The organism is Bradyrhizobium sp. CCBAU 51745, assembly GCF_028128715.1.
GTDB lineage: Bacteria > Pseudomonadota > Alphaproteobacteria > Rhizobiales > Xanthobacteraceae > Bradyrhizobium > Bradyrhizobium manausense.
Window position 1 is genome coordinate 78205 of record NZ_LBJP01000003.1, and the last position, 57292, is coordinate 135496.

The 57292-nt window shown below is 64.7% G+C and carries 52 protein-coding genes (1 of these 52 cut by a window edge); 9 read left to right on the plus strand and 43 right to left on the minus strand.

The window, feature by feature from the left end; translation table 11 throughout:
* Positions 1–73: 73 nt before the first annotated feature.
* The 13 genes from XH98_RS03110 to XH98_RS03170 all read right to left on the minus strand — a co-directional run bounded on the left by XH98_RS03110 (position 74) and on the right by XH98_RS03170 (position 16218).
* Positions 74–493 (minus strand): DUF3052 family protein, encoded by a 420-nt coding sequence (locus XH98_RS03110; RefSeq protein WP_057759151.1) that lies wholly within the window; start codon positions 491–493, stop codon positions 74–76.
* A 10-nt stretch (positions 494–503) separates the two neighbouring features.
* Entirely contained in the window at positions 504–2426 is a 1923-nt protein-coding gene (gene ftsH, locus XH98_RS03115) for an ATP-dependent zinc metalloprotease FtsH (RefSeq protein ID WP_220003307.1), read from the minus strand.
* A 255-nt stretch (positions 2427–2681) separates the two neighbouring features.
* Positions 2682–3821, minus strand: a complete 1140-nt coding sequence (gene tilS, locus XH98_RS03120; protein ID WP_271617777.1) for a tRNA lysidine(34) synthetase TilS — start codon at positions 3819–3821, stop codon at positions 2682–2684.
* Positions 3822–3893: 72 nt separating this feature from the next.
* Positions 3894–4937: a tol-pal system protein YbgF gene (gene ybgF / locus XH98_RS03125; RefSeq protein WP_271617778.1), complete on the minus strand. Its 1044-nt coding sequence runs from the start codon at positions 4935–4937 to the stop codon at positions 3894–3896.
* A gap of 184 nt (positions 4938–5121) precedes the next feature.
* On the minus strand, positions 5122–5610 hold the full coding sequence (gene pal / locus XH98_RS03130) for a peptidoglycan-associated lipoprotein Pal (protein WP_057759160.1): 489 nt from the start codon (positions 5608–5610) through the stop codon (positions 5122–5124).
* A gap of 265 nt (positions 5611–5875) precedes the next feature.
* A complete protein-coding gene (locus XH98_RS03135) occupies positions 5876–6616 on the minus strand; it encodes an N-acyl amino acid synthase FeeM domain-containing protein (protein ID WP_271603885.1) in 741 nt (246 codons plus the stop codon).
* Positions 6617–6783: 167 nt separating this feature from the next.
* Positions 6784–9111 carry a putative bifunctional diguanylate cyclase/phosphodiesterase gene (locus XH98_RS03140; protein WP_271603884.1) on the minus strand — a complete coding sequence of 776 codons (2328 nt, stop codon included), beginning with the start codon at positions 9109–9111 and terminating at the stop codon, positions 6784–6786.
* 243 nt (positions 9112–9354) lie between these two features.
* Positions 9355–10701, minus strand: a complete 1347-nt coding sequence (tolB, locus tag XH98_RS03145) for a Tol-Pal system beta propeller repeat protein TolB (protein WP_057759857.1) — start codon at positions 10699–10701, stop codon at positions 9355–9357.
* Between the two features lie 41 nt (positions 10702–10742).
* Positions 10743–11702 carry a protein TolA gene (locus tag XH98_RS03150; protein WP_271603883.1) on the minus strand — a complete coding sequence of 320 codons (960 nt, stop codon included), beginning with the start codon at positions 11700–11702 and terminating at the stop codon, positions 10743–10745.
* A gap of 4 nt (positions 11703–11706) precedes the next feature.
* On the minus strand, positions 11707–12159 hold the full coding sequence (tolR, locus tag XH98_RS03155) for a protein TolR (RefSeq protein WP_271603882.1): 453 nt from the start codon (positions 12157–12159) through the stop codon (positions 11707–11709).
* Between the two features lie 43 nt (positions 12160–12202).
* Positions 12203–12919, minus strand: a complete 717-nt coding sequence (gene tolQ / locus XH98_RS03160; RefSeq protein ID WP_057759169.1) for a protein TolQ — start codon at positions 12917–12919, stop codon at positions 12203–12205.
* Positions 12920–13360: 441 nt separating this feature from the next.
* Entirely contained in the window at positions 13361–15091 is a 1731-nt protein-coding gene (locus tag XH98_RS03165; RefSeq protein WP_271617779.1) for an outer membrane protein, read from the minus strand.
* A 158-nt stretch (positions 15092–15249) separates the two neighbouring features.
* On the minus strand, positions 15250–16218 hold the full coding sequence (locus XH98_RS03170) for an AraC family transcriptional regulator (RefSeq protein WP_271617780.1): 969 nt from the start codon (positions 16216–16218) through the stop codon (positions 15250–15252).
* Between the two features lie 248 nt (positions 16219–16466).
* Here XH98_RS03170 and ggt point away from each other — a divergent pair, with 248 nt between their 5' ends.
* A complete protein-coding gene (gene ggt / locus XH98_RS03175) occupies positions 16467–18203 on the plus strand; it encodes a gamma-glutamyltransferase (RefSeq protein WP_271603879.1) in 1737 nt (578 codons plus the stop codon).
* Here ggt and XH98_RS03180 read toward each other — a convergent pair.
* From XH98_RS03180 to XH98_RS03200, 5 genes are all read right to left on the minus strand, one after another.
* On the minus strand, positions 18152–18973 hold the full coding sequence (locus XH98_RS03180; protein WP_271617781.1) for a serine O-acetyltransferase: 822 nt from the start codon (positions 18971–18973) through the stop codon (positions 18152–18154). The genes ggt and XH98_RS03180 overlap by 52 nt on opposite strands.
* Before the next feature lie 167 nt (positions 18974–19140).
* Positions 19141–19635 carry a DUF2852 domain-containing protein gene (locus tag XH98_RS03185; RefSeq protein ID WP_271603877.1) on the minus strand — a complete coding sequence of 165 codons (495 nt, stop codon included), beginning with the start codon at positions 19633–19635 and terminating at the stop codon, positions 19141–19143.
* A gap of 121 nt (positions 19636–19756) precedes the next feature.
* Positions 19757–20497 carry a TetR/AcrR family transcriptional regulator gene (locus XH98_RS03190; RefSeq protein ID WP_271603876.1) on the minus strand — a complete coding sequence of 247 codons (741 nt, stop codon included), beginning with the start codon at positions 20495–20497 and terminating at the stop codon, positions 19757–19759.
* Between the two features lie 150 nt (positions 20498–20647).
* Entirely contained in the window at positions 20648–21010 is a 363-nt protein-coding gene (locus tag XH98_RS03195; protein WP_271603875.1) for a hypothetical protein, read from the minus strand.
* Positions 21011–21031: 21 nt separating this feature from the next.
* Positions 21032–21469, minus strand: a complete 438-nt coding sequence (locus XH98_RS03200) for a YciI family protein (protein WP_271603969.1) — start codon at positions 21467–21469, stop codon at positions 21032–21034.
* Positions 21470–21681: 212 nt separating this feature from the next.
* Here XH98_RS03200 and XH98_RS03205 point away from each other — a divergent pair, with 212 nt between their 5' ends.
* A complete protein-coding gene (locus tag XH98_RS03205; protein WP_271617782.1) occupies positions 21682–22470 on the plus strand; it encodes an SDR family NAD(P)-dependent oxidoreductase in 789 nt (262 codons plus the stop codon).
* Between the two features lie 125 nt (positions 22471–22595).
* Positions 22596–23033 (plus strand): hypothetical protein, encoded by a 438-nt coding sequence (locus XH98_RS03210; protein ID WP_271603873.1) that lies wholly within the window; start codon positions 22596–22598, stop codon positions 23031–23033.
* An 894-nt stretch (positions 23034–23927) separates the two neighbouring features.
* On the opposite strand, the gene XH98_RS03220 is transcribed toward XH98_RS03210, so the two are convergent.
* From XH98_RS03220 to XH98_RS03235, 4 genes are all read right to left on the minus strand, one after another.
* On the minus strand, positions 23928–24341 hold the full coding sequence (locus tag XH98_RS03220; protein WP_057759192.1) for a VOC family protein: 414 nt from the start codon (positions 24339–24341) through the stop codon (positions 23928–23930).
* A gap of 57 nt (positions 24342–24398) precedes the next feature.
* Positions 24399–24935, minus strand: a complete 537-nt coding sequence (locus XH98_RS03225; RefSeq protein WP_271603872.1) for an SRPBCC family protein — start codon at positions 24933–24935, stop codon at positions 24399–24401.
* Between the two features lie 196 nt (positions 24936–25131).
* Entirely contained in the window at positions 25132–26427 is a 1296-nt protein-coding gene (locus tag XH98_RS03230; RefSeq protein WP_271617783.1) for an RNA polymerase sigma factor, read from the minus strand.
* The gene (locus XH98_RS03235) at positions 26424–26792 is read right to left on the minus strand and encodes a YciI family protein (RefSeq protein ID WP_057759198.1); all 369 of its coding nucleotides are present in this window, start codon (positions 26790–26792) and stop codon (positions 26424–26426) included. The genes XH98_RS03230 and XH98_RS03235 overlap by 4 nt, the downstream gene beginning before the upstream one ends.
* Before the next feature lie 144 nt (positions 26793–26936).
* On the opposite strand from XH98_RS03235, the gene XH98_RS03240 reads away from it, so the two are divergent.
* Positions 26937–27902 (plus strand): 2-hydroxyacid dehydrogenase, encoded by a 966-nt coding sequence (locus tag XH98_RS03240; RefSeq protein WP_271603870.1) that lies wholly within the window; start codon positions 26937–26939, stop codon positions 27900–27902.
* 19 nt (positions 27903–27921) lie between these two features.
* Here the strand turns inward: XH98_RS03240 and XH98_RS03245 are convergent, their stop codons facing one another.
* The 4 genes from XH98_RS03245 to XH98_RS03260 are packed head-to-tail and all read right to left on the minus strand — an operon-like array spanning position 27922 to position 31944.
* Positions 27922–28335, minus strand: coding sequence for a Rieske (2Fe-2S) protein (locus tag XH98_RS03245; RefSeq protein ID WP_057759203.1), 414 nt, complete (start codon positions 28333–28335; stop codon positions 27922–27924).
* A complete protein-coding gene (locus XH98_RS03250) occupies positions 28332–29432 on the minus strand; it encodes an amidohydrolase family protein (RefSeq protein ID WP_220006824.1) in 1101 nt (366 codons plus the stop codon). The genes XH98_RS03245 and XH98_RS03250 overlap by 4 nt, the downstream gene beginning before the upstream one ends.
* The gene (locus tag XH98_RS03255; protein ID WP_271603869.1) at positions 29429–30535 is read right to left on the minus strand and encodes an amidohydrolase family protein; all 1107 of its coding nucleotides are present in this window, start codon (positions 30533–30535) and stop codon (positions 29429–29431) included. The genes XH98_RS03250 and XH98_RS03255 overlap by 4 nt, the downstream gene beginning before the upstream one ends.
* Before the next feature lie 32 nt (positions 30536–30567).
* On the minus strand, positions 30568–31944 hold the full coding sequence (locus XH98_RS03260) for an MFS transporter (RefSeq protein WP_271603868.1): 1377 nt from the start codon (positions 31942–31944) through the stop codon (positions 30568–30570).
* A 125-nt stretch (positions 31945–32069) separates the two neighbouring features.
* On the opposite strand from XH98_RS03260, the gene XH98_RS03265 reads away from it, so the two are divergent.
* Positions 32070–32987 (plus strand): LysR family transcriptional regulator, encoded by a 918-nt coding sequence (locus tag XH98_RS03265; RefSeq protein WP_057759212.1) that lies wholly within the window; start codon positions 32070–32072, stop codon positions 32985–32987.
* A 135-nt stretch (positions 32988–33122) separates the two neighbouring features.
* Positions 33123–35090, plus strand: a complete 1968-nt coding sequence (locus XH98_RS03270) for a methyl-accepting chemotaxis protein (protein ID WP_271603867.1) — start codon at positions 33123–33125, stop codon at positions 35088–35090.
* Positions 35091–35165: 75 nt separating this feature from the next.
* On the opposite strand, the gene XH98_RS03275 is transcribed toward XH98_RS03270, so the two are convergent.
* On the minus strand, positions 35166–35864 hold the full coding sequence (locus XH98_RS03275; RefSeq protein WP_271617784.1) for a TetR/AcrR family transcriptional regulator: 699 nt from the start codon (positions 35862–35864) through the stop codon (positions 35166–35168).
* 107 nt (positions 35865–35971) lie between these two features.
* On the opposite strand from XH98_RS03275, the gene XH98_RS03280 reads away from it, so the two are divergent.
* A complete protein-coding gene (locus XH98_RS03280) occupies positions 35972–36616 on the plus strand; it encodes a glutathione binding-like protein (protein ID WP_271603865.1) in 645 nt (214 codons plus the stop codon).
* A gap of 56 nt (positions 36617–36672) precedes the next feature.
* Here XH98_RS03280 and XH98_RS03285 read toward each other — a convergent pair whose 3' ends face one another.
* From XH98_RS03285 to XH98_RS03305, 5 genes are all read right to left on the minus strand, one after another.
* Positions 36673–38331 carry a hydantoinase B/oxoprolinase family protein gene (locus tag XH98_RS03285; protein WP_271617785.1) on the minus strand — a complete coding sequence of 553 codons (1659 nt, stop codon included), beginning with the start codon at positions 38329–38331 and terminating at the stop codon, positions 36673–36675.
* A 2-nt stretch (positions 38332–38333) separates the two neighbouring features.
* Positions 38334–40418 carry a hydantoinase/oxoprolinase family protein gene (locus tag XH98_RS03290; protein ID WP_271603863.1) on the minus strand — a complete coding sequence of 695 codons (2085 nt, stop codon included), beginning with the start codon at positions 40416–40418 and terminating at the stop codon, positions 38334–38336.
* A gap of 142 nt (positions 40419–40560) precedes the next feature.
* Positions 40561–41382: an NAD-dependent protein deacetylase gene (locus tag XH98_RS03295; protein ID WP_271617786.1), complete on the minus strand. Its 822-nt coding sequence runs from the start codon at positions 41380–41382 to the stop codon at positions 40561–40563.
* Positions 41383–41446: 64 nt separating this feature from the next.
* The gene (locus XH98_RS03300) at positions 41447–42283 is read right to left on the minus strand and encodes an SDR family oxidoreductase (RefSeq protein WP_271603861.1); all 837 of its coding nucleotides are present in this window, start codon (positions 42281–42283) and stop codon (positions 41447–41449) included.
* Positions 42284–42356: 73 nt separating this feature from the next.
* The gene (locus tag XH98_RS03305; RefSeq protein ID WP_271617787.1) at positions 42357–43691 is read right to left on the minus strand and encodes a solute carrier family 23 protein; all 1335 of its coding nucleotides are present in this window, start codon (positions 43689–43691) and stop codon (positions 42357–42359) included.
* 127 nt (positions 43692–43818) lie between these two features.
* On the opposite strand from XH98_RS03305, the gene XH98_RS03310 reads away from it, so the two are divergent.
* Positions 43819–45147: a dicarboxylate/amino acid:cation symporter gene (locus XH98_RS03310; protein ID WP_271603859.1), complete on the plus strand. Its 1329-nt coding sequence runs from the start codon at positions 43819–43821 to the stop codon at positions 45145–45147.
* A gap of 248 nt (positions 45148–45395) precedes the next feature.
* On the opposite strand, the gene XH98_RS03315 is transcribed toward XH98_RS03310, so the two are convergent.
* From XH98_RS03315 to XH98_RS03330, 4 genes are all read right to left on the minus strand, one after another.
* Positions 45396–46988, minus strand: a complete 1593-nt coding sequence (locus XH98_RS03315; RefSeq protein WP_271617788.1) for an ABC-F family ATP-binding cassette domain-containing protein — start codon at positions 46986–46988, stop codon at positions 45396–45398.
* Positions 46989–47122: 134 nt separating this feature from the next.
* Positions 47123–48367 carry a metal-dependent hydrolase family protein gene (locus XH98_RS03320; RefSeq protein ID WP_271617789.1) on the minus strand — a complete coding sequence of 415 codons (1245 nt, stop codon included), beginning with the start codon at positions 48365–48367 and terminating at the stop codon, positions 47123–47125.
* Positions 48368–48381: 14 nt separating this feature from the next.
* Positions 48382–48879, minus strand: a complete 498-nt coding sequence (locus XH98_RS03325; RefSeq protein WP_271617790.1) for a GAF domain-containing protein — start codon at positions 48877–48879, stop codon at positions 48382–48384.
* Positions 48876–50234 carry an MFS transporter gene (locus XH98_RS03330; protein ID WP_271617791.1) on the minus strand — a complete coding sequence of 453 codons (1359 nt, stop codon included), beginning with the start codon at positions 50232–50234 and terminating at the stop codon, positions 48876–48878. Before XH98_RS03330 ends, XH98_RS03325 begins: the two co-directional genes overlap by 4 nt.
* Positions 50235–50351: 117 nt before the next feature.
* On the opposite strand from XH98_RS03330, the gene XH98_RS03335 reads away from it, so the two are divergent.
* On the plus strand, positions 50352–51275 hold the full coding sequence (locus tag XH98_RS03335) for a LysR family transcriptional regulator (RefSeq protein WP_057759236.1): 924 nt from the start codon (positions 50352–50354) through the stop codon (positions 51273–51275).
* A 13-nt stretch (positions 51276–51288) separates the two neighbouring features.
* Here the strand turns inward: XH98_RS03335 and XH98_RS03340 are convergent, their stop codons facing one another.
* The 7 genes in view from XH98_RS03340 to XH98_RS03370 are tightly spaced (at most 27 nt apart) and all read right to left on the minus strand, a layout consistent with a single transcriptional unit that may run on beyond the window.
* Positions 51289–52413 carry an NAD(P)/FAD-dependent oxidoreductase gene (locus XH98_RS03340; RefSeq protein WP_271603853.1) on the minus strand — a complete coding sequence of 375 codons (1125 nt, stop codon included), beginning with the start codon at positions 52411–52413 and terminating at the stop codon, positions 51289–51291.
* The gene (locus XH98_RS03345; protein WP_271603852.1) at positions 52410–53828 is read right to left on the minus strand and encodes a (2Fe-2S)-binding protein; all 1419 of its coding nucleotides are present in this window, start codon (positions 53826–53828) and stop codon (positions 52410–52412) included. The genes XH98_RS03340 and XH98_RS03345 overlap by 4 nt, the downstream gene beginning before the upstream one ends.
* Positions 53825–54121, minus strand: coding sequence for a (2Fe-2S)-binding protein (locus tag XH98_RS03350; RefSeq protein WP_057759242.1), 297 nt, complete (start codon positions 54119–54121; stop codon positions 53825–53827). The genes XH98_RS03345 and XH98_RS03350 overlap by 4 nt, the downstream gene beginning before the upstream one ends.
* A 27-nt stretch (positions 54122–54148) precedes the next feature.
* The gene (locus tag XH98_RS03355) at positions 54149–55285 is read right to left on the minus strand and encodes an NAD(P)/FAD-dependent oxidoreductase (protein WP_271603851.1); all 1137 of its coding nucleotides are present in this window, start codon (positions 55283–55285) and stop codon (positions 54149–54151) included.
* An 8-nt stretch (positions 55286–55293) separates the two neighbouring features.
* Positions 55294–56100 carry an ABC transporter permease gene (locus XH98_RS03360; RefSeq protein WP_271603850.1) on the minus strand — a complete coding sequence of 269 codons (807 nt, stop codon included), beginning with the start codon at positions 56098–56100 and terminating at the stop codon, positions 55294–55296.
* Positions 56097–56972, minus strand: coding sequence for an ABC transporter permease (locus XH98_RS03365; RefSeq protein ID WP_057759249.1), 876 nt, complete (start codon positions 56970–56972; stop codon positions 56097–56099). Before XH98_RS03365 ends, XH98_RS03360 begins: the two co-directional genes overlap by 4 nt.
* On the minus strand, positions 56969–57292 hold the 3' portion of the coding sequence (locus tag XH98_RS03370; RefSeq protein ID WP_271603848.1) for an ABC transporter ATP-binding protein. Its footprint extends 717 nt past the window's final position; only the last 324 of its 1041 coding nucleotides appear in the window; the start codon falls outside the window, past its right edge; it ends in the stop codon at positions 56969–56971. Before XH98_RS03370 ends, XH98_RS03365 begins: the two co-directional genes overlap by 4 nt.

Genomic DNA, 57292 nt, shown 5'->3' on the forward strand with positions numbered 1-57292 from the left:
TCCTGGATTGCTTCGCTGCGCTCGCAATGACGGAGCGTGTGGCTGGGGGGTACATTCGCCACCAGCGCTGATGCTACTTCGCCTTCTTCGCGCGGTCCTTGACAGGAATCACGAGCTTGAGGCCGGACCAGACATCGTCGACCGCGCAGATCTTGATATCGACGAGGCCGTTCGCGAGCGCGGTCTCGCGCACCAGGGCTTCGGTGACGTCGGTCGCAACACCCGACGCCTTCTTCGGCCAGGACGCCCAGATCATGCCGTCGGGCGCGATCGCCTTGCGGTAGTTGCGCAGCTTGGCGGCGAGGCCTTTGGCCTCGGCCGCGAAGAGATGCACCATGTCGAGCGGTGGCTTGGCCGTGTTGGCGATGCTCACGCCATCAGGGAGATCGCCGACGACGTTGCGATAGGGTGCGCCGAGGCCGTCCACAAAAATGCAAAAGCCCGGCTTGATGCCGAGCTTTTGCACTAACGGTTTGCCGGAATATCCGGCCATGGCCGAAGCGTTACGCCTGCGGCTGCGGCTCCAGGCCGGGATCCGGATCGGGACGCGGGCGCGACTTGCCGGCCGGGGGCACGGCGGAGGCGCGCGGCGTGGCCGGCTCCAGCACGGACTCGCGGTTCGGCTTCTTGCCCTTGAGCAGGTCGACGATCTCGTCGCCAGAGAGCGTTTCGAACTCGAGCAGGCCCTTGGCCAGCGCTTCGAGGTCGGCGCGCTTCTCGGTGAGGATGCGGGTCGCTTCCTTGTAGCCTTCCTCGACCAGGCGGCGGATCTCGGAGTCGATCTTCTGCACGGTCGCCTCGGACGCATTCTGCGTGCGCGAGACCGACATGCCCAGGAACACCTCGTCCTGGTTCTCGCCATAGGAGACGGTGCCGAGCTCTTCCGACAGGCCCCAGCGCGTCACCATCATCCGGGCAAGGCGCGTGGCCTGCTCGATGTCGGAGGCCGCACCCGAGGTCACCTTATCGCGGCCGAAGATCAGCTCTTCGGCGACACGGCCACCCATCATGATGGCGAGGCGCGAGGTCATCTGCTCCAGGGACATCGACAGCTTGTCGCGCTCGGGCAGCTGCATGACCATACCGAGCGCACGGCCGCGCGGGATGATGGTCGCCTTGTGGATCGGATCGGTGGCGGGCACGTTGAGGCCGACGATGGCATGGCCGCCCTCGTGATAGGCCGTCAACAGCTTCTCTTCCTCGGTCATGACGAGCGACTTGCGCTCGGCGCCCATCATCACCTTGTCCTTGGCTTCCTCGAACTCGGCCTGGGTGACCATGCGCTTGTTACGGCGCGCAGCGGTGAGTGCGGCCTCGTTCACAAGATTCATCAGGTCGGCGCCGGAGAAACCGGGCGTGCCGCGCGCGATGGTCTTGAGGTTGATATCGGGCGCCAGCGGAACTTTACGAACATGAACTTTGAGGATCTGCTCGCGGCCGACGACGTCGGGATTGGGCACCACGACCTGGCGGTCGAAGCGGCCCGGACGCAGCAGCGCGGGATCGAGCACATCAGGGCGGTTGGTGGCCGCGATCAGGATCACGCCCTCGTTCGCCTCGAAGCCGTCCATCTCGACCAGCAGCTGGTTCAGCGTCTGCTCGCGCTCGTCATTGCCGCCGCCGAGACCGGCGCCGCGGTGACGACCGACCGCATCGATTTCGTCGATGAAGATGATGCAGGGCGCGTTCTTCTTGGCCTGCTCGAACATGTCGCGGACACGCGAGGCGCCGACGCCGACGAACATCTCGACGAAGTCCGAACCCGAAATGGTGAAGAACGGCACGTTGGCTTCGCCCGCGACCGCGCGCGCGATCAGGGTCTTGCCGGTGCCGGGAGGGCCGACCAGCAGCACGCCGCGCGGAATGCGGCCGCCGAGGCGCTGGAATTTGCCGGGGTCGCGCAAGAACTCCACGATCTCCTGCAGGTCCTGCTTGGCCTCGTCGACGCCGGCGACGTCCTCGAAGGTGACGCGGCCATGCGCCTCGGTCAGCATCTTCGCACGCGACTTGCCGAAGCCCATCGCCTTGCCGGCGCCGCCCTGCATCTGGCGGGACAGGAAGATCCAGACGCCGATCAGCGCGATGAAGGGCAGCCAGGAGACCAGCAGCGAGACGAACCACGGCACGTTGTCGCCCGGCGGCTTCGCGGTGATCTGCACCTTGCTGTCATAGAGGCGCTTCACCAGCGTCGGATCGTTCGGCGCATAGGTCTGGAAGCTCGAGCCGTTGGTGAAGGTGCCGTGGATGTCCGGCCCCTGGATCACGACATCGCGGACATGGCCCTGGTCGACCTCGCTCAACAGCTGCGAGAAGGCGATGTCCTGCGAGGACGTGCGCTGACCCGGATTCTGGAAGAGCGTGAACAACGCCAACAGCAGCAAAACAATGATGACCCAGAGGGCGAAATTGCGCAGATTGGCGTTCATCGATCTTCCTTCGTGGTCGCGCGGATCGCGGCCTGATCCTTGGGGCAATCAGAGGAAATCCCCAAGGAATCCTCATCGTTAGACGCATACAATTTAGGTGCCGCCCCGGTCGCTGCCAAGGGAACGAGATGGGACTATTTATCCCATCTTAGGGCGATTCCCGCTGAAATAATGGCATCAAGGCCGGGGTTTTTCCTGCCTGGTTAAGGTGTCCTGACGGCAGACCAGGCAAATGACCGGTGTCATGATCCGCCCTCATCTGCCCGCGGGCCCACTCTTAGGCCCGCTCTTGGGCCCGCTCTTGGGTCCACTCTTGGACCGACGGGCCGGCGCAGGCGCGATGTGGATACGCCCCCCGGCAAGGCTGATCAAGGCTCCCGCAAGGGTCTGTTTGAGAAGGGTCTGCTTCAAGATGCCACGGCCATTTGCGGGTGCATGCCGCCCCGCGCCCATCGCCTGATCGAGCGCGGCCAGCAGGGTCTCGACCTTGCCGAGTTCCGCCGGCCCTTCGTGCCCGAGCGCGTCGATGGCTCGCAACAAGAGCCGCAGCCGGACTTCCTCCGGCAGGGCGGCGAAGGCCTCTGCTTCGTAGGAGGTTTTGGCCTCAAAACTGCGAACGCCCGGCTGCTTCTGTCGGCCGCGATCCCGCAAGGCGAGGAAGCGCTCGGCACCATCGGTCAGCACCTCGACCGCGGCGTTGGCGCGGGCGAGCCGCGCCGACAGCCGCACCAAGGTCCTGGCATCGCCGCCCTCGGCGGCAAGCTGCGGCAGCAGCGCGCGCAGCCGCGGGCGCGTGAAGGCCATGTCGTGGTTGGTGGGATCTTCAGCGAAGCCGATCCCGGCCCGCTTCAGGGTTGCGATCAGTTGCGATTTCGGAACATCGAGCAGCGGGCGCGCCAGCACGAGGCCGTCGCGCGCGGTGAGGCGCGCCATCGCCGACAATCCGGCGATGCCGCTGCCGCGGCAGAGCCGCATCAGCAGCGTCTCGGCCTGGTCGTCGCGGGTGTGCGCAGTCAGCACGTGGCTGGCACCGGCAGCGCGTGCGGCCTGCGCCAGCAGGCGATAGCGGGCTTCGCGCGCGGCGGCGGGCAATCCTGCCTTCGGCTTGGCGCCGCGCCAGCGCAGGGTGCGGTGTGCAAGGCCAAGTTCCGTGGCGAGCCGCTTGACCTCGCGCGCTTCGCGCGCCGCCTCCTTGCGCAGGCCATGATCGACGGTGACGACGGTAAGCTCGGGGCCGCGGGCGAGGCTGCGCCGCCAGCGCGCCGCCAGCCACATCAGCGCGACCGAATCGGGTCCGCCCGAGACCGCGAGCACCAGCGCCGGCGCGGCTTTCAGCTCGGCGAAGAGCTGCCTCGCCGCGCGCGCGGAGATCGGAGAATTGTCGTGGTCTGACATGACGCGGCCCGGCAATCGCCAGACCGGTTTAGCGCAATCGCGGCCGCGTTGTCAGCGCGCAAACGACGCGCGTCAGCACTTCACCCGCTTCTGCTCGCGGTCGACGGCGGCCTTCACGCCGGCGGAGGCACGCGGATATTTGCGGCCGACCTCGCCGAAGGCGGCGCAGGCGGCTTCCTTCTCCTTCAGCGCGGCGAGCGACTGGCCGAGCCGCAACAGCGCATCCGGCGCCTTGGCCGACTTGTCGTATTTGGTGGTGACGGCGAGGAAGGCCTCGGCGGAATCGCGATATTGCTGGCGCTGGAAATAGCTTTCGCCGAGCCAGTATTGCGCGTCCCCGAGCAGCGGGTCTCCAGGGTATTTCGCGGCAAAATTTTTCATGGTCTGCTCGGCGAGCGCGTAATCCTTGCGCTGCATGTAGCCGATGCCGAGGTCGAACTCGTCGCGGGGCGTCGCCGAGGGCGGCAGGGTCGCGAGCGCCGGACCACCGACCTGCGCCGGATAGCCCTGCTGGGCCGGCGGATAGGCGGGCTGCGCGGGAGCTGCTGCTTGCGGGTATTGTCCGCCATTGTTGGAGAGATCGAGCGGCGCACCTGATGGCATCGGCTGCTGGCCGCCGCCGAGCGCACGCGGCGCACCGGGCGCATTCGGGCTCTGGCTCGGGTCGAATGCATCGCCGCGGCGGCGCGTGCCGGCAGCACTTGAGCCAGCACCGGGGCCCGGCTGCTCCTGAACGATCGGCGCAGGTGCCGCAATCTGGGGCTGCTGGTAATTCGGTTGCTGGTAGTTCGGCTGCTGCACCGCCTGTTGCTGCGGCGGCTGACGATAGGGAGGGGTGACCTGCGCGGGCGGAACGCCCGCGACATTGGGCTGCGCCGGCGCCTGCCCGGGCGCAGCACCTTGCGCGCCGCCCTCGAGCTGCCGGATCCGATCCTCGAGCTGGCGGTTGCGATATTGCAGCTCTTCGTTCTGGCCGGTGAGCTGGCGCAGCTGGTTCTCCAGCCGCTCGATCCGCATCTCGGGATCATCGTCGGTCTGCGCGAATACGGGCGCGGACAAAGAGAGCAGCGCGGCCAATGCCACGATGCCGGTAATTCCCTTGGATCTGGATGACATTTTGCCCTGACGACGAAAACAAGATCTGCGATGGAACGCGCGAGGCGCGACACATTGGAACGCACTACGCCAAAAATGTGACTTGCACCACGTCGTTTCGGTCACAGTTGGCTGAAACGAAACCGGCGCCCGTGAGGGCGCCGGCATATTCGGTTTGCACAGATGAACAGCGGCTGACCGGACGTCAGGAGCTCGCGTTCAGCACGGTCACAGCACGGCGGTTCTGCGACCAGCAGGAGATGTCGTTACACACGGCCACGGGGCGCTCCTTGCCGTAGGAGATCGTGCGCATGCGATTCGGATCGATCCCGCGCGAGGCGAGGAAGGAGCGCACCGACTGGGCACGGCGGGCGCCGAGCGCGATGTTGTATTCGCGGGTGCCGCGCTCGTCGGCGTGACCTTCGATGGTGAAGGAGTAGCGCGGATAGGTCTGCAGCCACTGCGCCTGCTTTTCCAGGGTCACGATCGCCTGCGGGGTCAGATCGGTCTGGTCGCTCTCGAAGAACACGCGGTCGCCCACGTTCACCACGAAATCCTGCTGGCTGCCTGGGGTCGCCGCGCTCGCATTGGCGTCCAGACCTGCGTTGGTTTTGGCGCACGCACCCATCGACAGCGCGATGGCAACCACCGCGGCCAGCTTCAATCCCTGGAGGATACGCATAGGATATTTCATTCCGGAGCCTCCACGCTCACGTTCGTCCACTGCTGTCCGGTCTACAGGGGGTTGGTTAAGCGAACGTTCCGTCAACCTTATCGGAACCTTGCCTCAGCCGGTCAAATGCCCCCAACCAGCGAAAAGCACCCATTGTGGTTAATGGGTTGTAAATGTGGCGCGAGGGTGAAAGCAAGCCGCGTTGACAGGCAAATCGCCGAATTCCGGGCCTTTACGGGCTCCGGCGGGCTGCGCGAGGCGCCATTAGGGTCGGAACCAGCGCCGGTCAGACCAGGCCAGCGGGACTGAGCGGCGCTTGAACGAGCACCGGCCGGGCCACGGCCTGGGGCTGGCTCTTGCGCTCGAACAGCATGCGCCGCTCGAACGCGCTCGAGCGCATGATGGGAAAGCGCGTCAGGATCTTTTCCCGGACCTTGGGGTAGTCCGATGCCATCAGCACCGCCTTCTTGGTCGGCCAGCCCGGAAACCCGCGCGGCTCGGTCAAAGTCTCGGACAGGAACACGCTCCGATAGAACGCCTGATGATCGACGCGCACCATCGAAAGCCCCACATCGGCATTGAAATGCTCGCAAGCGATGAACGGCAGCCGGACCGTGAGATAAGGCAGCTCCGGGAAACGTTGCTGCATTCCGGAATCAGCAACAAATCGACACGGATCGATAAAAACCTCGCCGCGATCGAGGCGGGGATGCAGCACGTCGCCGAACACCTCGGTCGTGTAGGACATCCGCCACTCGGAGGTCAGAACGTGGATGCGGACGGAGCTGCACAGTTCGTCGTCGACATAGACGCCGAAATTCCAGACATTCGGCGCGTCGTCGAAACGGTCGGTCACGCGCTGTGATTCCGACGGCGGGATCAGTCCGGCCTGCAGATAGGCGCGATAACGCATCTGGTGCAGGCGATCGCGATCCTCGGGTGTCTCGATGAGGCGGTAGTCGGTGCGCTCGAAGAGCGCCGCTCCGCGCGGGCGAAGCGGCTTGTGCGGTTCGGCCGCGGACTTCATTAATAACCTCTACGCTGCAAGCAACTTCTGCGAGTTATCAAAGATTAAAGGTTCATTAATACAATTGCAAAGGGTTAGAGCCGTTAGGGTTAAGGGTTGCAGCCCGCAACCCCCTCGGGAAATACTTGGAAATATCGGGGAAATAGCGGCCGCAGGGACGCTTGAGCTTACGCGAGTGATCGTGAGGAGACGACGATCAGCTGCTCCTGCACGCGCTTGCCATGCGACGCATTGAGCAATTGCCTGATACGGACGGCTGGAACGGGACGGCTGAACAGGTAGCCCTGCCCTTCGGACACGGTGCCGTCGGCGCTGATCAGCGCAAGCTGCTCGTTGGTCTCGATGCCCTCGACAACCACGGCCATGCCGAGGTCGGCGGACAGCCGTGCCACGCCGCGGAGCAGCGTCAGCGGGCGGTGGGCGTCGATCCCTTCCAGGAAGGAACGGTCGATCTTGACCTTCTCCATCGGGAAGTTGTGCAGATAGCTGAGGCTCGAATAGCCGGTGCCGAAATCGTCCAGCGAGATGCGCACGCCGAGCGCATGCAGCTGCGAGAGGATGTCGTGCGTGAGCTGCGTGTTGCGCAGCAGCGACGATTCGGTGATCTCGATCTCGAGCCGGTGCGCCGGCAGGCCCGACACTTCGAGCGCGTAGCGAATCTCGCTCAAGACGTCGCGCTGGTGGAATTGCTGCGGCGAGAAGTTGACAGCGACGCTGACGCCCTCCGGCCACTTGATGCATTCCATGCAGGCCCGGCGCAGGATCCAGCGACCGAGATCGACGATCAGGCCCATGTCCTCGGCAACCGGGATGATGTCGACCGGCGAAACCGTGCCGCGCACCGGATGATTCCAGCGCAGCAGCGCCTCGCAAGTGGAGATCTTGCCGGACTTCAGATTGACCAGCGGCTGGTAGAACAGCTCGAATTCTTCGTTGGCGAGCGCCTTGCGCAGGTCGAGCTCGAGAATGCGTCGTGCCTCGGCGGTTGCCGCCATCTCGTCGCGGAAGAAGCAGAAGGTGCCGCGACCGTCGGCCTTGGCGCGGTAGAGCGCCATGTCGGCGTTCTTGAGCAGGGTATCGGCGCTGGCGCCCTCAGCCGAGGTCAGCGCGATGCCGATGCTGGCGCCGATCTCGACCAGATGATTGTCGATGCGGTAGCGCTCGCTCAGGCGCTCGACGATACGGCGGGCAAGGCTCGCGGCATCCTCCGGCACGCTGATATTCTGCTGGAACACGACAAACTCGTCCCCGCCGAAGCGGGCGACGAAATCCTCCGGCCGCAGCATCTCGCGCAGGCGGTTGGCAACCGCACAGAGCAGCTGGTCGCCACAGGGATGGCCGAGCGTGTCGTTGACCTGCTTGAACTGGTCGAGGTCGATGAACAGCAGCGCCGAGAGACGCTCGGAATGACGCGCGGCGGCGAGCAGCCGCTCGATCTCGTCGCGGAAACTGACGCGGTTGGGCAACGCGGTGAGTTCGTCATACCGCGCCAGATGGCTGATCCTGGCCTCGGCATTGCGCCGTTCGGTGATATCCTCGAGCAGCACCACCGCTCCGCCGTCGGCCATCGGCTGGACCGTCCACGACAGCGAACGATTCCGTTCCGCGTCGGGGTCGGTCGTCACGGTTTCCCTGGCCTGCAAGGTCTCGATATCGGCAAGGATCAAATCACCGCTCGCCGCGTAGATCGATCCCGCCTGGACGCACGCGGCGACGACGTCACGGGCGCTGGTGCCGCTTTGCGGCAGATTGTCGGGCAGGTTCATCATCGCGCCGAAGCGATGATTCATCACGGCGAGCTGGCCGTCGCTGCGGAACATGCAGAGCCCGTGCGGCATGTTGTTGAGGGCGGTGTCGAACTGGCCGGCCAGCGCGGCCTCGCGCTCGCGCGCCACGACCGCGCGCAGGAATATCCGATGGAGATTGGCCGAAAGCTGCAAGACCGCGAAAAGGAAAGCCGCCGAAACGACCGACATCGCCACATAGTAAGGCGTGCCGCGCAGAGCCAGGGCGGCAACCGGCGGCACGAAGATGAAGCTGGCCTGGAGACGGAATATCGACTGCCGTCCATAGGCCCTGCCCGCTCCGCCTGCCACGATACCGGTGGTGACGGAGAGCGCGATCATATGGGCAACGGCGTCGTCATTGCTCAACAGGGTCGTGAAGCACCACAGTCCAATGACGATGGCCTGAATCAGGGCTCCGATCTGATAACGCTTCTGCCAGCGTGCCGCCTGGTCGGCCGTCATGGTCAACTTGGTGGCGTGATAGCGGTGCAGATCGTAAGCGCGAATGGCGCCCGCCAGGATGAGAAGCGGGACAAATGCCCAGATCAGGACCATGCCGGTCTTGAGCGCGGTCAAGGATGCCGAGAACGCCGAGAAGACAATGCCGGTCAGCACCGTGCCGGGAGCCTCGAACAACGAATCGATCAGCGCCGCCGAACGCTTCGTCGGTTTGTGATCAATGCCGCCGCTCTGGTCTGCGAATTGCATTTTGGTTTGTACGCGCGTCCTGTCTGGCGCGTAGTTTTACTCACAGCAGATGAAGTCTTTCTGAGGGAACATCGTTAAAGCCGAGTTGTTTTTCGGCAATAGCGAAACTGTTTCTGTTGAGAAATCAAGCAACTAGGCAAGCCTTGCCGGGCCCAAGGTGAAGGAAAGCTTGCCGCGCACGCAAAAAGCCGAAGCGTTCGCGCTTTTTTGAAGAGATCGCGCGTTGCGAAACGCGCGATCGAGCTATTGGCCCGCGGTCGCGGACAGCAGCGGCGACCATGCCGGATCGGAGGCGAAGCCCGGCGTCGGCACCTTTTGTTCAAAGCGACCGGAGATGTCGACGGAGAACAGCGACGGTCCGGCATTGCCGCCGGGATCACGGAAGAACATCACCACGCGTCCGTTCGGCGAGAAGGTCGGGCCTTCGTTGTGGAAGCCTGATGTCAGCAGCCGCTCGCCACTGCCATCAGGCTTCATGACGCCGATCGAGAACTGCCCGCCGCCCTGCCGGGTGAAGGCGATGTAGTCGCCGCGCGGCGACCACACCGGCGTCGAATAGGTGGCGTTGTTGTCATCCTTCGAGAAGGAGATGCGCTGCGCCTGACCGCCGCCCGCGGCCATCACATAGATCTGCGACCTGCCGCCGCGATCGGACTCGAAGCAGATGCGGGTACCATCAGGCGAGTAGGACGGCGACGTGTCGATCGCCGGCGTGTCGGTGAGGCGCGTGGTCGAGCGCGAGCGCAGATCCATCACGAACAGGTTGGAATTGCCGCCCTGCTGCAGGCTCATGATGACGCGCTGGCCGTCCGGCGAGAAGCGCGGCGCAAAGGTCATGCCGGGGAAGTTGCCGACGATCTCGCGCTGGCCGGTCTCGATGTTGAACAGATAGACCTTCGGATCGCCCTGCCCGAACTCCATATAGGTGATCTCTTGCGAGTTCGGCGAGAAGCGCGGCGTCAGCACGAGGTCGGCGCCACGGGTGAGGTAGCGCACATTGGCGCCGTCCTGGTCCATCATGGCGAGCCGCTTGACGCGGCGCTCCTTCGGCCCGGTCTCGTCGACGAACACCACGCGGCTGTCGAAATAGCCCTTCTCGCCGGTCATCTGCTCGTAGATCTGGTCGGAGATGATGTGGGCGATGCGGCGCCAATATTCCGGCGAGGTGAAATATTGCTGGCCGGCGAGCTGCTGGCCGGTCACCACATCCCACAGGCGGAATTCGGCCTTGAGGCGGCCGTCCTGCTGCCGCGTCATGCGGCCGGTAACGAGGGCCTGCGCGTTGAGCGTCTTCCAGTTCTGGAATTGCGGGGCGACGTCGATGTTGCTGATGCGCTCGATGAAGGCGGCCTGGTCGATCGGGGCAAACAAGCCCGAGCGCTTCAGATTGTTGGTGATGACCTGGGTGACGCCATTGCTGACCTCGCCGTCGGCGGGTGAGCCCGGCACGAAATTGGTGATCGCGATCGGGATCGGACGAAACTCGGTGGGATCGATGCGGAGACGGCCTTGCTGCTGGGCGAAGGCCTGACCACCCCCGAGCAGCGCGAGCGTCGACCCGGTCAGAGTCATGAAGCGGCGGCGGTTCATCGATCGAACGTCAATCATCGCAAAATTCTTTTGTTCGGATGTCACAACATGTCTTTCAGGCCGAAAGTCATCGGAATGAGCTTCCAGCTGTCGTATTGCTGCTTTGGCAGGAACGAATAGACCTGACACTGCACGATGGCGCGCTTGGCGCTCTCTGCCACGGCCTGCGCGATCGATCGCGACGGCCCGCGCACCGCGACGATGACGGGCTCGGACGCCAGCGATCCGTCGACCTTCATGGGAATGTCGATGTCGGCTTCGTACAGGTTGGCGTCCTGCCCGTTATAGGTGGGCGTGAAGCAGCGCTTGACCGCGCCCTGGAATGCGCCTTGCCATGTCGCGACGTTGTTTGCGGCTGTTCCTGATGTCGAGCCCAGTGACGCCGACGCATTCAGTGCCGAGCCGGCCAGCTCATGCCGGGTCGCGGCACGCTTGTCGAGGTCGCGGGCAATCTGCGCGGGATCGAAGGTGCGCTCCTTGGGCTTCGGCTGCTGCTGCGGCTGCACCGCGGCGACCTTCTGCTCCACCGGCTTCGGCGGCGGCTTCTTGGTGTCCAGCTTCTTCTGCAGCTCCGCGATCGGATCTTCCTTGGCCGGATCAGGCTTCTTTTCCTGCGGCTTCGGCTCTTCCTTCGGTTTCGTCTCTGCGACCGGCTTCGGCGGATCGGGCTTCTTCTCGACCGGCTTCTCGACAGGCTTCGGCGGCGGCTCCGGCTGTGAGTTGGTCTTGATCAGCTCTTTCTTCTCGGTGACCTTGCCGACGGAATCCTCCTCGGGCTTGGCCTCGGCGATCTTCTCGACCTTGGGCTTCGGCTCTTCCTTCTTGCCGGTCTTCTGCCCCGACATCATCTGCGCGAGCTGATCGGTCGAGATGATGTCGACCGGCAGCGACTCCTCGGGCGCGATGTAGGCTTTGCTGCTAAAAGTGAGCAGGCCCCATCCCAGCACGAGGACGTGGAGGACAATCGACGCAACGAGTGTCTTGTCGACGTTCACCTTCACTGCTTCAGGACCCCTGATCCGCTTCGGTGACGAGCGCCAGCTTCTTGAAGCCCGCGCCCGACAGCAGGCCCATCACCTTGGCGACCGTGCCGTAATCCGCCTTCTTGTCGGCACGCAGATAGATGCGTTCCTCGAGGCCGCCGCGCGCATCCGTGATCGCCTTCAGCTTCGGCACCAGCTCGTTGATCGCGATCTCCTGGTCGTTGATGAACACCTTGCCCTTGATGTCGACCGACATCTGGATAGGCTTCTGGTCGCTCTGGTCCAGGCTCTTGGCCTGGGTCGACGGCAGATCGAGCGGCACGCCGACCGTGAGCAGCGGCGCCGACACCATGAAGATGATGAGCAGCACCAGCATCACGTCGACCATCGGCGTGACGTTGATCTCGGCCATGACCGGCTTGCGCCGGCTGCGGCGCCCGCCGCCTCCGGACGAACTGGCAACGTTCATGCCCATGGCTTGGTGCCCAATCTCGCCTTCACACTATACATGCCGTCCGTCAGCCCCGCTCGTCGATCTGGCGGGACAGGATGGCTGAAAATTCATCAGCGAAGCCCTCGAGCCGCTGGGCCTGCCGGTTCACCTCGGAAGTGAACTTATTGTAGAAAATAGTGGCGGGAATTGCGGCAATGAGCCCGACCGCGGTCGCAAACAGCGCCTCCGCGATACCGGGCGCCACCACCGCCAGAGAGGTATTTTTCGACGCCGCGATCGACTGGAAGCTCGACATGATGCCCCAGACCGTGCCGAACAGGCCGACAAAGGGGCCGGCGGAGCCCACGGTCGCAAGCACCAGCAGGCGGCGTTCCAGCCGCTCGACCTCACGGGCGATCGAGACGTTCATGACCTTGTCGATGCGCATCTGGAGCCCTGCGACCGAGCGGGCATGGCTCTCGAACGAGCGCTTCCATTCGCGCATCGCGGCAACGAAACACGCCGCCATCGAATGGGTCGGCTTGGCCGAGAGCGTGCGATAGAGCTCCTCGATCGACTCGCCGGACCAGAAGGCCTGCTCAAACCGGTCCATCGAGCGGCGGGTGCGGGCGTAGAGGAAGATCTTGTCGATCGCGATGGCCCAGACCCAGACCGAGCAGGACAACAGGCCGAGCATGACGCATTTCACGATCCAGTGAGCCTGCCAGAACAGCGCAATCAGCGACACGTCGGCGGAGGCGGCAACCGGAAGGGCGGACTGAGCCATTTCGGCCGGATTCATCAGAAATATCCTCTCAAGGTGACCGTTTTGGCGATCGTTACCTGTGTCCCGGCCCGCCTATGGCGGCGGGTTCCCCAACAGCCGCATTAACACTGGCGCGGCCGGCAAGCCCGCTCAAAGCCTTGTCTTTCTGGGATGCAGGGCTCGTCCAAAGCCGCCGCCTGCATTCCCTGTCAAGATGTCAAAACTATGGGCCTCGACGACAGCTCCGGGCGCGATTGTCCGTCGTTACCAGAGCCCGGCGATGGTTAATGCGGGGTTACCGGGGGTGATTTTGGCTGCGGAAAAGGGTGGCAGCACAGGGGGATGAAGCGACCGCAGGGCTCTGTCGCCAGTCAGGCGACGCTGCTGCACTGAATTCGGGGGCCGGATAGTTCCATGGTGCCGGCCGCCCTGTTCGCGAGCGCAGACCCGACAGGGACGTCAATTTGCGGGACGCGGTCAGTTGAACCTGTAGGCGATACCGAAGGTCGCCATGTGACTCTGCAGACGCACGGAGTTGGTGGTGGACGAGGTTCCGGAGCAAAAGAGCGTCGCCGTTCCGAACGCGGGGTCACTGATGGTTGCGCTGCCGTTACAAGTGCGGCTCTGCGCGAAGCGAGCCGTCCCGAAATCCGCATAGCGGTACTCGCCGCGCAGGATCCAGTTCTCGGTCAGCTTCATCTCGCCACCGCCGCCAACCGTGAAGCCGGTGCGAACCGCGGATTGCTTGATCACGGCGGGTGAAAAAAGTCCCGCGGTGCAGCCGCCGAACTCCGCAGAAACGAAGCCTGGCGCCGTGAACAGTGGCTTCAGGGCCGTATCGCAGTTCGATGTCTGCTCCATGCTCATCCAGGCCGGGCCGCCGGTGAGATAAGCCAGGAAAGCGGGGTTGACGATGTAGCCGGCTCGCGCGCGAATGCTCGCATCCCATTTGGTGCGGATGCTGAAGCTGTCATTCATTCCGCCGCTTCCGCCGAAGAAACCGCCGATGCCGCCGGGAAGATTCCTGCCAAACACCGAAGCCTGGCGATCGGCCCAGCCAAAATCACCCTCGACGCCGAGCAGCCATTTCGGACTGACCTGCCAATTGTAGCCGAGATAGGGGCTGATGCGGGCCGAGCTCGTATCGAAACGATCGCCCATGAAACAATCGCCGCAACCGGCCAGCAGATTGAATGGTGGCCCCGTAAACGTGGACGTATCGGTGCTCGAGCTGACCTGGTTGGCGCGAATGCCCGCGCCGACACCAAGATACGCCCCATTCCACGATGCGGCCTGCGGCGCCGCCGCATAGGCCGCGAGCGCCTTCACGCCCGGCGCATTGGGCTCGCCAAACTTGTAGGCCAGGCCGAACGTTGCGGTATGGGTTTTGATCGCCGTGTCGTAATTGACCGTCTGTACGCCCGTGGCGGCAGTCCGGACATCCGTGGTGGAGAAATGACCGTAATCGGCGAAGCGATACTCGGCCCGGACGATCCAGTTCGGCCATAGCATCGCTTCGATGCCGCCACCGACCGTGTAGCCGAGCTGGGTTTTGCTGTTCGTGATGCTGGCGGGAGCAAGCTCGAAGGCGAAGCCCGGCACGCAGCGGCCGTCGGCGCTCGGCAGCGTGCTGCAATTCGACGTCGTCTCGACATGGATCCAGGAGGGACCGGCCGTTCCGTACAGCAGCACGGCGGGATCGACGAGATAGCCAGCGCGGCCACGGATGCTTGCATCCCATGTCGTCTTGAGCGCAAACGAATTGGAGGTCGACGCGCCGCCGTTGAACGGCGTTGCCGGATAGGCGGCGCCGAAGATCGTCGTGGTTTGATCGGCATAGGCCGCATCGGCTTCGAGACCGAAAACCGTTTTGCCGATCTGCCAGTTGTAACCGAGATAAGGACTGATGCGGAACGCGGTGCCGTTGAAAGATCGCCCTGTCACGCAAGGCAGGCCGGCGAAACAATCACCAGCGACGAACATGTTCTGGAGCACCGCGGGTGCCGTCGTGTCGGTCGCCGAATTGACGTTGACGCTGGACTCGCTGGCACGGAATCCTACTCCGGCACCGACGTAGAAGCCGCCCCAGGCTTCGATTGCGGCTGGCGCCTTGAACACGGGTGCCTTGAGCGGCAAATCCGCGGCGGTGGCCGCAGAAGCCACCAGCAACCCAGCGGCCACAGACAAAAGGCACTTAAGTGTTGTCATCAGATTCCATTCCGGCGCGTCTCAATGAGGCGAATGCCGCATTGAAGCTGTACATGAAGGCGACCGGCACGACTTGGAGCAGACGGGACTGCCTCGTGAGACTTGACGCGACTCCGGCTGCTATTTCCCAGTGTGTTGCGCACGCGACACAGCCCGGTCTACTCGCCCGACAACCGCGCCTTGCGAAGTTCAGAGGGGGTCAGGCCGTAGCGCCGCCGGAAACAGCGATTGAAATAGGAGATGTCCGCGAAGCCAGAGGCCAGCGCGACACGGGCGATGCTCTCATGCGATCTGAGCGGATCGGCGAGGCCTGCATGCGCCTGTGCAAGCCGCAATTCGAGCACGTAGTCATGGAAGGAGGTGCCGGCTTCGCGAAACAGTTTCCGGATATAGTCCGCCGAGACTTGCTGGAGCGCTCCGACGCTTTCGGCCGACAGATCGCCATCCCCCAGCCGCGCTTTGATGGCCTGCCTGGCAGCCTCCAGGCGCGCCACCCGCGGGCCGTCGCCCTGTGCGGCGACCTCCTCTTCCGGGACCCCACAGATCAAGGCGACGAGGTCGCGCAGATGCTGTGCGGCCATCAGCTGCATCTCCGCACCGGCTGGTTCGCCCATGGCCATCGCGCCGAGCACATAGCCGCGCAGCAGCTTGAGCGCGGACGAGCGCGGATGGATCGGCCGCATCAATCGGTCTTCGATATCGGGCAGGAAGGGCGCAAGCGCCTGCCGCGGAAGTCGAACAGTGAGATGGCGGCCGCGATCGAGCAGCGTGTGGCGGCCGACGTCGCAGGTCGTCATCAGCACCGCGCCGCCTTGCGACACCTCCAGGTCGCGTCCGAGCTGGGCGGCTTCGGCGCGACCTCGCGTCACCACGGCGAGGACGACGTTATCGGACGCGGTCGCAAGCAAGGACCGCGTGATGCGAAAATGCGCGGGCGTGCGCCAGCCAGACGATAATCCTACCGCCTGCAGACGTCGCAACTCCGTTCTGGCCTCGAAGGGCGCGCCCTCGATCGGATTTATGTCGACATTGAACAGCAGACGACCATAGACCTCGCGCCAGATCGCCAGGCGGTCGCGCTCGGGCAGCAGGGCCGTAGAGAGGGATAGATAGTCCGACTGAGACATTCAGGAGGGCGTTCACGAAAGTCAAAGCTCTTCGTCGCCTCTCGGCTACAAGCGGTTCAGCCCGTCAAGGTTGTGAGCCAATTTGTCGCACTTCGCTCTCGTCATTGTCGAAGCGGCAAGCGCGGCGCATTGGGACTCGTGGCTGATACCGCCTGAATGCGCGATTTGCCCGACCAACTCCGCCTGATAGGCTCCGCTCGCATCAACCAACAAGGGCCGGAGCAGCCGGCCTCGCCAGGGAGCAAGCCGTGCAACATGCGGGAACAAGCCTGCGGTGGATCACCGCCGCCATCCTATCGGTCAGCCTCGTCACATTCAGCCCCGCGCGCGCGGCATCGGTGGCGCCGGTGGCCGCGGAGAACGGCATGGTCGTCTCCGCGCAACATCTGGCGACGGAGGTGGGCGTCGAGGTGCTGAAGCGCGGCGGCAATGCCGTCGATGCCGCCGTGGCGGTCGGCTATGCGCTGGCCGTTGTCTATCCGGCAGCCGGCAATCTCGGCGGCGGCGGCTTCATGACGATCCAGCTCGCCGACGGCCGCAAGACCTTCCTCGATTTCCGCGAGACCGCGCCCAAAGGTGCGACGGCCAACATGTATCTCGACAAGGATGGCAACGTCATCAAGGGCATCTCGACCAAGGGGCACCTCGCCGTCGGCGTCCCCGGATCCGTCTCGGGCATGGAATATGCGCGCGAAAAATACGGCACCATGAAGCGTGCCGAATTGCTGGCTCCCGCGATCCAGCTCGCCGAACAGGGTTTTGCGCTGGAGCAGGGCGACATCGACCTGCTGCTCACCGCCACCAAGGACTTCCAGGACGATCCCGCCTCCGCCGCGATTTTCCTCAACAACGGTCAGCCGTTCCGGGTCGGCGAGAAGCTGGTGCAATCAGAGCTCGCCAAGACCCTGCGCGAGATCAGCAGCAAGGGCACTGACGGCTTCTACAAAGGCTGGGTCGGCAGCGCCATCGTGGCCTCGAGCCAGGCCGGCAAAGGCCTCATCACGCAAGATGACCTCGACGGCTACAAGACCCGCGAGCTCGCGCCCGTCGAATGCGACTATCGCGGCTATCACGTGGTGTCCGCGCCGCCGCCGAGCTCGGGCGGCGTCATCATCTGCGAAATCCTGAATATCCTCGAAGGCTATCCGCTGAAGGAGCTGGGCTATCACTCCGCAGCCGCCGTGCACGTGCAGATCGAAGCGATGCGGCACGCCTATGTGGACCGCAACAGCTATCTCGGCGATCCTGACTTCGTGAAGAATCCGCTCGACCGCCTGCTGGACAAGAAATACGCCGCCGATATCCGCGCCGTGATCGATCCGAACAAGGCGGCAATCTCCAAGGACATCAAGCCGGGCGTGGCGCCGCATGAGGGCAGCAACACCACGCATTACTCCATCGCCGACAAGGACGGCAACGCTGTATCCGTGACCTACACGCTGAACGACTGGTTCGGCGCCAAGGTGACAGCAGCCAAGACCGGCGTTCTGCTCAATGATGAAATGGACGACTTCACCGCCAAGGTCGGGGTGCCGAACCTTTATGGCCTGGTGCAGGGCGAGGCCAATTCCATTGCTCCCGGCAAGCGGCCGCTGTCCTCGATGAGCCCGACCATCGTCACCAAGGACGGCAAGACCGTCATGGTGGTGGGCACGCCGGGCGGCAGCCGCATCATCACCGCGGTCTTGCAGACCATGATCAACGCGATCGACTACGGCATGAACGCGCAAGAGGCCGTCGACATGCCGCGCATCCACCAGCAATGGCTGCCTGATCTGACCAATGTCGAGACCTACGCCCTGTCTCCGGACACGCGCAAGATTCTGGAGGGCATGGGCCACAAGTTCGGGCCGCCGCAACCGGCCAACCATCTCGCTGTCATCATCGTCGGCGCGCCGTCGCTGGACGGCAAGCAGGTCGGCAACAACCGCTACTACGGCGCCAACGATCCGCGCCGCAATTCGGGGCTGGCGGCGGGGTATTGAGGAAAAGCCGCCGGGAGAGTCTCTGGGCAGTTGGTCAGTCGCGCCGGATTGCCGACCGCGGTGCAGCCGCCTGGCACATCCGATGTCACGACTGCGCCGGCGCCGATCTTGGCGAAATCGCCGATGCTGATGTCGCCGAGGATGCTCGCGCCGGCGCCGATATAGACAGCGCTGCCGATCCGCGGCGAGCGCGCCGGCAGCTCGCTGTCGCGGCCGATGCTGACGTTCTGGAGAATGGTGACCTCGTTGCCGATCACGACATTGGCGCCGACGACAATGCCGGTGGCATGGTCGAGGTACACCCCCGATCCGAATGTCGCGGACGGGTGGATGCTGACCTGCAGGACGTTCGAGGCCTCGTTCTGGAACAGCAGCGCTGCATCGCGATGGTCATGACGCCAGAGCCAGTTCGAGACGCGCCAGGCCTGCAATGCGACGTAGCCCTTGTAATGCAGCAGCGGCGGCAACAACGAGGTGATGGCTGGATCGCGAAGCGCGATAGAGCGCAAGTCGAAAACGGCCGCTGCGATCAGGTCCGGCTCGTCGCGAAAGGCATTGCGCGAAAGGGCGGTGAAGCGCGCGCGCTCGGCGTTGCTGCGGCCAAGCCGATGCCCCATCAGATCGGCCAGCGCGGCCGCAAAATCATCATGGACGAGAATGGCACCGGCAACGGTCCTGGCGAACACGGGATCGGCATCGGCCACGCGCTGCGCCTCGCCGCGGATCTCCCGCCAGAGGCTCTCGCTCGTCATGATCGCAGCCTGTACCATCGTCGCCTCCGCGCCTTGCCCGCGACCACGAATATAGACCGTCCCTCGCTCCCCCGCTTGCGGGAAGAGGTGAAAACCAAACCGCCCGCCTGCGCGGTTGCGCAAGCGGGCGGCTCGGGGCCATCAGGACTTTGGGGGCATGCGCCTGAAGGCTTTGAGAGGCTTGATCAACCCTGCGGCTGGTCGGTCGGCGGCGGGGTCGGGCGCGTCTTGTGCTGGGCCATGAACTGGTCGAACTCTTCCTTGTCCTTGGCGTGGCGCAGACGGTCGAGGAAGTTCTTGAACTCGACCTGCTCTTCCTCGAGACGGCGCAACGTTTCAGTGCGGTACTCGTCGAAGGCACGGTTGCCGGAGGACGGCGGGCCGAAGCCAAAGCCGCCGAAGCCGCGGCGCTCCATGCGGTCGCGCATGCGGTCCATCTTGTACTGCATCCGCTCCATCTTGTTCTGCCAGCGATCAGAGTTGCTCCAGCACGACATTCTTCTGCTCCCGAGTGTGAAAAAGAGAAGGGCGAGTCCGATCGGCCACCAGATGATGAAGCCGAGAATGGTCACGGCAATCCAACCAGGATGCCAGGGCGTATCGAGCATGTGGGGCCGCTCATACGATCGGTATTGGTCCGAGGGGCCGCGCCAGCGATTGACATCAGCGGTGTAGGCCATTTCCCTTCTCCATCACGGCATCAGCGCCGTTGTGAATGTAAATAACATTTACATAGCTAGACCATCCCGCGATTTTGTCAAGCTGACCGCCTGACACGCCCGCGTGATTATTGGCGCAACTTTATTTCGGCTTGCCCCAGGGACCGCCAGGCGGCACGCCCGAACCGGAGGATGCCTCCGGTGGCACCGGCGGCGGCTCGGCGCTCTTCGCCTGCGGCCTGCGGTCGGTCGGGAAACCGAGGCCACGCAAGTAAATCAGCACCTCGGCCTCGAGCAGCTCGTCCGGCGACATCGGCAGTTTTCGGCGCGCGGCGTCACCCCGGGAAAACAGCGAGGCGACGCCATGCGCCATCGACCAGATGTGCAGCGCCATCATCATCGCCGGCGGGCGCGGCGTGCCTGGCGGGGCCAGCGCGGCGAGACGCTCCGCGGCGGCGCGAATGACGTTAAAAGCACGCTCGCTTGCGGCCTGCAGCGCTGCATTGGCATCGACAGGAAGGCCGGATTCGAACATCGCATTGTAGAAGGCCGGCTCCTCGCGGGCGAAGGCGAGATAGGCCCGGCCGACGCGCTCGAACGCGGTGACGGTGTCGGGGCGCCCGTCGTCCCAGGCCTCGGTCAGCCGCTGCTCGAACTGCTCGAAACCGCGCTGGGCAATCGAGGACAGCAGCTCGTCGCGGTCGCGAAAATGCCGGTACGGTGCCGCAGCGCTGACGCCGGCCATGCGCGCGGCATCGGCAAAGGTGAAGCCGGCCGCCCCCTTTTCCGCGATCAGCCCGAGGGCGGCCTGCAGAAGTGCTTCCTTCAGATTGCCGTGGTGATAGCCGCGCTCGGCGCGGCGCTGCTCCTTGCGCCAGCTCATGTGAACGATCTTTACATGAGCTGCGCATGAAGGTCACTAGGCCCTCCCCGTCATTCCGGGGCGGCTCGAAGAGCCGAACCCGGAATCTCGCTCGAAAACCTCCGGATTTCCGGGTTCGCCCTTCGGACCGCCCCGGAATGACGACAGAGCCTAGCCGCCCGGAATCGGCAGCACCGGCATGATCTCGACGCGCTCGCCGGGGAAGATCGCGAAATGCGGGTGGTTCTCGAACATTCTTGCGGCGGCCTCGTGCGAGGCGGCGCGGACGACCGTGAAGGCACCCATCTCGTTGGCGATGTCGGCAATGCCGCTGCCGTCGACCTTCTTGGTCCTGCCAAGCGGACCACCCATCGCCTGGATCGCGCTTTGGTGCTTCTCGACCCAGCCCTTCCAGGCCGCCATGCCCTCCATCTCCTTTGCCTTGCGCTCGGCGTCGGACATTGCATTCCACGCCGCCATTTTCGGACTGCTCTTGCTGCCGAGGAAGACTGCGAGATAGGTCTCGTTGCTCATTTGCTGTTTCTCCCTTCAACGTTAATGATGCGCCTGGCCGCGTTGTGCGGCCGTAACATGCGGCAAGTCTTCGAATCCAGAGACCGCGTCTCGCACCTCGTCAGAGAAATCCGACAACTCCTGCACCTGCCGGATCTCGATGATCTCGTTGCCGGAGGCCGGACATTTTTTGGCCCATGCGATCGCCTCGTCGCGCGAGGCCACATCGATCATCCAGTAACCGCCCAGGACTTCCTTGGCTTCGGCAAACGGCCCATCGGTCACGATTGGTTCACCGGAGCCGAAGGACACGCGCGCGCCGGCAGACGGTGGGTGCAGGCCGTCGAGCGTGATCAGCACGCCGGCGTTCTTCAGCTCCTCATTGTAGCGCATCATCGCCGCGACGCGCTCGGGATCAGGCTGGGCACCCGGTTCCGCAGTGCAGTAGCCAATCGGAATCATCAACATCATGAAACGCATGGAAGGTCCTTGGCTTTCGGTGGCATCACGGCATGCGCCGTGAGGCCGGCTGGAGACATTCACTCGATGCGAGCCGATTTCGCCCGCACTCACCTGCAAGACGAACGAGCATTGCCGGAACCGACACGTGAACGCGAATAATTTGAAGCGCCGGACGAAAGCACAGTAAGAAGACCCACGCGCCCCATGTTCGAGACAGGACAGATCAGCCCATGCCGTCAGCCTCGCAAAACGTCGCCCTCGTCACCGGAGCCGCGCGCGGCATTGGGCTCGCGACCGCGAAAAAATTCCTGGCCGAAGGGTGGCGGGTGGCGCTGCTTGATATCGAGGGCGAGTTGCTCGCCAAGGCCGTCGCCGAGATCGGCAGAAGCGGCGATACGCTGGCACTCACCTGCGATGTCTCGGACCCGACCGCGATCGGCGCGGCAATGACGGTGCTCGAGCGGCGCTTCGGCCGGCTCGATGCCTTGGTCAACAATGCCGGCATTGCGGTGTTCGCGCCGCTGATGGAGACGTCGGAGGCCGACTGGCGCCGCGTGCTCGAGGTCAATCTCACCGGGCCGTTTCTCTGCACCAGGGCGGCGGTGCCGTTGATGCGCGAGGCCGACGGCGGCGCCATCGTCAATATCACCTCGATTTCGGCCGTGCGTGCCTCGACCTTGCGCTCGGCCTACGGCACCAGCAAGGCGGGGCTCGCGCACCTGACAAAACAGCTCGCGGTCGAGCTCGCCTCGCTCAACATCCGCGTCAACGCGGTCGCGCCCGGGCCGGTCGACACGGCAATGGCAAAGCAGGTGCACACCAAGGAGATCCGCGCGGACTATCACGACGCCATCCCGCTCAACCGCTATGGGCTCGAGGAGGAGCTGGCGGAGGCGATCTACTTTCTGTGCTCGGAGCGCGCGAGCTACATCACCGGCCAAATTTTGGCCGTCGATGGCGGCTTTGATGCCGCGGGTATCGGCCTGCCGACGTTGCGGGGACAACGACGGAACGGGTAGGCACGGATTGTAGGGTGGGCAAAGGCGCTCTTGCGCCGTGCCCACCATCTCTTTCGGATTTGCCGTGGCAATGGTGGGCACGCTACGCTTTGCCCACCCTACGAAATCGAGTTGGTGGAGAGCTCATGCGACGCGTCACCTTCTGCAGTGCCCTGCTGCTCGCATCAGCACTGTTCGCATCCGCACCCGCCAAGGCGGAGATCCGTATCATCCAGAGCCCCGGCGGGCAGGTCGGGCCGTTCCTCGATCTGTTCGAGAAGGTGCGCGCGAGCGGCGAGCGTGTCGTGATCGACGGTCCGTGCCTGTCCGCCTGCACGCTGGTGCTCAGCATCGTACCGGGCGAGCGCATTTGCGTGACCAGGCGCGCCGTGCTCGGTTTCCACGCTGCGCGTTCGGTCGACCGACACGGACGCTTCTATGCCGAACCGGAAGCATCCGAAGCCGTGCTCGAAGCCTATCCCGGCCCGGTGCGTGACTGGATCGCCCGCCGCGGCGGCCTCACCTCTCGTTTGCTCTTGCTGAGGGGACGCGACCTCGCCGCCATCTATCCTCGCTGCCGGTGAAGATCAGCGACGATACGGCGCGGGTCGTCGCTGCCGCGAGATCGTCGTCGCACCGATCATTGTCGTTCGCAACAGCGCGCGAACTGGCTGATGTGCTGCCTAGAAGAATCTCTCGATCGTCTGCGCCAGCTCCAGGCTCGCGCAAATGAGCATTCCCCACAATGCAAAGTTGATTTGTAGCGCCGCCGCCATCGGTTGCACCCCTTCCGAGTTACGCCCACCCCAGATTTTAAATTTTATGAAGGAATTATTAACGGATTCTCGTGCGACGTGCACAGCCTAATATTGCGCCAGTTGTTGTGCATTGCGATCCGCTTCAGTTCACGAAGCGGCCTCACTGCTCTCGCAATGTTGTGCGAATCAAGATTTCAGATTCAGCCTCGCCGGCGGTGTGTTTCTTTGGGTTCCATTTGATTGGCGCGAAGCAGAATGCCCTGCGCAGCTTTTGCCTGTGGCGTGGAGCACCGAAAGTCCGGCATGATGCGACACATCTTGTCTTGCTTAGTTTTTGCGCAGTGCTCGCGGGATGCGCGGCCGCGCCGGCGGCGGAGCGGCGATCAATCGCATGGGACGGACTCGGTCGCGATCCAAATCGCCCTGATGTCACGAAGCGGCGCGTTGCCGGTCGCACAGCGCCAGAGACCGATCCTAATCTTGAGCGGCAAAGAGTGCTGGCGACGTTGCGTCCTTATTCCGACGCATGGTGGGCCGTTCAAGACGAGATCGAAGCCGAGAACGACAGGCAACTCGGCTCGAAGCTCGTGATCTGCCGCAGCTGCGTGGCACACCCGCCAAGGGAAGAGGCGACTGGATCAATCCGCTGAGGTGCGCCCTCCTCGCTCGCGGCAGAGCAGGGAGGAAGGCGCAGCGCGGTGTATCAGCGGAGCAACACGATCACATTCCCTCGGCGGGGCAATTCACCATCCAGGGGATGCCGAACTTGTCGACGCACATGCCGAAGCCCTTGGCCCAGAAGGTCTTGCTGAAGGGCATCGTGACGGTGCCGCCGTCGGCGAGCGCGTTGAACTTGCGCTCGGCGTCCGCAACGTCCGTGATCGTCAGCGAGATCGAAAAGCCCTGGGGTTTTTGAACATGCTCCGGCGGTGCGTCGGAGGCCATCAGCACGCTGCCGCCGGGCAGCGACATCCGTGCATGCATGATCGTCTTCTCGCGGCCGGGCGCGGCGGGCATGTCCGGCGGCGCCTCGGAGGAACGCATCATCATCTCGATCTTGCCGCCGAGAACCTTGGCGTAGAAATTGAACGCCGCTTCGCAGGTGTCCTGATAGAACAGATAGGGATTGAGCATCGTTCTCTCCTATTTCCTTGGTCTTTCCTCGTTCTTTCCTTGGACCAGTGAGACTTATTACTTCTCGGCGAGCTTCTTCAGGCTGGCGAGGCCGACTTCAAAGTCCTTGCCGATCATCGTGTCCATGTTGATGAAGACCTGCATCAGCTTGGACATGAAGGGCGCCGGGCCGTACATCGCCCATGTAACCAGCGTAGCATCGCCTTGCGGCACAAAAGTGAATTCGGCGGTATTGTGCCCCTCGAAGGGACGCGCGAAGTCGAGCTTGATGCGGAGCTTCGACGGCGTGCTTGCCTCAAGAATTTCCATATGGCCGGCACCGACATTGTTGTTGCCGTCCCAGGCATAGGTTGCGCCCCTCCCTGACGCGGTTCCACCGTAGATGCGCTTCATCGCGGGGTCCCGGTTTTCATATGGTGACCAGCTGGTCCAGAAGCGGAAATCGGCGACCAGCGGATAGATCGCATCGGCCGGCGCCTTCAGGGCGAGCGAACGCTCGACACGAAACGTGTCGGGCTTGGTAAGGGCGAAGACGAGGACGCCCGCGATCCCGATCGCGAGGACAACAGCGATAATGGCAACAGCTTTCAGCATGATTGGCTCCCTTGATACGGGATTAAGACGAAGGGAAGCCGCGCTGGCCGACAGTGTGGGAATGGATTTTTTGGCGCAGTCCTCACCCCACGTCATGGCCGGGCCTTGTCCCGGCCATCCACGTCTTAGCCAAGAGGAACGAAGAACGTGGGTGCCCGGGACAAGCCCGGGCATGACGACGTGGAAGCAGGCGGGGCTACTTCGCCTTCGCACCCTGCCTGGCACCGCCGCCCTTCGGCTGGCTATCCCGGATCAGGCGATCGATGTGCATGCGGATGTGGGCAGCTTCAGCGGAGGTGTTGGCGAGGGCGATGGCGCGGTCGAAGGCGATTCGCGCTTCGTCGTTGCGGTTGAGCTGCATCAGGAAGGCACCGCGCACGCCGTAGAAATGGAAGTAATTGGCAAGCTTCGGCGCCAGCGGCTCGATCAGGTCGAGCGCGGCCTGGGGCCCGCGCACCTTGGCGACGGCAACCGCGCGATTGAGCGTCACCACCGGCGAAGGCTGCACCACTTCGAGCGCACCGTAGAGCAGGTCGATCTGGGGCCAGTCGGTCTCATCGGGCGTCGCCGCGCGCGCGTGCAGCGCGGCGATCGCAGCCTGGATCTGGTAGGGCCCGCTGCGGCGGTGGCGCATGGCCTTGTCGATCAAAGCGAGGCCTTCCGCGATCATGGTGCCGTTCCACAAGGCGCGGTTCTGGTCCTCCAGCAGGATCAGCGATCCATCTTCGGCAAAGCGCGCGGCGCTGCGGGCGTGCTGCAACAGGATCAGCGCCGTCAGCCCCATGATCTCCGGCTCGCTCGGGAACAGGCGCAACAACAGTCGCGCCAGACGGATCGCCTCCTCGCACAGCGGCTTGCGGATCTCCGCGGTATCGCCGCTCGCCGAATAGCCCTCATTGAAGATCAGATAGATCATCGCCGCGACGCCGGCGAGCCGCTCCGAGCGTTCCACAGCACCGGGCGTCTCGAACGGCGTCCCGGCTTCCGCCACCCTGGCCTTGGCGCGGGTGATGCGCTGCTCCATCGCGGCTTCCGAAACCAGGAAGGCGCGCGCGATCTGCTTCACGGTAAGACCGGAGACGATACGTAGCGCCAGTGCGATCTGCTGCGTCGCCGGCAATTGCGGATGGCAGCAGATGAACATCAGCCGCAAGATGTCGTCGCGATAGTGCGAGCCGTCGAGACGCTCGGCAATCGCGCCTTCGGCGTCGTCGAGATCGGAGATCGCCTGGTCGTCCTCCGGCAACGGCTGCTGCTTGCGGGTGCGGCGAACCTCGTCGATGGCGACGTTGCGGCCGACCATGATCAGCCAGGCCGCCGGATCCCGCGGCGGCCCGTTCTCCCGCCAGTTCTTGAGCGCGCGCAAGCAGGCGTTCTGAAAGGCTTCTTCAGCCGTATCGAGATCGCGGAAATAGCGCAGCAGAGCGCCGACCGCCTGAGGTCGCGCCGAGGTCAGCGCCGTCTCGATCCAGCCAGTGTCGGCCTCGCTCACGCCGAAATTCCTCCCGGCCTGAACACGCCGACGGGGCGCACCTCATAGGCGCCGCCGGGATTGGCAGCGCCCAGGTCGCGCGCGACGTCGAGCGCATCGTCGAGGTTCTTGCAATCGACGATGTAGAAGCCCAGCAGCTGCTCCTTGGTCTCGGCATAGGGGCCGTCGAGCACCAGCGGTGGATCTTCCTTGCGCAAGGTCGCCGCCGCGGTGGTCGGCAGCAACCGCGCCACCGGGCCGAGCCGGCCTTGGCTGGTGAGCTTGTCCTGCACCACGGCGAGCTTTTTCATCACGGCCTCGTCCTGGTCCTTGCTCCAGGAGCCGACGAAGTCTTCGTCATGATAGCAAAGGATCGCATAAAGCATGGGCAGTACCTTACCTGAGCGCTTGTTTTGAAGACGATCCAATATGCCTCGCCCCGACAGGGCTGCGGAAAAAATTTGCGAGAAAAATCCGCCGGATCGTGCCAAGGAGGGCCACCAAAAGCGGAACCTTATGAGGCACTTCGAATGACCATGGGCACACTGGCCGTCCTGATCAACAGCACGCAGCAGAATTGGCTGCCCGAGCGCTGGAAGGCCCGGTTCGATGCGGTCTGCGACGGCCGCCGCGTGGTGCTGCTACCGGATGCCTCCCTCGATCCCGCCGAGGTGCACTATGCCGCGGTCTGGAAACCCGTGCCGGGCGACCTCGGCGCCTTCCCCAATCTGCGGGCGATCTTCAATCTCGGCGCCGGCGTCGACGCGCTGATGGCCGACAAGAGCCTGCCCGACGTGCCGCTGGTGCGCGTCGCCGTGCCTGACCTCACCAACCGCATGACCGAATATGTCGTGCTGCACGTGCTGATGCATCACCGCCAGGAGCTCTATTTGCGCGACTCGCAGCGCGCCAGGCGCTGGGAGCCGAAATATCAATGGCCGGCGAGCGCGATCACGGTCGGTGTGATGGGGCTCGGCACGCTCGGTGCCGATGCGGCCGACGTGCTGCGCCGGCTCGGCTTCCGCGTCGCCGGCTGGAGCCGCAGCCCGCGCACCATCGCGGGCGTCGAGTGCTTCCACGGCACCGCCGGGATGGATGCGTTCCTGCGCAAGACCGACATTTTGGTGTCGCTGCTGCCGCTGACGCCTGACACAAACGGCATTCTCAACCGCGAGGTCTTCACCAAGCTCAACCGCACGAGCCCGCTCGGCGCGCCGGTGCTGATCAATGCCGGCCGCGGCGGCCTGCAGAACGAAGCGGACATTCTCGCCTGTCTCGATGACGGCACGCTGGGCGCCGTCTCGCTCGACGTTTTCGTGCAGGAACCGCAGCCCGCGGACAGCCGGTTCTGGACCCACCCCAAGGTGGTGCTGACCCCGCACAACGCCGCCGACACCGATGCGGACGCGATCTCGGCCTATGTCGCCGAGCAGATCGCAAGATTCGAGGCGGGCGGCGCGCTGGAGAACGTGGTGGATCGGGTGCGTGGATATTGATGCCGCACGCTTCACATTCTCAGAGGTCGACCACGATATAAGCGTCCTCGACCGTGACCTGATATCGCTCCGCCACATAGGGTCCCATCACAAGATCGGAGCCGGCTTCAAGCTTGACCTCGAAGCTCCGCACCCTGGTGCGGCGCGGATCGCACCAGGATTGTCCGGTCGCCATGTCGAATTCCCAGCCATGCCAGGGGCAGCGCAAGAATTCACCGCGCCGTTCCAGGCGGTAGTCGCCGGGGCCGGATGACTGGCTGAGCCCTGTGACGACGCCAGAGCAGATCGCAGCTCCGCCGTGCGGACAGCGATTGAGCAGCGCATGAAGGCGCCCCTCGACATTGAACACGCCGATCTCGCGCCCGTCGACCACGACGACCTTGCGTGCGCCGGGCGGCAGCTCGGCTGCCGGGCAGACCACATGGCGGCTCATGCGAGGCGATACAATGCCATTGCATTGTCTCTGAAGATCATGCGGCGCTGCGCCTCGGTCATCGGAAATTTGAAGGCAAAGGACGGATTGTCATAGTCCCAGTGCGGATAGTCGGATGAATAGAGCAGCCGGTCCCAACCGATCCAATCGATGATCTCGACGATGTGGCGCGACTGCGCCGGCTCCTCGATCGGCTGCGTCGTCCACCAGATGTGCTCGCGCAGATATTCGGAGGGACGCCGCTTGAGATGTGCGACCTCCTTGCGGAATTTCTCGAAATGCTTGTCCATGCGCCAGGCGAGCGCCGGGGCCCAGCCGAAGCCGCCCTCGACCAGCACGACCTTCAGCTTCGGAAAACGCTCGAATACGCCCTCGATGATCAGGCTCGAGGCAAGCGCTTCCATGCACGCGACGAAGACATAGTGCTCCTGCAAATAGAAGGTCGGCCAGCCCGAGCCCGTGGAGGGATGGCCGCCATTGTAGCCGACCGGATGCAGACCGATCGGCAGGCCGGCGCGCTCCGCCGCCTCATAGATCGGCCAATAGCGCCGGTGGCCCAGCGGGTCCGAGGGCCTCGATGACAGCATGATCTGCACATAGCGGCGATCGCCGGCGCAGCGTTCGATCTCGGCCACGGCCGCCTCGGGAAACTCCTGCGGCACGACGATGCCGGCGCGAAGGCGCGGCTCCTCGCGCACCCAGCGATCGATCTGCCAGTCGTTGGTGGCGCGCGACAACGCTGCCGCAAGACCGGGATTGCGCTCCTCCATGCCGCCCTTGCTGAGCGCCATCAGCAGGCCGAACTCGACATTGACGGGATCAAGATGCTGCCTGCGCAGGAGATCGAGATCCGATCCCGCAGGACCGCCCTTCTCGGGAAGCGAATCGGCGCGCATGCCGGCGGCCATCATGCGTGGATACATCAGCGCGCTTGGCAGCGCCTGTCGCACATGGACGCCATGGGTCTCGTAGTGCTCGCGCCAGCGCGGCTCGAGATAGGGCAAGAGCTCGCCGGGCGTGCGGTGCGCCGGATGGATGTCGCAATCGACGACCGCCAGCGTCTGCCGGGCCTTCTGCTCGACAAAGGGTGCGTTCATCTCACGTCCTCCTTCGCAAGCTCGACGGCGCCGGCGGCCGCGCCCTGTGCCAGGCGGGGATAGGTTGCGAGCGCATTGTCGATCAGGATCTTCTGCAACGAGTCCGGCGGCAGCCCATCCGGCAGCACGTCGTCGCCGTCGAACTGCCAGTGCGGATAGTCGGTGGAGAACAGCAACATCTCATCCGACCCGATTCGATCGAGCGTCTGCGCGACCCCCGTCGCATCGGCCGCATCGAACGGCTGGACCGATAGGCGCAGATGCTCGCGAATGATCTCTGACGGCCAGCGGTCCACCCAGGGCACTTCCGGCCGCGCGCCACGCCAGGTCTTGTCGGTGCGCCACACGGTCATCGGCAACCAGCTTACGCCGGACTCCAGCATCACCACCTTGAGCCGCGGGAAGCGGCGGAATACGCCCTCGGCAACGAGACTGATGGTCTGGTTGGCGAAAGCCTGCGCCTGCGCGACATAGTCCTCGAACTGATAGGACGGCCAGCCCACGATCGTCGGCGCGTACCGGTAGGTGCTGCCGGCGTGAACGGCAATGACGAGGCCATGCCGTTCCGCCGCCTCATAGAGTGGAAAGAATTCGCGCCGGCCGAGCAGCTTTTCGCCCATCACCGGCAGCAGGACCTGCACGAATCGCGGGTCCGAGGCGAGACGCTCGATCTCGGCAACGGCCTGCGCCGGATCCTGCGGTGACACCAAAATCGAGCCGCGCAGCCGCGGTTCGCGGTCCAGCCACTCCGCCCGCAGCCAGTCGTTCACGGCGCGGCAGATCGCCGCCGCCATGTCGTCGTTGTGGAGCGCGATCGCACCATGCATCACGTTGGCGATGCCGAACCGGAGGTCGAAGGCATCGAGGAGATGGGCGCGCAGCGTATCGAGATCGCTCCGCGCGGTGTTCGGCGCCCGCCAGTCCGGGCGCGCGCTGATTGGCGCATTCGGCGGATAGCTCATCATGGCGAACGACATGCGGTCGATCGCGCGGTTCGTGATCTGGTCGCGCCAGTAGTCGTCGAGATATGGCAGGAGCTGCGCCATGCTCGGCATCGGCGGGTGCAGGTCGCAATCGATTGCGCCTGCGAAGGGCATTTTCATCTCTCAAGCTCCATGACTTCGTCCGGACGCGGCTAGGCCGCGGCCGTCTGATCGATCTTCCGCGCCGCCAGGTGCTTGCGCTGCGAAATTCCCAGCACCAGGACGCAGGCCGCCACCACCAGCGGCGGCAGAGCGGCCAGCAGGAACAGGTTCGAGAACGGCAGATGCTGTGCGATCAGGATGCCGGCAACCAGCGGTCCGCTGATCGAGCCGATCTTGGCGACCGACAGCGCCCAGCCCACGGCCGTCGTGCGGTTGGCGCTGGAATAGAACTGGCCGACCGAGCTGTTCAGGCCCTGATGGCCGCCCACGACGAAGAATCCGACACACGCCATCGTCCCAAGGTAGGTGCTGTCACCAAGACCGGCCCAGCCAAGCGAAGCAACCAGCGGGCAGGCAATCAGCGGCACGATCGCAATGGCGATGACGCCGAAACGATCGAGCACCCGGCCGATGGTGAGGCCGCCGACGGCGCCTCCCAGGCTGAACACGGTCAGGCCCATGGCAGCCTGCGCGGGCGTGTGCCCGGATGCCTCGGCCAGGATCGGCGTCCAGCTGTTGAGGAAGAACATCGTGATCGAGCTTGCGATATAGGCCACCCACAGGAACGGCGTGATGATCGCCAGCCGCCCGTCGAACAGCGAGGCGAGTTGCGACAGGGGTCCCATGCCGGCGCTGCCGGCGGACGCTTCATCGCGCAGCACGAAGCGCGTCGTCGCCTGCGCCTGAAGGCCGGGCTCGATCCGGTTGAGGATACGCGCGATCTCCGCGGGCTCGCGATTGCGCACCACGAGGAACTTGATCGATTCCGGAAGCGCAAAATAGCACAGCGCGGCCCCCAGCAGCGGCAGCACGCCGCCGATCCAGAACACGATGGTCCAGCCGAACTGCGGCACGAGACCGGCAGCGATGAAGCCGCCGATGCTGCTGCCCGCGACATAACCGACCATGATGATCGCGACCGCCGTGCCGCGATATCGGCTCGGCGCATATTCGAGGTTGAGCGCGTAGCATAGCGGCGACAATCCGCCGATGCCGATGCCGGCGAGGAAGCGAAGCACGATCAGGCTCGTGATGTCGCTCGCCCACACCGTCGCCAGCGTGAAGCCGCCGAACACCAGCATCGAGGCCACGATCGACAGGCGACGGCCGATGCGGTCGCCGAGCGATCCGAATACGAGGCCGCCGACGAGGATGCCGAAAATGCCGGCGCTGAAGACTATTCCGAGCGCAGCCCGCTCGACGCCCCAGGCGCGGATGATCGATGGCGCGGCGAAGGCCATGGCCTGGAGGTCGTAACCGTCCAGGAACATCATCGTCGTCGACAGGATCAGGACTGTCAGGACCAGGCCATTGCGGCGCTGGCGCTCGATGACATCGGTGACATCGATGATGTCAGATGCACTCATGCTCATTCCTCCCAGTTGCCGTTCGTTTTGGTGTGACGGCTTGTGGTAGCGGAGGAAGCCTATTTCCTTCGGGAATGGGGGAGAATAAGCTATTTCGCGCGATCATCTTTTCCGGATTGGATTAAATGGCCGATAGCCTTTTGAATATGAAGGCGTTTTTGGCAACGGCCCGAACCGGCAGTTTCTCCGAGGCCGGCCGGCAGCTGGGGGTGGCGCCATCCGTCATCACCAAGCGGGTCGGACAATTGGAATGGTCGCTGAAGACCACGCTGCTGCGGCGGAGCACGCGGCGCCTCGCGCTCACAGAGATCGGCGAGCGCTATCTCGACGTCATCAGGCAGATCGTGCGCGATTACGACGAGATGGCGAAGGGCATCATGCGATCGCCAAACGAGCTCGAGGGCCAGTTGCGCATCAAGGCGCCGGCCTCGCCGATGGTGATCAACCTCGCGCAATTGCTGTCGTCGTTTCAGATCAGATATCCGCGCGTGACGCTCGACGCGGTGCTGGTGGACCGCACGGTGAACCCGGTCGAGGAAGGCTTCGACATCGTTCTCACCATGATGCCGTCATCCTTCGACGGGGTGCTCGAGGAGCCCCTGCATGTGTTCGAACGCGTACTGTGCGCCGCGCCCTCTTATCTGGCACGGCGCGGCCAGCCCCGACACGCGCGCGACCTCGTCAATCACGATTGCATCGTGTTTTCGCCGATCGGGCCCTCCTGGACTTTCGAGGGGCGCAACGGCGTGACGACGGTGACGGTCCGGCCGCATCTCGTCACCAATAACGGCGCGCTCGTCATCGACAGCCTGTGCGCGGGCAGCGGCATCGCGATCGCCTCGCGCACCGCTGTGGCGGATCGGCTCAAGTCCGGCGCGCTGGTCGAGCTGCTCCCGGAGCTGCAGGTCCCCGATCTCTGGGTCAAGGCGCTCGTCCCGGCGACGCGCTCCAACCTCGCCCGCGTACAGACGCTGCTGGGCTCCCTGCGCGACGCCTTCCGGGACGCCGCGGCAGCGGCGCCGGCGCTCGCCCGCGAGACGTAGCGCGGCGGGACGACGCCGTTATGTTGACCGATTGGCCTTGGCCGTCCCCCACCCGCATCGCCGGTATCCCGTTCACCCTCTTTTAGCGAGAGATTGATACGCGTTGTCAGTCAATGCGCAGCGAACGAGTCGGACATGCGAGCGAACCTCGGCCTCAGGATGCGGATCACGGTTGCGCTGGCGGTGACGGCGGCGGCGACGGCGCTGATTGCCGTGCTCGGCGCCATGTGGATCATCGCGGGGATCATCGACCGCGCCGACCAGCGCGAATTGCGCAGCCATTATGATGCGCTGCTGTCGCGGATCGCCGAAGAGTCCCGCCGCGCCGCCGCCATGAGCACGGTGGTGGCCGCGATGCCGGCGACGCAGGAGGCGATGGCCAAGCAGGATCGCGACGCCCTGATGCGCCTGTTCGGGCCGGTGTTCGCAGCGACCAAGTCCGAGTACGGCGTCGAGCAGTTCCAGTTCCATACGCCGCCCGCGACCTCCTTCCTGCGCGTGCACCAGCCGGCGAAGTTCGGCGACGACCTCTCGAGCTTCCGCAAGACCGTCGTCGACGCCAATCAGGAGCGCAAGGTCATCGTCGGACTCGAAGGCGGGGTCGCCGGGCTCGGCATCCGCGGCGTGGTGCCGATCGCGCAAGCGGGCAAGCATCTCGGCTCGGTGGAATTCGGCCTGAGCTTCGGCCAGTCCTTTCTCGACGATTTCAAGGCCAACCGCCATGTCGACATCGCTTTCCACCTTGCCGATGGCGCGGGCTTCAAGCTGTTCGGCGGAACGCTGAAGGGCCAGAACTTCTTCGATGCCGCAGATTACCGCCGCGCCACCGGGGGCGATTTTGCGGTACGGCAGTCGAAGCTCGACACCAGGCCGGTCGCTGCGCTGCTCGGGCCGATCAAGGACTTCTCGGGAAAACCGCTCGGCGCCGTCGAGCTGGTGATGGACAACGCCGATTACGTGGCTTCCGCCGACCGCGCCTGGATGCTTGCGATCGGCATCGCCGTGCTCGGACTCGTGCTCGCCGCCATCGTCGGCTACCTCATCGCCCGCGGGATCTCGCGGCCGATTCTGTCGATCACATCAGTGATGCGCGAGCTTGCCGACGGCCATCTCGACGTCGCCATCCCCGAAAGCAAGGCCAATGATGAGGTCGGCGCGATGGTGAAGGCGGTGGCGGTGTTCCGCGACAATGCCATCAACTTCAGCAGGCTCCAGGCCGGCCAGCTCGAGGCCAAAGCACAATCCGAGGCGGAGAAACGGCGCGCCTTCGCCGCGCTCGCCGACAATTTCGAGGCCAGCATCCGCGACGTCGTCACCACGGTCTCCTCGGCCGCCGTCGAGATGGAACACACCGCGCGCTCGATGTCTGCCATCGTCGAGCAGTCGCGCAATCAGACCCGCGCGGTGTCGTCGGCTTCGGCGCTCGCCTCCGAGAACGTGCAGACGGTTGCGGCTGCCGCGGAAGAATTGTCCTCGTCGATGACCGAGATCAGCCGCCGGCTCGCGCATGCGACCGAGGTGGTGGGCAAGGCTGCGAGCGACGGCCAAGCGTCGAATGCGCGCGTGCAGAGCCTCGCCGACGCCGCGCAGAAAATCGGCGACGTCGTTTCTTTCATCAACGGCATCGCCGGGCAGACCAATCTCTTGGCACTGAACGCGACGATCGAGGCGGCGCGCGCGGGCGAAGCCGGCCGCGGCTTTGCCGTGGTCGCCTCCGAGGTCAAGGCGCTCGCGACCCAGACCGCAAAGGCAACGGAAGAGATCGGCGCACAGGTGACAGCCGTCCAGGGCGAGACGTCAGGTGCGGTCGAAGGCATCCAGTCGATCTGCGCCACGATTCAGCAAGTCGATGAAATCTCCGCGGCAATTGCGGCCGCCGTCGGCCAGCAGGGCACGGCGACGCAGGAGATCGCGCAGAACGTTCAGCAGGCCGCCGCCCGCACCGGCGAGGTCTCGCAGAACATTGCCGGCGTCACCGACGGCATCGCAGCGACTGGCACAGCCGCGGAAGAGGTGCTGGTCTCGGCCGTCGAGCTGTCGAAACAGTCGCAGCGGCTGCGCGATGAGGTGGATCGCTTCCTCGCCCAGATTCGCGCGGCGTAGTTAAAGGCAGGATCGTGCTACAAACTCGGCGTCGCCCGGCCTGGTGCGCAATTGCGCACCAGGCCGGGACGACGGTTAGGGGTTAGCCCCCACCATCACGTCAATCGCGCCTTTGACGATTTCCTCCAGCTCCTTGCGCGGCACGCGCGCACGGGAGCGGATGGCGATGGTGTGGATGGTGGCGGAGGCGAGTTGCGCCAGCACGGCCGGATCGGCACTGTCAGGCAGCTCGCCCTTCTCCTTGGCGCGGCGGAAGCAGCTTGCAAAAGCCTTGTCGAGATCGGCAAGGCCCTCCAGCACCATGGCGCGAATTTCGGGATCACTGACCGCTTCGGAGGCTGCCGTCACGACCGTGAAGCAGCCGCGCGGCCCGGTCTCGCCGGAAAGATAGATGTTCAACGCGGCGGCATAGATGCGTTCCAGCCGCTGGCGCACCGGCATCTCCTGGCGAAAGATCTCGACCATCGAGGCGCGGGCGTCCTCGCGGTAGCGCTGGTAGCTCTTGATGTAGAGCTCGCGCTTGTCGCCGAAGGCGCCGTAAAGGCTCGGCCGGTTCATGCCGGTGGCTGCGCTGAGGTCGTCGAGCGAGGTCGCGGCAAAGCCTTGCTTGCGAAACAGATCGAGCGCCTTGCCGAGGGCGATCTCGGGTTCATAGGCGCGCGGCCGGCCACGGCGCTTGGGTTCGCCGCGGCGCTTGGGTTCGCCGCGGCGCTTGGGTTCGCCGCGGCGCTGGGGTTCTTTGGCAGCAGCTGGCGGCCTCGATTTTTGTACCATTTCGCAAATTAATCCTTGACCCGCCCCATATTATGCAAGATGGTACAAAAATCAATCTGGCCAGGTTGAGCGACACCCACAAGAGGACTAGCCCAAGGAGGCCCACCATGGATCTTTATTTTTCGCCGCTCGCCTGCTCCATGGCGACGCGCGTCGCGCTCTATGAAGCCGGCGCTGATGCGAATTATCTCGAAGTCGATCCCCCGACCAAGACAGTGCTGAACGACGGCTCCGACTTCCGAGCGGTCAATCCGATTGGTCTGGTGCCGACGCTGCGCACCGACGAAGGCGTGGTGCTGACCGAGAATGCGGCGATCCTGCAATATGTCGCCGACCGCTTTCCGCGATCCGGTCTTGGCGCCACGGCAGGTATCGAGCGCACCCGGCTACATCAATGGCTCTGCTTCATCGGCACCGAGCTGCACAAGGGCCTGTTCATCCCCGTGCTCGACCGCAAGGCGCCGCAGGAGGCCAAGGCCTATGTGCTGGAGAGGAACCTGTCGCGGCTCGACTATCTCGACAACTACCTCAAGGGTCGGGATTACCTGCTCGACCATTTCAGCGTGGCCGATGCCTACCTGGTCACGGTCATCAACTGGACCATGGCGACGCCGCCGATCGAGCTCGCGAAATGGCCGAACGTGAAGGCCTATTACGAACGCTTGCGCCAACGGCCGTCGATCGCGAAAGCGATCGCGGAGGAATTCGAGCTGTACAAGGCCGAGCTGGCCCGGAAGAAGGCGGCGGCGTAAGTCAGGCCAAAGGCATCGTCCCGGCCGGCGAGGCCGGGACGGACTCTTTCAGCGGTTCACTCCGCGTAGCCATACACTGCGACCGCATTATCTGACGACACGAGACCGCTCTCGACGTCGTCTTTCACGGCCATTCGATCGCGCACCGTGGGATCGCCGATGCCGGCGCCGCCGGGCGTGTGCACCACCAGGCGGTCGTCCGGTGGCACCTGCTGAAAGCCCTTGCCACGCAGCTTCTTGCCGGACTTGAGGCCGACATAGCCGGCCTCGCCGTTCTTGCCGCCATCGCGGCCGCGCGGCGGATGATCGATGCGGTCAAACGCCGCCAGGATATCGAACGGCGCATCGACGCCGCTGCCGACCTCGATGATCTGGCCGAGGCCGCCGCGGGTGCGCCCCGCACCGCCGGAGTCAGGCCGCAGCTCCTTGCGCCAGAAGATCAGCGGCGTCTGCGTCTCCGCGATCTCGACCGGCGTGCCGCGCACGCCGCTGGGATAGGCGGTCGCCGACAGCCCATCCTTCGCAAAGCGCGCACCGGTGCCGCCGTTTGAGGTCACCGCCATCGAGAATCCGTAATTGCCGCCGACGCCGCTGCGCGTCTGGCCGCGGACGTTGAGATTCCACAGGCAGGAGGTGCCTTCGGCGGGCACCCCCTCGGGAATGATCTGGCGCAGGCAGCCGAACACGACGTCGGGCAGCATCTGCCCGATGATGTGGCGCGAGGCGACCGGCGCGGGCTTGGGCGCATTGAGGATCGCCCCCGCGGGTGCCGACACCGTCAGCGGCGAGAGCGAGCCGGCATTGTTCGGGATCTGCGCGGCGACGACGCAGCCGAGGCCGAAAACGGTGTAGGCCGTGGTGTAGGACAGTGGCACGTTGATGCCGAATTTCGACGCGGCCGAGGTGCCGTCGAAATCGACGTGGATGCCTTGATCCGAGATCGTCAGCGTCGCCGCCAGCGTCTCCGGCGCATCATAGCCGTCGACCACCATGCTGTTGCGCCAGCTGCCCTTCGGCAGTTTGGCGATCTCGGCGAGCACGGCCTCGCGCGAGCGGTCGCAGATATAGTCGCCGAGCGCGTCGAGCGTATCGATGCCGAATTCGGTCATCATCTCGACCAGGCGTTCGCAGCCGACATCGTTGCAGCCGGCGAGCGAATAGGTGTCGCCTTCGGTATCGATGGGCAGGCGCGTGTTGGCGCGGATCATCGCCATCAGCGTCTCGTTGACGACGCCCTGGTCGATGAGCTTCAGCATGGGGATGTAGAGCCCCTCCATGAACACGTCGGTGGCATCAGGGCCGAAGCCGATGCCGCCGATGTCCATGAGATGGCTGGTGCAGGAGAACAGCGCGACGATCTTGCCGTCCTTGAAGCAGGGCGTGGTGACGACGAAATCGTTGAGGTGGCCGGTACCCATCCAGGGGTCGTTGGTGATGTAGGCATCGCCCTGCTTCATCGTCTGGAGCGGGAAATGGCTGATGAAGTGCTTGACCGATTCCGCCATCGAGTTGACGTGGCCCGGCGTGCCGGTCACCGCTTGCGCCAGCATCCGCCCCTTGAGGTCGAACACGCCGGCGGAGAGATCGCCGCATTCGCGCACGATCGGGCTGAAGGCGGTGCGCAGCAGCACCTGCGCCTGCTCCTCGACCACGGCGATCAGCCGGTGCCACATGATCTGAAGGTCGATCAGGCTCGCGCCGTTTGCCTTGCTCATGATCAGGCCGCCTTCCGTTCCATGACGATGCTGCCGGCACCGTCGATATGGGCATCAAAACTGGTCGACACAAAAGTAGAGGTCTCATCCTCCGCGATCACGGCGGGGCCGGCAATGGTCGCGCCGGGCGCCATGTCCTCGCGGCGATAGAGCGGGATCTCGACCACCTCGCCCGCCCTTCCGTCAAAGAATTTCCGGCTGCCGGACGCTTTGCCCGCCGGCTTGCGCGTCACGGCCGCGACGGTGGGCGGATTGCGCGCCTCCGTCGTGGCGAGCACCGACCAGCTCAGCACCTCGATCGCCGCGCCCGGGATCGGGCGCTCGAACATCGCGGAATAGTCCGCCTCGAATTTCTGGCGCAGGCTGCCGAGATCGGCCGACGTCAGCGGCCGGTTCGGCAGCTCGACGGTGATCTCGTGGCCCTGGCCGACATAACGCATGAAGGCCGCGCGGCGTTCGCGCACCGGCGCACCGGCCGCACCGGGCTCGACCAGTGCGCGCGCCTCGGTCACCATCTCCTGCAAGAGATCGGAGACGGCCTTGGTGTCGAAATCATCGAGGCGGACGTGACGGCTGCGTACCAGCTCATAGGCGATGGGCGCGGCGAGGAAGCCAACGGCAGAACCGACGCCGGCATTCGACGGCACGATCACGCGGGAAACACCGATCTTCTCGGCAACGCGCGCCGCATGCAGCGGAGCAGCGCCGCCGAAAGCAATCAGCGTGTGCTGGCCGACGATCTCGCCGCGCTCGACGGCATGCACGCGCGCCGCGCTGGCCATGTTCTCGCAGACCACCTCGTGCACCGCATAGGCTGCGGTCTCCGCCGACAGGCCCAGCGCTTCGCCGACGCTGCTCAGCAGGGCCTTCTTTGAAAGCTCCGGGTCAAGCTTGATCGTGCCGCCAGCAAACGCATCAGGATCGATCATGCCGAGCGCAACGTCCGCATCGGTCACGGCCGGCCGCTGACCGCCACGGCCGTAGCAGGCAGGGCCCGGTTCGGAAGACGCACTCTCCGGGCCGACAGTGACGCGCTTCATCGCGTCGACATGCGCGATCGAGCCGCCGCCGGCGCCGATCTCGACCATCTCGATCACGGGAATGCGCACCGGCAGGCCCGAGCCTTTCAGGAAGCGCGCGGCGCGATCGACCTCGAACACGCGCGAGGTCTCGGGCTGGTACTTTTCGATCAGACAGATCTTTGCCGTGGTGCCGCCCATGTCGAAGGACAGCACCTTGCTTTCGCCAAGACGCGCAGCAATCTGCGCCGCGAAGATCGCGCCGCCGGCAGGACCGGATTCGACGAGCCGCACCGGAAAGCGTCGCGCCGTCTCGATCGAGGTAACGCCGCCACCTGAGGTGACGAGATAGATGGCGCCGCGGAATTGCTCGACCTGCAATGCGTCGGCCATGCGGGCGAGATAGCCGTCGATCAGCGGCTGCACATAGGCATTCGCAACAGCGGTTGAGGTTCGCTCATACTCGCGGATCTCCGGGCACACGGCCGAGGACACCGTCACCGAAATGCCCGGCATCTCCTCACCGATGATCGCGGCTGCGCGGCGCTCATGGTCGGGATTGGCATAGGAATGCAGAAACGCGATCGCGACACTCTCGACCTTCAATTCGCGCAATTTCGGTACGAGTGCGCGTACAGCAACCTCGTCGAGCGCGAGGCGAACGGCACCGTGCGCATCGATGCGCTCGGGCACGGTGAAGCGAAGGCTGCGCGGCGTCAGCGGCTTCGGCTTGTCGATGCTGAGATCGTACTGGTCGTAACGGCTCTCGGTGCCGATATCCAGCACGTCGCGAAAACCTTCGGTGGCGATCAGGGCCGTTTTGGCGCCACGCCGCTCGATGATGGCGTTGGTCGCCAGCGTCGTGCCGTGGATGAAGACGTCGATGTCGCTGATATGCGCACGCGCGTCGGCGAGAATGAGGCGCATGCCGTCCAGCACTGCCTGCTCTGGACGCTGCGGCGTGGTCAGCACCTTGCGGGTCTTGCGCACCTCGCCCACGTCAAGCACGATGTCGGTGAACGTGCCGCCAATATCCACGGCAAGCCGCACCTCGGCTCCTTCAAGCATTCCAAAATTCTCCGGCTGATCGTCAAGAACTGAGGGCGAAAAAGCAGCAATTTCCGTGCCATCGAGCACAACGAAAACGCTGTACCTGGCTATTCTGCTTGGCACCTATGCAATAGGCAAGACGTGTTCACCCGGCATCACATCAGAGCAGGAATGCAAGCGCCGCTTCGCAACGCTCCTCGACCTTGAGCGTCAGGAGATCATCGGCACGGGTGCGCCCGAGATTGACCGCAGCGATCGGGATCTGTCGCTCTGCGGCAGCCTTCACAAAGCGAAAGCCGGAATAGACCATCAGCGACGAGCCGACGACCAGCATGGCATCCGCCTGCGCCAGATGATCCTGCGCGGTGGCGACAACGTCGCGGGGGACGTTCTCGCCGAAGAACACCACGTCGGGCTTGAGGATGCCGCCGCAGGCCTCGCAAGCCGGCACCTTGAATGATGAGAAATCCGCCTGCTCCAGATCGGCGTCGCCGTCGGGCGCGTCCGCGGCATCGAGCGTCAGCCATTCGGCATTGGCGCGGCCAAGCGCCTCCTGGAATTCGTTGCGCGGCGTCTTGGCCCCGCAGCCCATGCAGCGGACCAGATCGAGCCGCCCGTGCAAATCGATCACCTGCCGGTGGCCCGCGGATTGATGCAGCCTGTCGACATTCTGCGTCAGCAGCATCTCGCAGCGCCCGCTCGCCTCGAGCCGGGCCAGCGCATGATGCGCATCGTTCGGCCTCGCTTGTCCGAATCGCCGCCAGCCGATCAGGCTGCGCGCCCAGTAACGCTGGCGCGTGTGCCCTTCCGACATGAAGGTCTGGAAATTGACCGGCTGGGTCCGCTTCCAGCTGCCATTTCTGTCGCGGTAATCAGGGATGCCCGAATTGGTGCTGCAGCCGGCGCCGGTCAGCACGAACAGTTTTTCGTGCCGGCCGACGAAATCCTGGAGCCGAGAGTCTGCCAGCGGAGTGTTTGTCATGGCGCAGATGTAGTCTGCGCCGCGACATTTTGCCAGATCACGCTTTGGCCGGCGGCCGCTCATCTCAGCTCGACCAGTTGTCCCTGAATTCGGGAAACAGCGTGAGGCCGCCGCACGCATAGATGGTCTGCCCGGTGATGTAGCTGGCGTCATCCGAGGCCAGGAAGGCGAATACCGCAGCCATCTCTTCCGGCGTGCCGACGCGGCCGAGCGGAATGTGGCTGACGACCGCGCCGCGCTTTTCGGCGTCGCCGGTCCAGGCGGCGTTGATCGGCGTGTCGATTGCGCCGGGGCCGACCGCATTGACGCGAATGCCGCGGCCGGCAAACTCCAGCGCCAGCGTGCGGGTCAGATTGGCCATGCCGCCTTTGCTGATCGAATAAGCGAGATAGCCAGGCTTTGGGATGATCTGGTGGACGCTCGAGCAGTTGATGATGCAGCCGCCTCCGCCGCGGGCAACGAAATGCGCCAGCGCCTTTTGCGCGCAGAGCACGGCGCCGTTGAGATTGACGTCGATGATGCGGCGATAGGCTTCGATGTCGAGCGCCTCGCTCGGCGATTCCTGCTGAAAGCCGGCATTGTTGACGAGACAGTCGAGGCGCTTCCAGCGCGCCAGGATGGTTTCGAACATTGCGGCGATGTCTTTTTCGACCCCAATATCGGCGTGAATGATGAAATGATCGAGCCTGCCGTGGCCACGGTCGCTCGAAGCCGTGCGCGCGAGCGCAAGCGTCTCCTCAGCCTTCTCGGGGGGACCGATATAGTTGATGGCGACCGTCGCACCTTCCTGGGCGAGGCGAATGGCGACGGCACGCCCGATGCCCTGCGGAGCGCCCGTCACCAGCGCGTATTGGCCGACGAGGCGTGAGGGAAAGACAGTTGAGAGATCGGTCTGTGGCATGTGCATTCTCCGGGATGCCTCATCATGGATGGAACCGAGATTTTGTTCCACCCTGTTGGCACATCGCTGGGATTCATTCCGCGCGGCGCGCGATCGGCGAGGTCAGGATCTGATACAGGATGATCGCACCAAAGGTCGCGGTGCCGATTCCGCCGATCGTGAATGCACCGAATTTGAGCGTGAGATCGCCGGCTCCCGCCGTCAGCGCCACCGCGACGGTGATCAAATTCGCCGGATTGGCAAAGTCAACCTTGTTCTCGACCCAGATCCGGCCCGCCATCGCCGCGATCAATCCGAACAGCACGATCGAAAGGCCGCCGATGACGGGCCCGGGGATCGACAGGATCAGCGCGCCGAATTTCGGCGAGAAGCCGAGCAGGACCGATACGGTGGCGGCGAAAGCAAACAGCAGGGTCGAATAGACCTTCGTCGCCGCCATCACGCCGATATTCTCGGCATAGGTGGTGACGCCGGTGCCGCCGCCGCAGGCCGCCACGATCGTTGCGAGGCTGTCGGCAAGCAAAGCGCGGCCGAGATAGGCATCGAGGCTGCGGCCCGTCATGGCTCCGACGGCCTTGATGTGCCCGAGATTTTCGGCGACGAGGATGACCGCAACCGGCGCGATCAGGAAGATGGCGTCGGCCTGAAAGGTCGGCGTGGTGAAATTCGGCAGGCCGAACCACGGCGCGGCCGAGAGCTGCGTGAAGTCGATCGGCTTGCCGAAGCCAAGACCGTTCGCAAACAGCAGGTACAAGAGATATCCGCCGATCGCCCCCAGGATGATCGGCAGGCGGCGCCACAGGCCGGGCGTGGCCACCGCAACCACGCCGATGATCAGAACGGTCGCAAGCCCGATCCAGGTCTCGAACGCGTTCGCGCTCACCGCCTTCACCGCCACGGGCGCGAGGTTGAGGCCGATCGCGGCGACCACGGCGCCGGTGACCGCCGGCGGCATCAGGCGTTCGACCCAGCCGATGCCCGACCACATCACGATCAGTGCGATCACGCCGTAGAGCACGCCGGCGCCGACGATGCCGCCGAGCGCAATTGAGATGTTCGGATTCGGTCCGTGCCCGGCATAGCCGGTGGCGGCGAGGACGACGGCGATGAACGCGAAGCTCGAGCCGAGATAGCTCGGCACGCGCCCCGCGACGATGACGAAGAAGATCAGCGTGCCGATGCCGGAGAACAACACAGCAACATTGGGGTCGAACCCCATCAGCAACGGCGCGATGATCGTCGCGCCCGACATGGCGACGCAATGCTGGAGACCGGAGACGATGGTTTGCCCCCACGACAACCGCTCCTCCGGCATGATCACGCCGGAGGTCTTGAGCTTCCAACGCGGAAAATAGCCTTGTGAAAGACGGTCCTGCGATCGCTCGTCCGCGCCCAATGCGTTCGGCATGTTCCCCCCAAAGTGCGGTGCAGCGATTGATGTTCGTGCTAACAGACAAAAATGTGATTGTTGCTCGAGCGGCGATCATCACATGATGTAAGTCATGCACGATCAATGTGTTCCGGGATTGAACTTTATGACACAGATCGCGATCCAGCCAGCCGTCCACCGCCGGCACCAGCCCTGGTACAGGATCCTCTACGTCCAGGTGCTGATCGCGATCGTGCTCGGGGTCCTGATCGGCTATTTCTATCCGGACCTTGGCAAAGCGCTGAAGCCGCTCGGCGACGCCTTCATCGCGCTGATCAAGATGATGATCGCGCCCGTCATCTTCTGCACCGTGGTGCATGGCATCTCCTCGATGGGCGACCTCAAGCGCGTCGGCCGGGTCGGACTGAAATCCCTGATCTATTTCGAGACTGTCTCGACCGTTGCGCTCGCCATCGGTCTTTTGGTGGGCGAGATTCTCCAGCCCGGGCACGGCTTCAACATCGATCCCGCCACCATCGATCCGAAATCGGTCGCGACCTATGTGTCCAAGGCGCACGAAGACGGCATCGTCGCCCATCTGATGGCGATCATTCCCGACAGCTATGTGGGCGCGATCGCGCGCGGCGACCTCTTGCAGGTGCTGCTGGTCTCGATCCTCTCCGGATTCGCCATCGCCTTCCTCGGCAAATCAGGCGAGCCGATCGCGGAGGCAATCGACAAGGCCGCGAAGATGTTCTTCGGTATCATCCGCATCATCGTGCGCGTGGCGCCGATCGGCGCATTCGGCGCGATGGCGTTCACCGTCGGCGCCTACGGCCTTGGCTCGCTGCTCAACCTCGCCGCCCTGATCGGCACGTTCTATCTCACCAGCATCCTGTTCGTGCTGATCGTGCTGGGTGCGATCGCACGGCTTGCCGGCTTCTCCATCATTCGCTTCATTGCCTATATCAAGGACGAGCTCCTGATCGTGCTCGGCACCTCCTCGTCGGAGACGGTGCTGCCGCAGATGATCCAGAAGATGGAGCATCTCGGCGCCTCGCGCTCGGTGGTCGGCCTCGTGATCCCGACCGGCTACAGCTTCAACCTCGACGGCACCAACATCTATATGACGCTGGCGACGCTGTTCCTGGCGCAGGCGACCAACACGCATCTGACGATCTGGCAGGAGCTCGGCATTCTCGGTATCGCGATGATCACTTCGAAAGGAGCATCCGGGGTAACCGGCGCAGGCTTCATCACGCTCGCCGCGACGCTGTCGATCGTGCCCGACATCCCGATCCAGTCGATCGCGATCCTGGTCGGCATCGACAAGTTCATGAGTGAATGCCGCGCGCTGACCAATCTGATCGGCAACGGCGTCGCCTGCGTCGTCATCAGCATCTCGGAAGGCGAGCTCGATCGCCAGGCGCTGCACGAGACCATGGCGCATCCACTGGAGATCGGCGAAGCGCTGGAGCCAGGCGGCAGCGCGTAGAGCCGCAAAGCGAAGATCGAAGGCAGACGCCGCCTGGTTCCGTTGCGGTAGTTTCCCGGAGTAGAAAATTCGTAGGACCGGAGTCACAACAAAGATGTTGGGATCACGGATTGATACTCATCCATTCCACCCGACGCGCTGGGGGCAGAGCGTCGGGTTTTTGAAAATTATCACGCGATCTGGCTGTCAAAGCTTGCATCGGCCGCATCGGTCAGCTCCGCCGGCCGCGAGCCGGTATCATTGTTCCGTCAGTCGGGACAACCGGTCAGATCGAGCCGGCGTGTGATCCCGATGGCTCCCAGGAACGCCTCATCGTGACTGACCACGAGCAGCGCGCCGTCATAGGCGCGGAGGCCCGCCTCGACGGCTTCGATCGATTCAAGGTCGAGGTGATTGGTCGGCTCGTCCAGGATCAGCAGCGACGGCGGCGTCGCCCCGCCGAGCACGCAGGCAAGGCCGGCGCGAAACAGCTGGCCGCCGCTCAGACTGCCGACGCATTGCAAGGCCGCATCTGCACGAAACATGAAGCGCGCCAGCGCGGCGTGGCATTCATTCGCACCGGCCCGCGGATTGAGACGCCCAAAATTGTCGAGAATCGAGATCGCGGGATCGAGCAGGCTGACCTTCTGGTCGAACAGCGCGAAGTCCGGCCTCACGCGCACGGTGCCCGCGACAGGGCGTAGCTCACCGGCGATGAGCTTCAACAGCGTCGTCTTGCCGGAGCCGTTGGGCCCGACAATCGCGACGCGCTCCGGCCCGACGATGGCAAGCGATAGATCGCGCAGGATCGGCCGTTCCGGCTGATAGCCTGCGCGAACACGATCAAGCCAAACCACCTCCCGCCCCGCCGGGAGCCGGGTCGACGGTAGCTTTACAGTCAGCGGCTGAAGGATCTCGATGCGCCGGCGGGCGGTGTCGAGCGCATCCAGAGCCTCCGCGCGCCGCCGCTCGGCGATCTCTGCGGCCCTGCCGCCGCTGTCCTCGCTGCGATCCTTGCGCGCGCCTGCAAGGATTCGTGGCATGTCGCCCTTGGCGCGCTTCCTCTTGCCACCGCTGTCCTTGCGCGCCTTGCGTTCGGCCGCCTCCTGCGCCTTGCCGTCGATCTCGGACAAATGCTTCTCGGCATGCGCGAGGTCGTGCCTGACGGCCGCAAGCTCGACGGCCTTTTGCGCGCGATAGCTACTCCAATTGCCGCCATAGCGCGTCGCGCCGAGCGAGGTCAGCTCGACGATGGCGTCCATGGTCTCGAGCAGTGCCCGGTCATGGCTGACGACGATCGCGCCGCCGCGCCAGGCGGCAAGCAGATCGATCACGGCACGGCGCCCGTCCCGATCGAGATTATTGGTGGGTTCGTCCAGCAGGATGAAATCCGGCGCGGTGAACAGCAGCGCGGCGAGACGAACGCGCGTGATCTGCCCGCCCGACAAACGGTCCAGCTCCGTATCGGGCGCGATATCGAAGCCGACGCGCGCCAGGGCGGATGCGAGCCGCGTCTCGAGCGCCCAGTCGACCTCGGCGACATCCTCGGCGGAGGCCTCGCCACGCTCCACCCGGCGAAGCACGTCGAGAGACTCTCGCGCGCCAAAGAGGTCGACGACCCGCATGCCGCCGCGCAGCTGGGCGTCCTGCCGCAAGAGGCCAACGGTGCCGTTGACGACCACGCGTCCCGCCTGCGGGACGTGCTCGCCCGTGATTGCGGCGAGCAGCGTTGTCTTGCCGACGCCGTTGCGGCCGACAAGGCCGGCGCGTTCCGCGCCGAAGATCAGATCGATGTTGGAGAGGAGCGAGCGGCCGTCAGGCGTGGACAGCGACAGGTTCGACAGGATGATGGAAGCAGGCATGGAATTCCCCGTGAGCAATGCGGATCGGCGTTGCGGTCGGGGTGAAATCCATGGCTGCTGACATCCTTGATGAGAGCCTCGCTCATAATTCGGCCGGGTGGCAAGATCAAGGCATGCCGTCGCGAAGCCAGCGGCTACGCCAGCCTGTCGAACTGAACCTTGCCCGCTTTCATCACCAGCGGGATGTGCTCGCCCTGACCGAGCAAGCAGCCGACATCACGCAACGGATTTCCGTCGACCACGAGCAGATCCGCAAGCGCGTCGGGCACGATGCGGCCGAGCTTGCCCTCCATGCCGAGTACCTCGGCCCCGATTACGGTCGCGCTGGCGATGACCTCGCGCGCGCCCAGGATTTCGGCACGGATGCGGAACTCTTCGCTCTGGAGGCGTTGCGACGGGCCGAGCAGGTCACTGCCGTATCCCATCTTCACCCCGGCCTTGCGATAGATCTCGAGCGAGCGCAGGCCGGCATCGCGGACGTCCGCGATCTTGGCGACGCTCTCCGGCGGCAGGCCGAACTGCGCGCCCTCGTTGGCGAGCGCTTCATAGGTGATCAGCGTCGGCACCACGTAAGCGCCCTTCTCGGCCATCAGGCGAGCGGTCTGATCGTCGACCAGATTGCCGTGCTCGATGGTGCGGACGCCGCAGCGGACCGCGCGCGCAATCGCCGGAGCCGTATAGGCATGGGCGAGCACATAGGTCTGCCGACCCTGCGCTTCGTCAACGATGGCGCGGATCTCGTCCTCGGAGTAGCCGAAGGCGCCGACCGGATCGGTCGGAGAGGCCACGCCGCCGGACGCCATGATCTTGATCTGGTCGGCGCCCATCTGCAGCTCCTCGCGCACCGCCTTGCGCACGCCGTCGACACCGTCGGCAACCCGCGCCAGCGCGCCGACCCGCACGCAGCAGGGACAGGCGGAATCGCTGGCCAGATAGTCCGAGCGGGCCCGGCCGTCGCCATGGCCGCCTGTCTGACTCAGCGCACGGCCCGAGACGAACAGGCGCGGACCATCGGTCAGGCCGGTCTCGATGGCCTGCTTCATCGCGTGGCCGGCGCCGCCGGCATCGCGGACGGTCGTGAAACCTCGCCGCAGCATGCCCTTGAGAATCAGCGTCGAACGCAGCGTCACCAGGACATTCGGCATTTTTGCCTGTGCCGCCAGGTTGAGCTCGATCGCGATGGTATGGACGTGCAGGTCGATCAGGCCGGGCATCAACGTCCTGCCCTTGAGATCGATCGTTCGATCTGCGGTGGCCTGGATCGGCCGGTCCGAGACCTCCTTGATCATGGCATCCTCGACCAGAACGTCATGGCCGGTCAGCAACTCGGGCCGGAGCGGATCAAGCAGCGCGGCGTTCTTGAAAAGAGTGCTGGGCATGGAGGTCTCCTCTATCAGGCCATCAAAAGCAGCGCCGGCAGCGCGAGTTGGGCGAACGGAAGACACGCGGCCACGTCGTCCTCGTCATACCAGCCGGCTTCGTGAAGCAGGTTGAGCGAGCCGAGCGTGCGGCCGCGCCAGCGCACCGGCATGTTGAGCACGCTGGCGCAGCCAAGCGAGGCGATCAGCTCGTGGTCGGGGAACACGGTGCGCAGATCGTCCTGCGTCCGGCCGATATAGGCCTCGCCGGAATCGAGCACGGCTTCGGTCCACGGTCCCGGCGCGAGGCGCTTGCGACCGCCGGTGGGGTACGGACCCGGCAGATTGGAATAGACCCGCGCGGCTTCGAAGGTCGCGCCGTCATAGGTCAGGATCGTGAACAGCTTGTGCCCGATCGCCGACTTCAGGGCTTCGTCCAGCGCCGCAAAGATCGCGCCCGGTTGATCCGCCCTGTCCTGCGCCGCCGCAACGGCGCAGAGCAGCGGATCGGCCGGGCGCCTGGTCGGCCTCATGCTGTTTCACCTGTGGCGATCTCTTCGAGCGAGCGACCGCGCGTCGGCACGCCCATCAAGACGACGGTGACCGCCCCTAACAGCAGCACCGTGGTGGTGACGCCGAACACGCCGGCGAAGCCGAAATTGGGATAGAGGTAGCCGACCAGGATCGGCGAGACGATCGCGCCGATGCGGCCGATGGCGGAAGCAAGCCCGGCGCCGGTGGTCCTGATCGGGGTCGGAAACACTTCGGCGGTGTAGGCATAAACACCGGCATAGGTGCCGTTCATGAACAGCGACAGCAGAATTCCCGCCAGTATGATGTGCTGATCCGTCTGCGCGAAGGCAAGGCCGAGCGCGCTGACGCCGCCGAGCACCATATAGGTCGCAATGGTCGCCTGCCGGCCGATCCGCTCGTTGAAATACGCGGCGCTGAAATAGCCGGGAATCTGCGCGCAATAGATCGCGATCGAATAGCCAAAGCTCTTGGTGATGCTCATGCCGTTCTGGACCAGGAGGCCGGGGATCCAGACGAAGAAGGAATAATAGCTGAAGGTGATCGCAAGCCACATGATCCAGGTCATGATGGTGATGCGCGCCTGGCGCGCCGCCAGAAGCGCTGCGAAATTGGCAAGCAGCGTTCCACCGGTGCCCGCGGGAGGGACGACTTCGACCACCGGCGGCGGCAACACACGGCCCTCACGCGCAAAGACAGCCTCGATGCGGTCAAGCACGGCCTCGGCTTCCTTCTCCCGCCCGCGGCTCTCCAGCCAGCGCGGCGATTCCGGCAGAGCGCGCCGCCACCACAGCAGCATGACGACAGGCACCGCCGTGATCACAAGCACGATGCGCCAGCCATTGTCGTAGGAGGGAACGATGAAGTAGCCGAGCAAGGCCGCGGCCACGAAGCCGAAGGAGAAGAACCCTGCGAGCGCCCCGGTGAAGGCGCCGCGGTAACGTCGCGCCACGAACTCCGCAAGATAGGGCGCGATGATCGCGCTCTCCGCGCCCGTGCCCATGCCGGCGACGATGCGGGCGGCGAAGAAGGCCGGCCAGGTATCGACCATCGCGCTGACGATCGATGCTGCGCAATACAGCGCCAGTGCCGACATCATCACGGCGCGGCGCCCGATGAGATCACCGAGCGTGCCGGCGAACAGGGCGCCGAACAGGAAGCCGATATAGGTGCTGCTGCCGAGCACGCCGATCTGGACGCTCGACAGATTCCACGCCGTACGCAGCACCGGCAGGATGAAGGCCAGCACCGCCGCGTCCATCGCGTCAAACATGTAGCCGAGCCCACCCATCAGCAACAGATGCGTGTGGAAGCGTGCAAACGGAAGGCGCTCGATGCGCGCCGATATCATCGACATGAATATCCCCCTCGATCCCCGCGGGCCGGCACCCGCTTGTCGTTCGGGACGAAATCATAGACAGAATGACGTTATCGTCATAATTTATAATGATGATCTAGTACATCACTGTGGTGAATATCCGTGTCCTTCCGCGCGCTCGACCTCAACCTGCTGAAAGTCTTCGAGGCATTGATGACCGAGGGCAGCGTCACGCGCGCGGCGAGCGCGTTGACGATGACCCAGCCCGCCGTCAGCAACGCGCTCGCACGCCTGCGCGATGCGCTCGGCGATCCGCTGTTCGTACGGTCCGGCACCGGGATCCGTCCGACCCAGCGCGCCGTCGTTCTCTGGGAGCCGATCGGCGAGGCCCTGGAAAGCGTCCGCAGCGCGCTCGACGAGCAGGTGTTCGATCCGGCTCGCGCCCAGACCGAGTTCACCCTGTCGATGTCGGACTACGTCGCCTCGCTGGTGATGCCGAATTTGTTGAACCATCTCGGCGAGATCGCGCCCAAGACGCGGGTCCACACCGTGCCCAACACCATCCTGGAGATCGCCGATCAGCTCGAGGGCAATCGGGTCGATTGCGTGCTGAGCGTTTATGTCAACGAAGCGCAGCAGCCGACGGCGATTCGCTCACGCTCGCTCTGGACCGTCGATTATGCCTGCTTCATGCGGCGCGGCCACCCGCTCGCGGCCCAGAAGCGGCTGAGCACGCGCGCCTTCCTGAACGCCGGGCATGTCGACGTGACCCTGGCCGGCAAGCGAGCGCCGACCTACGATCTCTTCCTGGCCTCGCGCGGGCTGTCGCGCAATTTGGTCGCGACCGTCAATCATTACAGCGCCGCCTATGAAATCGTGCGCCAGACCGATCTGATCGCCGTGCTGCCGAGCGATCTGCGTTCGCAGTCGCGTCACGCGCCGTTCCTGCATGCGATGCCGCTGCCGCTCAAGGCGCCGGCGCGGATCGTCAGCCTGTTCTGGCACCAGCGCAACGACACCGTGCCTGCGCAGCGCTGGCTGCGCGAGACCCTGGTCGGAATGTTTGCCAAGTCGGAATGAGCGAAGCAGCGCCTCAACGGACGGCCGAAGCATGGAAACGCTCGATGCCGAGATCGCTGATGCGAGTCTGGGTGCCGCCGCCCACGATCAGCTCCGCCATCACGGCGCCGGCGCCGGGCCCGAGCTGGAAGCCATGCAGCGAGAAGCCGAACTGGTGATAGAGTCCCTTGTGCCGGCTGCTCGGCCCAAATACGGGGATATCGTCCTTCATCTTCGCCTCGATGCCTGCCCAGGCGCGCACGATGGTGGCGCTGCGCATCACCGGGAACAGCTCGAACACGGTCTGCGCGCTGGTTGCAAGGCTCTTCCAGTCCAGCACCGTCTCGTTGCGATCCTGGTAGGCCGTCGCCAGATGACCGCCGCCGATCAGCACGGTGCCGTTCTTGAATTGCTTGAAGGAGAGTTTTCGTCCACGCAGGATCACGACGGGATCGATGAAGTGCGGCACGCGCGAGGTGATCATCAGCATCGGCGCCACGGTCTCGACCGGCACCGGCTCGCCGAGATCGGCGGCGATCTTGCCGGCCCAGGCGCCGGCGGCATTGACGAGCACTGGCGCGGCGTAGCTATCTGAGCCAACGTCGACATGCCAGAGGCCGTCACGGTGCCGGATATTGCTGGCGGCGACGCCCTCGCGCACGGTCGCGCCGAGCTGCTCGGCCTTGCGCCGGAACGCCGTTGTCGTCTGCGCCGGGTTGGCCGCGCCGTCGCGGCGCGACACCACGCCGCCGGGGCAGGTCTCGGCCACCGCGGGCACAAGGCGCCGGAGCTCCACCGCGTCGATCAGCTCCTCATGGGTAAAGCCGAGCGTGTTGAGTTCAGCCACGCGTGTACGGCAAACGGCGAGCTCCTCCTCGTTCTCCGCGACCAGCACCTGGCCGTAGCTTTCGAAGCTGCAATCATCGTCGAGGAGATCGGTGATCTTCTCCCAGATGCCCATCGAGCGGATCGAGAGCGGAATCTCGGGGATATGCCGCGCGAGCTGGCGGACGCCACCGGCGTTGACGCCTGAAGCGTGGCGGCCGGCATAGTCCTTCTCGATCAGCACCGGCTTCAGGCCGGCGAGACACAGATGCAGCGTCGTCGAGCATCCGTGGATGCCGCCGCCGATGACGATCGCATCCACTGATGTGGTCATCCGCGCACCACGGCCCTGACGTCCTCTTCCGTTTTCGGGACGGCGGCGAGCTCGGCAAGGGTGATCGGTTTCACCGGTGCGCGCAGGCGGTAATAGCCGATCTCCTGCGGGGTCTTAGCCCGAGCCTGCGCCATCAGCTCCGTCACCGTGAGGCCGCAGAGCCGGCCCTGGCACGGCCCCATGCCGGTGCGGCGGTAGGCCTTGAGCTGGTTCGGCCCGGTCGCGCCGATCGCCACGGAATCCAGAACATCCTTTGCCGTCACTTCCTCACAACGGCAGACGATGGTGTCACCTGAGGGAATGCGGAACTGCGGCGCGGGACGGAACAGCGTGTCGAGGAACACGCGGCCGCGCTCGGCCCTGGCGAGATCGGCGCGGAGCGTCGCCACCGGCGCAAGTTTGGCGGCAGCCGCAGGCGCCAGCGCTTCGATCGCAGCGCGCGCGGCAATACGACCACGGACCACGGCCGCATTGGCACCACCGATACCCGCCCCGTCGCCAGCGATCGCGATGCCGGCGACCGAAGAATTGCCGTTCGCATCCAGCACCGGCGACCAGCACAATTGCAGATCATCCCAGCGATGCTCGATACCGGCCGCCATCGCCAGATTGACGTTGGGGACGACGCCCTGATGCAGCAGCAGCAGATCGGCAGGGATGGTCTCGCGCTTGCCGCCGGCGACGTAGCTGACGCTCGCGAGCTGGCCGTCGCCAGCCGCAGCCAGCTCGGTGACGCCGGAGACGACCTGCACCTTCGCCTTCACCTCGCGCATCATCGAGAGGCCCTTGGCGAAATAGGGCGAGGTGAGGAATGCGAAGGCGTGCGGGAGCGCTGCGAAATAATTGCCGCGCCCGGTGGTGTCGAGAATGCGATCGATGCGGCCGCCAAGACGCAGGAGCTGGGCGGCCAGCAGCCAGAGCAGCGGGCCCTGCCCTGCGATCACGGTGCGACCATCGGGCACCAGGGCCGACGATTTCAGCATGGTCTGTGCCGCGCCAGCGGTCATCACGCCCGGGAGGGTCCAGCCAGGAATTGGGAACGGCCGCTCCAGCGCGCCGGTTGCCAGAATCACGCGTTTGGCCCTGATGAACGCAGAGGCGCCGCCGATCGAGACGGCGATATCGAGATTGCGGTCGAGGCTCCAGACGGTGGCACGATGGATGACTTCGGCCTTGCTCGCGCGGAGTGACTGCACGAGATCGGCACCGACCCAATAATCAGCACCGAGCTGACCACGGTCCGTCACCGGCGTCGACGAAATGGCGCGGAACACCTGGCCGCCGGGACCGATATTCTCGTCGAGCAGCAGCGTCGTGAGACCTGCCTCTGCGGCTGTGGCAGCGGCGGCAAGACCCGCAGGTCCGGCGCCGACCACCACGACATCGTAGTCTTCGCGCTTGGGAGCAACGCTCATCTTCCGATCTCCCGCTTGCCCTTCTGGATCTCGATCTGCATGCCCTCGGCCACTGGCACGAGGCAGCCCTGGCGATTGCCGACGCCGTCGATGGTGACGAGGCAGTCGAAGCACACGCCCATCATGCAGTAAGGCAGACGCGGCGCGCCGCTGACTGCCGTGGAGCGCCGTGCGTCCCGGCCGGAGGCCAGCAGTGCTGCTGAAACGGTGTCGCCCTCGCGCGCCGCGACGGCAACGCCGTCGACGAAGATCTGCACTGGAGGACGTTTGTCCTGTTCGGATCGTCTAAACATGGGATGCCTCGTGGCTCCTTAATATCTCTAATAGCCGCTGTTGTTCGCAGCGCCGGCGCCGCCAAAACGGCTGGCCGAGAACGCGCCGACCAGCTCGGGCTCGAGCGCGCCCTGCGCGACCATGCGTGCGATCTCGAAAGCGTGGTTGGAGGCGAGCGTCACTCCGGAATGGCAGCAAGCGACGAAGGCGCCGGGATGCGTCTCCGACTGGTCGTAGATCGGAAAGCCGTCCTGCGGCATGACGCGGATGCCGGACCAGCTCCTGACAACGTTGAGCCGGGACAGATGCGGAAACATGCGCTGCGCGCGATCGGCCATCACGCCGCTGATCGACGGCTTCAGCGTACGATCGTCCAGTTCGTCCTCCTTGCTGTCGCCGATCATCACCGTGCCCTCGTCGGTCTGGCGGATCGTGGTCAGCGGATGCGGCAGGAACGGCATGGTGCGCTCGGTCACCACGACCTGGCCGCGGGTCGGGCCCATCGGCGCGTAAAGGCCGACCATCGGCGCCAGCGCCTGGTTGGCATTCCCGGCGGCAAGCACGATTTTGGCGGCGCGCAGCTCGCCCTGCGGCGTGGTCAGGCGGAATTCGCCGCCGCTCTTGCTTATCGCCGAGACCGGACGTTCGGGAAAATAGGCGATGCCGAAGGCCTTGAAGCCGGTATGGAACGCGCGGAACGTCCGCAGCGAATTGACGTGGCCGTCGAGCGGACAATAGCTGCCGCCGGAGACCTCTGGCCCGATCAGCGGCAGCCACTTCTTCACCTCGGATGCGGATAGCATCTCCATCTTGTAGTCGGCCGCGCCGGTCTGGTTGTGCATGCGCTTGACGAGCTCGGTGCGCTGGCCGAACTCGTCATCGCCGAGCGTAAGGTGAAAGCCGCCGTTCTGCTGAAGCGCGACATCGAGGCCGGTCTGCTGCTTCAGCTCGGACGCGAGCCGCCCCCAGGCCTGCGAGGCCTGCACCGTCCAGACCGTATAGGCGGGCATGCCGAGGCCCTTGCTCTGGACCCAGACTAACGCAAAGTTTGCACGCGAAGCGCGCTTGGTGATGTCACCTTCGTCGAGCACAGCCACGCTCTTGCCGAGCCTTCCGAGGCCCCAGGCAATGGCGGAGCCGAGCAATCCGCCGCCGACCACGGCGACGTCGTATTCAGTTCGCATAGGTTCTCCTATCGTCCCGCATCGCCCTTGCCGACGAGCACGCGGTCGAGCCCGTAGAAGCGGTCGAGCAGAATGAGGGCGGTCATGGTGACAGCGATCACGCAGGCCGAGACCGACGTCACCAGCGGATCGATGTTGTCCTGGATATAAAGGAACATGCGCACCGGCAACGTCTCGGTGCCGGGTGCGGCGAGGAAGACGGTCATGGTGAGATCGTCAAAGGACTGGATGAAGGCGAGCGCCCAGCCGCTGATGACGCCGGGCAGGATCAACGGCAGGGTCACCCGGCGAAACAGCGTCCAGCCGCCGGCACCGAGCGAGACCGCGGCCATCTCGACGGTGTGGTCCATGCCGGTTGCCGCTGCCAGCGTCAGCCGCAGCGCGAATGGAAACACGATGACGACATGCGCGATGATCAGCGCCGCAAAACTGCCGCCAAAGCCAACCGATGTGAAGAAACGCAGGAAGGCGATGCCGAGCACGACATGCGGGATCATTAGCGGCGAGAGGAACAGCGCCGCGAGCGCATCGCGGCCGCGGAAGCGATAGCGCGCGATCGCGAGCGCCGCCGGCACGGCAAACAGCAACGCCACGAAGGACGACAGCGCGCCAAGACCGAGACTGACCCAGAACGCATGGATGAATTCGGGATATTGCGCGATCGCCCTGAACCAGCGCAGCGAAAAGCCGTTGGTCGGCAACGACAGAAAACCCTCGGGGGTGAAGGCGACGAGGCAGACCACCAGGATCGGCGCCACCATGACGATGACGAAGACGGTGTGGAAGATCAGTGCGAGCGGGCCGTTCCGGCTCATCGGAACACCTCCGCATAGCGGCGTTCGATCAGTGCGTTGCTGCCGACCACGATCAGCACCAGCGCGACCAGCAGCAACGTGGCGACGGCCGCCCCCAGGGGCCAGTTCAGCGTGTTGAGGAATTCGTCATAGGCGAGCGTCGCCGCGACCTTGAGCCTGCGGCCGCCGATGATCGCGGGCGTCGCAAAGGCGCTGGCCGAAAGCGAGAACACGATGATCGCGCCCGACAGCACGCCCGGCATGATCTGCGGCATGATGATGCGGCGGATGATGGTGACGGGTCCGGCGCCGAGCGACATCGCGGCATTCTCGATCTGCGGATCGAGCCGTTGCAACGCCGCCCAGACCGACAGCACCATGAACGGCATCATCACGTGCGCGAGCGCGACGACCATTCCTGTTTCGGTGAACATAAAGGGAATGGGCGAACGGATCACGCCAAGCGTCATCAGAAGCTTGTTGACGAGGCCGTTGTTGCCGCCGAACAGCAGCGCCCAGCCGAGCGTGCGCGCCACCACCGAGATCAGCAACGGGCCGAGAATGACCAGCAGGAAAAAGCTCTTCCAGCGGCCGCTCATGCGGTTGAGGATGTAGGCTTCGGGCGCGCCTAACAGCGCGGTGAGCAGCGTGGTCAGGATCGCGATGCGAAAGGTTCGCCAGAACATCTCGGCGTAATAGGGATCGGTCGCGATCTCACGCCAGTTCTTGAGAATGAAGACCGGCTCGATGCCTTTGTACTGGCCCCAATCGTGGAAAGACAGCATCACGGTCATGGCGAGCGGGATCACCAGCACGCCGACGAACAGCATCAAGGCGGGCGCCGTCAACGCCCATGGCGCACGCGCGCTGCGCTCCTCGGCGGCCATGCTCATGCGCCAGCCCTCGGGCGCACACTCATGTCTTGGGAACTCCAGGTGAGGCGAACCGCCTCGCCTTCGGCCGGCTGCGGCTTGCCGTCGTTCTGACGGATCACGATCGCAAGGCCGCATTCGCTCTCGCACTGGAACAGCCAGTGATTGCCCTGGAAGATGCGGGTGACGATCTTTGCGTTAAGGCCAGCATTGCCGAAGCCGATACGTTCGGGGCGAATACTAACGGTGACGGGGCCGCTGAGACCCGCAGGCGCCGGCGCACTCCAGGAGCCGGCCACGAGTTGTGCCGGCGTGGCGGTCCGATCAATCGTGCCGGCAAA

Bases quoted from the DNA above. Each gene is read 5' to 3' on its own strand.
- tilS (WP_271617777.1), bottom strand. From the start codon at position 3,821: ATGTCAGACCACGACAATTCTCCGATCTCCGCGCGCGCGGCGAGGCAG.
- XH98_RS03300 (WP_271603861.1), bottom strand. From the start codon at position 42,283: ATGCCACAGACCGATCTCTCAACTGTCTTTCCCTCACGCCTCGTCGGC.
- XH98_RS03325 (WP_271617790.1), bottom strand. From the start codon at position 48,879: ATGAGGCCGACCAGGCGCCCGGCCGATCCGCTGCTCTGCGCCGTTGCG.
- XH98_RS03170 (WP_271617780.1), bottom strand. From the start codon at position 16,218: ATGTCTCAGTCGGACTATCTATCCCTCTCTACGGCCCTGCTGCCCGAG.
- XH98_RS03360 (WP_271603850.1), bottom strand. From the start codon at position 56,100: ATGAGCCGGAACGGCCCGCTCGCACTGATCTTCCACACCGTCTTCGTC.
- XH98_RS03165 (WP_271617779.1), bottom strand. From the start codon at position 15,091: ATGACAACACTTAAGTGCCTTTTGTCTGTGGCCGCTGGGTTGCTGGTG.
- ftsH (WP_220003307.1), bottom strand. From the start codon at position 2,426: ATGAACGCCAATCTGCGCAATTTCGCCCTCTGGGTCATCATTGTTTTG.
- XH98_RS03225 (WP_271603872.1), bottom strand. From the start codon at position 24,935: ATGCTGAAAGCTGTTGCCATTATCGCTGTTGTCCTCGCGATCGGGATC.
- XH98_RS03180 (WP_271617781.1), bottom strand. From the start codon at position 18,973: ATGGTACAGGCTGCGATCATGACGAGCGAGAGCCTCTGGCGGGAGATC.
- XH98_RS03205 (WP_271617782.1), top strand. From the start codon at position 21,682: ATGCCGTCAGCCTCGCAAAACGTCGCCCTCGTCACCGGAGCCGCGCGC.
- XH98_RS03295 (WP_271617786.1), bottom strand. From the start codon at position 41,382: ATGACAAACACTCCGCTGGCAGACTCTCGGCTCCAGGATTTCGTCGGC.
- tolQ (WP_057759169.1), bottom strand. From the start codon at position 12,919: ATGAATCCGGCCGAAATGGCTCAGTCCGCCCTTCCGGTTGCCGCCTCC.
- XH98_RS03290 (WP_271603863.1), bottom strand. From the start codon at position 40,418: ATGCTTGAAGGAGCCGAGGTGCGGCTTGCCGTGGATATTGGCGGCACG.
- XH98_RS03210 (WP_271603873.1), top strand. From the start codon at position 22,596: ATGCGACGCGTCACCTTCTGCAGTGCCCTGCTGCTCGCATCAGCACTG.
- XH98_RS03265 (WP_057759212.1), top strand. From the start codon at position 32,070: ATGGCCGATAGCCTTTTGAATATGAAGGCGTTTTTGGCAACGGCCCGA.
- XH98_RS03135 (WP_271603885.1), bottom strand. From the start codon at position 6,616: ATGAAGTCCGCGGCCGAACCGCACAAGCCGCTTCGCCCGCGCGGAGCG.
- XH98_RS03240 (WP_271603870.1), top strand. From the start codon at position 26,937: ATGACCATGGGCACACTGGCCGTCCTGATCAACAGCACGCAGCAGAAT.
- XH98_RS03350 (WP_057759242.1), bottom strand. From the start codon at position 54,121: ATGTTTAGACGATCCGAACAGGACAAACGTCCTCCAGTGCAGATCTTC.
- XH98_RS03305 (WP_271617787.1), bottom strand. From the start codon at position 43,691: ATGCCGAACGCATTGGGCGCGGACGAGCGATCGCAGGACCGTCTTTCA.
- XH98_RS03245 (WP_057759203.1), bottom strand. From the start codon at position 28,335: ATGAGCCGCCATGTGGTCTGCCCGGCAGCCGAGCTGCCGCCCGGCGCA.
- XH98_RS03275 (WP_271617784.1), bottom strand. From the start codon at position 35,864: ATGGTACAAAAATCGAGGCCGCCAGCTGCTGCCAAAGAACCCCAGCGC.
- XH98_RS03110 (WP_057759151.1), bottom strand. From the start codon at position 493: ATGGCCGGATATTCCGGCAAACCGTTAGTGCAAAAGCTCGGCATCAAG.
- XH98_RS03345 (WP_271603852.1), bottom strand. From the start codon at position 53,828: ATGAGCGTTGCTCCCAAGCGCGAAGACTACGATGTCGTGGTGGTCGGC.
- tolR (WP_271603882.1), bottom strand. From the start codon at position 12,159: ATGGGCATGAACGTTGCCAGTTCGTCCGGAGGCGGCGGGCGCCGCAGC.
- XH98_RS03270 (WP_271603867.1), top strand. From the start codon at position 33,123: ATGCGAGCGAACCTCGGCCTCAGGATGCGGATCACGGTTGCGCTGGCG.
- XH98_RS03315 (WP_271617788.1), bottom strand. From the start codon at position 46,988: ATGCCTGCTTCCATCATCCTGTCGAACCTGTCGCTGTCCACGCCTGAC.
- XH98_RS03280 (WP_271603865.1), top strand. From the start codon at position 35,972: ATGGATCTTTATTTTTCGCCGCTCGCCTGCTCCATGGCGACGCGCGTC.
- XH98_RS03355 (WP_271603851.1), bottom strand. From the start codon at position 55,285: ATGCGAACTGAATACGACGTCGCCGTGGTCGGCGGCGGATTGCTCGGC.
- XH98_RS03285 (WP_271617785.1), bottom strand. From the start codon at position 38,331: ATGAGCAAGGCAAACGGCGCGAGCCTGATCGACCTTCAGATCATGTGG.
- XH98_RS03140 (WP_271603884.1), bottom strand. From the start codon at position 9,111: ATGCAATTCGCAGACCAGAGCGGCGGCATTGATCACAAACCGACGAAG.
- tolB (WP_057759857.1), bottom strand. From the start codon at position 10,701: ATGAACCGCCGCCGCTTCATGACTCTGACCGGGTCGACGCTCGCGCTG.
- XH98_RS03365 (WP_057759249.1), bottom strand. From the start codon at position 56,972: ATGAGCATGGCCGCCGAGGAGCGCAGCGCGCGTGCGCCATGGGCGTTG.
- XH98_RS03250 (WP_220006824.1), bottom strand. From the start codon at position 29,432: ATGAACGCACCCTTTGTCGAGCAGAAGGCCCGGCAGACGCTGGCGGTC.
- XH98_RS03340 (WP_271603853.1), bottom strand. From the start codon at position 52,413: ATGACCACATCAGTGGATGCGATCGTCATCGGCGGCGGCATCCACGGA.
- XH98_RS03185 (WP_271603877.1), bottom strand. From the start codon at position 19,635: ATGGCCTACACCGCTGATGTCAATCGCTGGCGCGGCCCCTCGGACCAA.
- XH98_RS03195 (WP_271603875.1), bottom strand. From the start codon at position 21,010: ATGAGCAACGAGACCTATCTCGCAGTCTTCCTCGGCAGCAAGAGCAGT.
- XH98_RS03330 (WP_271617791.1), bottom strand. From the start codon at position 50,234: ATGTCGATGATATCGGCGCGCATCGAGCGCCTTCCGTTTGCACGCTTC.
- pal (WP_057759160.1), bottom strand. From the start codon at position 5,610: ATGAAATATCCTATGCGTATCCTCCAGGGATTGAAGCTGGCCGCGGTG.
- XH98_RS03200 (WP_271603969.1), bottom strand. From the start codon at position 21,469: ATGCGTTTCATGATGTTGATGATTCCGATTGGCTACTGCACTGCGGAA.
- ybgF (WP_271617778.1), bottom strand. From the start codon at position 4,937: ATGTCATCCAGATCCAAGGGAATTACCGGCATCGTGGCATTGGCCGCG.
- XH98_RS03190 (WP_271603876.1), bottom strand. From the start codon at position 20,497: ATGAGCTGGCGCAAGGAGCAGCGCCGCGCCGAGCGCGGCTATCACCAC.
- XH98_RS03235 (WP_057759198.1), bottom strand. From the start codon at position 26,792: ATGCTTTATGCGATCCTTTGCTATCATGACGAAGACTTCGTCGGCTCC.
- XH98_RS03310 (WP_271603859.1), top strand. From the start codon at position 43,819: ATGACACAGATCGCGATCCAGCCAGCCGTCCACCGCCGGCACCAGCCC.
- XH98_RS03255 (WP_271603869.1), bottom strand. From the start codon at position 30,535: ATGAAAATGCCCTTCGCAGGCGCAATCGATTGCGACCTGCACCCGCCG.
- XH98_RS03220 (WP_057759192.1), bottom strand. From the start codon at position 24,341: ATGCTCAATCCCTATCTGTTCTATCAGGACACCTGCGAAGCGGCGTTC.
- XH98_RS03260 (WP_271603868.1), bottom strand. From the start codon at position 31,944: ATGAGTGCATCTGACATCATCGATGTCACCGATGTCATCGAGCGCCAG.
- XH98_RS03320 (WP_271617789.1), bottom strand. From the start codon at position 48,367: ATGCCCAGCACTCTTTTCAAGAACGCCGCGCTGCTTGATCCGCTCCGG.